Raw genomic sequence first — 57,671 nt, forward strand, 5'->3', positions numbered from 1 at the left:
CAGCGTTTTTACTTACTCGACGACCGGTTTCATTAGTCGCTTGCGGGTGCCTATCCATCCATTGTAGCTCGGTGAAATGGCGTTAGCAGGTGAGGGGCATCGCTAGTCTTTCATATTAAAAATGATCACTGCCGCAAAGGCGAGAAAAGCCGTCATCATCAAGAATACGTCGTTGTACGCCATAATCGCGGCGTCGCGCTGCATGGTGGCCAATAAGCTCGCTTGTGCTTGCAGCATCGCTGTCGCGGCATCGCTCCCTGATTGAATAAAGAAAGCCTGTTGTTCATGTAAGGCGTGCCATCCGTTTTGACTGACAGAGGGCAATGACTCTTTAATATGGGCGAGATGTTCCCGAGTTTTATTATCCAGCAGTGTCGCAATAACGGCGATGCTGAACGCGCCACCAAGATTACGCATGACATTAGTCAAGGTTGAAGCATCTGGCGTATCTATTTTACTGATGTTTTTCATTGCCACCAATGAGAGCGGCACCATGATAAACGGGCTGCCAATAGCACGAAGTACCATTGAAAGAATCAACTGCTGACCACCAAAATCAACCGTCATGTGCGTATTGACGTAACAACTCATGCCAAACATAGCAAAACCAAACGTCACTAAGTATTTAGGTTTAATGATTTGAGTGAGTTTAGGAACCAACGGAAAAATGAGTAGCTGAGGGAAGCCCATCCACATGAGTACCTCACCAATCTCCATGGCATTGTATTGTTGAATCTGAGTCAGATACAAAGGCAGTACATAAATCGAACCAAGTAGCGCCATCCCTAAAATTAAGTAGGCAAGACACGACATGGCAAATTGACCATCCCTAAGTAACCTTAGGTTAACGAGTGGTTTTTTATGCTGCAGTTCGTTGATCACAAAATACACCAAGCTCACTATCGAGATAATACTTAGGCTAATAATAAAGCGAGAACTGAACCATTCTTCCCGGTTACCTTCTTCTAGCACGACCTCTAAACACCCCAAGCCGAGTGCCATTGTTGAAATTCCAAACCAGTCGGCTTTTTTCAGTGATCCTAAATCAAGTTTTTCGTCATCTAAGCCGTACCGAATCATTGAAATAACCAATAACGCGGGGGGAATATTGATATAGAAGATGTAATGCCACGAATAGTTTTCGGTTAACCAGCCTCCAAGGGTTGGGCCAATCGATGGTGCGAATGTGGCTGTGACCCCAAATAGCGCCATGCCAACCGCCCGCTTGTTAAGCGGTAATAACTGGATCACCAAAGAGAAAGCAAGTGGGATTAATGCGCCACCACTGAATCCTTGTAACGCTCGAAACGTGATCATGGAAGTCATGTTCCATGAGAACGAACAAAGTAGCGATGATAAGGTAAAAACAGTGGTCGTCCACATGATATAGCGGCGCTTCCCTAGCGCCCTTGATAACCAACCACTCAGTGGTATCGCGATCATCTCAGCAACCAAGTAAGAAGTTGATATCCATGAACTTTCATCAAGAGTGGCCGATAAGGCACCTTGAATATCCTTCAAGGAAGAGTTGGTGATTTGGATGTCCAAAATCGCCATGAACGCACCAATTAGCCCACCAAATAAGGCAATCCAGTGGCGAGTTGAAACGTCTTGCTCTGATCCATTAGGAATGGCGACGGTCGCATTACTCATCGTTTAGCCTCGTTTATCGATGGTCGCAACAACCGATAAGCCGGGCAACAAACGGCCTTGCAATGTTTTTGGGTCGGTGATGGTGATTTTCACCGGCACGCGTTGGACAATTTTTGTGAAGTTGCCAGTGGCATTCTCCGGTGGGAGTAAGGCAAATTTCGCACCAGTGGCAGGAGAGAAACTATCGACGATCCCCTCTAGTGGCTGGCCTGGAAATGCGTCGAGTTCGACTTCAACCGTTTGCCCTTTATGAATACCACTAAGTTGGGTTTCTTTGAAGTTGGCTTCTATCCACACGTCGCTATTTGGGACTAGGCTCATCAGTGGCGCACCCGCTTGAATGAGGAGGCCTTCGCGAACGCTGCGTTTACCAATCACGCCATCTACAGGCGCGTAGACTTTGGTATAAGCGAGGTTGAGTTGAGCTTGCTCTTGCTGCGCTAACGCCTCTGTTACCGAGGCGTTGGCTTGTTCAATTTCACTGGCGATAACGGTTAATTGATCATGGCTGGCGATCAAATTGGACTTCGCTTCTTCTAATGCGGCGAGTGTGACCTTTTGTTGGGACACTTTACTGTCGACTTCATCTTGCGAAGAGTAGTTTCGTTTTAAAAGACTGCGGGCACGGGCGGCTTGTTGAACGGCGCGTTCGTATTCAGCGTTAGCCGAATCAACACGGCTTTCTGCTTGGCTTATTTGACTGCGTTGTAACGTTTGTTGGGCCACTAAATTATGAACGCTTGATTGAATTACCTTGAGGTGTGCATTCGCTTGATGAAGCGCGGCTTGGAAATCACGGTCATCAATTTGTACCAGTAAATCGCCTTGTTTCACTATTTGGTTATCACTAACGTAGGATTTAACGATGTAACCAGACACCTTCGGGCTAATATTTGTGATGTCACCTTGCAGATAGGCATTATCGGTTGATTCAAAGTACTGGCCGTAGCTAAACCAATACGTGCCCCCCACGAGGCCTAATGACAACATAATCGCAGTCGCAATCAATGGGGCTTTGTTACGTTTTTTACGAGTGGCTGCAGGCGAGGATGTGGTGGTATTGGTCATTAATAGGCTCATGATGTGGCTTGTTATAGATGTAACGAATTGTAAACGATCTGCATTGGTTGATAAGATAGGAAAAAGAGAAAACACTGTTGCAAAAATATTGCTAATGACGCGAAGGTAACGAGTGATTTAAGCAACAAGTTATGGAAGCGAAAACCATGCATGGCTAACTAAAGACCATGGGTTAGTCAAAGATCGCAACACATTGATAAATAATAGGCAGCTTGGAGAAAGCCGATGGATTTAAATGCAGTGAGCGTTTTTACGCAAGTTGTTGATTGTGGCAGTTTTACGCATGCGGCAGAGGCATTAAACATGACCAAATCAACGGTCAGCCGCAAACTCGCTGAGCTAGAAGAGCACCTTGGTGTGAGATTGGTCACACGTTCGACCCGTAGCTTGATTCTGACACCAGAAGGAGAGCAGTTCTATCAATCGAGTTTGCAAATGCTGGAGATTATGAATCAGGCTGAGCTTGAAGTATCGGTTAATCAAGACCTCGTTCGAGGACCGCTCCATGTCGTACTGCCTGTTGAATTGGGGCATCAGGTATTGGCATCATATATTCATGGTTTTTTGCACGAGTACCCCAACGTTACCATGAACCTAGAGCTGACTAATCGAGAGGTGGACATGATTGGAGAGGGGATCGACCTCTACGCCCAGATTGGGGAGCTAGTCGATTCTAGCCTTGTATCGCGACACCTAACGGCTTCCAAGCGAGTTTTAGTTGCCAGTGCGCAATACCTACAGGAGTTTGGGGAGGTGCACACCCATCAAGATCTTATTCCGCCACATAAAATGGTGGAGGTGTTTAACAAAGCGGCGCGCTTGCCTAAGTGGCACTTACAACCGGAAGGGGGAGAGTTGGTTCAAATTGATCTTCCTTGTCAGTTAAGAGTGAACACCTTGACGGCATGTTTGACGGCATGCATTGATGGTTTGGGCGTGGCGGTGCTCCCTGAGTTTATTTGTCTTGAACATTTTCGAACCGGTAAACTTATCCGCTTGCTCCCCGGTTATACCATGCCCGAAGTCTCAGTAAGCCTGGTGTATGCCGACCGGAAACTAATGCCAAAACGTAAAAAGGTGTTCATAGACTACCTGCTCAATGCCTTCCAACAGCATCGTTAGGTTTTTCGCACAGGACTTTAATCTAGAATAAGTTTTAGTTTTCATTTATCGGTACTATCGGCGGCAGATGTGAGTATCGAACATGAGCACATTTGCGCAAAAAGCCAAAAAATAATTGTGAAAAGAGCCAAAAAAGAATCGCTACGCAGTGAATGCAGCGATTCTTTTTTGGCTTTCGCTGGCATAAAAAATCGTACAGAACTGAAATTTGAGAGGATGACCATGAGTAGTCTGTTCACAGAAAGTCGCATTGGCAGTATGACATTAAAAAATCGATTTATTCGAAGTGCGACGTGGGAAAATATGGCAACAGAAGATGGTCATATGACGGACAAACTCTACGCCATCTACGAAGAACTTGCTCAAGGTGACGTTGGCCTTATTGTTACTGGGTATGCCAACATTGTCGCAGAAGAAAAACCTAATGCAGGCATGATGGGGATGTACGATGATTCGTTCATTGCAGAGTACCAAAAACTCACCGAGTTAGTGCATCAGTATGGTTCTAAAATCGCGATGCAATTGGCTTACGGCGGTACAAAGACAACGTACAATGTTGGAGAACGCACCATTTATGCGCCGAGTGCGGTGTGTGAAAAAGGGACGCAGACATTGGGTAAAGCAATGACAAAGGATGAAATAGATTACGTCGTCCGCGCTTTTGCGACAGCCTGTCAAAGGGCACAGCGCTCTGGATTTGATGGTGTTGAGATTCATGCGGCTCATACGTATTTAATTAATCAATTTCTAAGCCCGTATTACAATCAACGTGACGATGAATACGGTGGTAGCCTAGAAAATCGCATGAGATTCCTCCTTGAGATTTATGCAGAAACTAGAAAGTTAGTCGGTGACGATTATCCGATCTTAGTGAAGCTCACTGCAAGCGAGTTCTTTGATGGGGGAGTCACCTTTGATGAAACGCGACTCGTATGTCAAAAGCTCGCCTCTGTGGGTGTCGATGCGCTCATCATCTCAGGTAATATCCATGGCAAAGCAAATACTATGATTGGTGAAGCCCACGACGGGTATACCATTCAAGAAGAAGGGTATTTTCATGAATACGGAGCGGTCATTAGTCAAGAGGTGGCCGTACCCGTTATTACGGTGGGTGGACTGACGGATATTCATGCGATTGAAGCCATTGCTGATAACACGACTATCCAATATTTTGCTCTTTCGCGTCCTTTGCTCTCTGAACCGCATTTGATTAAGCGGTGGCGGCAGGGGGATCACTCACCAGTGGAGTGTGAGCGATGCTCTAAATGTCGAACCAAGCGTGGAAATTTTTGTGTTGTGAATAAAGAAAGAAAAGCGCAGCTCGCCCACCTATAAGTGTCGCTCCGCTCTAGTTACAATGAGTCAGCATTTAAGTCTGGCTCATTGATGCCCTCGATTGTTGAATATCGTGTTTATAAGATAGATACCAGCTTGAAATGATAAGGCGTAGCGTTTTTGACCTGTTTCAGAAAAGCAGACGATTAAGCGTCCGTATGTTGACCAAGAACGTCAGCGCACAAAGTTACGCTAGGCTCACGGTCTCTTCACTATTTCTTCACTGTTCGTTGTCAGTAGGTTGGCTCTATTTTGTTCAATAAGCTGAGCGGCGTACGATGGCGTTACCGCTTGAATTTCCCCTTTTGCTTTGACGGACAGAGAATCCCATGCCTGATCTTTGTATTTTCCTGTTTGTGTGTATTGAATGAGTACTTTCATCGACGGCTCGCTTAGTGTGTGGTGAACGTGCTAGTAACAGTAGTTGCTATTGCGTGGTTGCGCATCCGTTAAATGTGAAACATAAGATTAACCAAATGCAAGCGGCCTGCTAAGTAATAACATAGAGAAAGCCGGTTTTCTCTATGCTATTCAGCCTCCACTTTTCGGTGTGTGACTTGCTTGTTCACCACCCAGATTGACGTTCTTTTCAATCATCTAACAAGCCATTGCGATCGAAATATCGGCGTAAATTCGCATTCTGTCCGTGTGTTAAATCCTCTATTTTTAACGTTACTTTTCCCACTCCTCACTTCTTTTTTTTCAATGTTATTGGGAATAATAGATTCAGAAAAAAATAACATGCTAGAGCGTCACTGAACCCCATCGTTGGGCCGTATTTGACCTTGTCAATCAGCGCAAATAGACAGGAAATAATACCCACTGCATAAAAAAGGTTAGAGTTCTAATTATATCATTTCGCCGTTATTTATTCCTTTAATGTGCTTTGTGTCGCATTTTTGGGCTTTTAATCCATCTATTTTTGATTTGAATGGTTCATTGTGGGCTAATACGTGCGGATTTTGTTTAGAGAACGAAGGAAATGTATCTGCACATGATTACCGCAGCACCTTGGGTAATGTATCCCGAAATTAGTGAGAAACCTCATAAGAAATGGACATTTTCAGAGCCTACGGGTCAGGATGGAAATGACATTTTCCGCCTCATCGCGGCTTGCCCGCCTCTTGATGTGAACTCGTCATATTGCAATTTTCTCCAATCCACTCATTTTAGCCGAACGTGTATTCTTGCGAGGACCGAGGGCGAGATTGCTGGGTTTATTTCAGGGTATCGAAAACCTGACGATCTCAACACCTTGTTTATTTGGCAGGTCGCGGTTTCTCCAAACTACCGAGGCAGAGGTTTGGCGTTTAGCATGATTGACGCGCTACTTAATCGAAATGAACTCGCAGGAGTGTCGGCGATAGAAACAACGATTACTGAAAATAATGACGCCTCTTGGGCATTATTCAAAAAAATTGATAAGCAACACGGCCAGCGTGGTCGAGTTAGTACCTTTTTGGACGAAAAAATACACTTTAAGGGCGAGCATGATACAGAGCTTTTGTATCGGATCCCGCTTAACGTAACGCAGCAAAACGCAACTCAAAAATAGGAATAAAAACGGTCTCATCATGGATATTTTTAACAAGCAAGAATCAAAAGTACGCTCTTATTCAAACAGTTTCCCTGTTGTTTTTACCAAAGCAAAAGGGTGCTGGCTTGAAACGGAACAAGGCGATCGATACTTAGATTTTCTTGCTGGTGCAGGATCACTGAATTATGGCCACAATCACCCTGTCTTTAAGCAAGCATTGCTTGAGTACATTGAACAAGATGGGATCACTCACGGGCTGGATATGCATTCAGATGCCAAAGCTTGTTTCTTAACGGCGCTGCAGCGCGATATTCTGGCACCTAGAGGCTTGGACTATAAAGTACAATTTACAGGCCCTACTGGTACGAATGCAGTAGAAGCGACGCTGAAGCTCGCACGTAAGGTGACGGGGCGAAGTTCAATTGTCGCTTTCACGAATGGTTTTCATGGGTGCACGGCAGGGGCGCTCGCCGCGACAGGGAATCAACATCACCGTCAAGGTGCAGGGACGAGTTTGCACAACGTTACTCGCATGCCATTTGAAGGCTACGCTGATATTGATGGTCTGACGCTATTTGAAACGATGCTTGGCGACAATTCAGCCGGCATGGATAAGCCTGCGGCGGTATTACTAGAAACGGTACAGGGAGAAGGTGGCCTGAACGTCGCATCCAATGAATGGCTACAACGCCTAAGCCAAATCTGTAAGCAACATGAGATATTATTGATTGTTGATGACATCCAAGCGGGTTGTGGTCGTACGGGCACCTTCTTTAGCTTTGAGCCATCAGGAATAAAGCCTGACATGGTGACTTTATCTAAATCCATCGGGGGCTATGGGTTGCCAATGGCGGTGGTACTGTTGAGTCCAGAGTTAGATATCTGGAAGCCAGGTGAGCATAACGGTACGTTCCGTGGCAACAACCATGCGTTTGTCACGGCGACAAAAGCGATTGAACATTATTGGTCTGACCGTCAATTCGAAGCGCACATTTCTCAGCGTTCTGCGCAGGTATCGGACACATTGCAGCGTTGTCTCAAGCGTCATCCTGCATTGTTTGTGCAAGAAAAAGGCCGAGGTTTGATGATCGGTATTGAATGCCACAGTGGTGACTTTGCTGGAGACATTGCCAAGCATTGCTTTGCCAACGGCTTAGTCATCGAGACTGCTGGTCCACAAGATGAAGTCGTTAAATTTTTCTGTCCATTAACCATTACTGAGTCGGAATTGAGTCAAGGGCTTGAGATCTTTGAAAAATCGGTTGAGCTGGTGGTTGCGAAACATTTTAAAAAAGCATCTTAATAAAGGATTAAAAGATGATTGTAAGAACGCTGAATGAGTGTCGTGATAGTGAGCGAAGAGTTGTATCGGAAACATGGGAAAGTGTCCGTATGCTTCTGAAAGATGACAATATGGGTTTTTCTTTTCATATAACGACTATCTACGAAAATACTGAGACGCACATTCACTACCAAAACCACTTAGAGTCGGTTTATTGCATGAGTGGTGAGGGTGAAATTGAAGTCGTGGGCGGGGAGACCTACCCCATCATGCCAGGAACATTGTATATCTTAGATCAAAATGATGAGCATTTTCTACGTGCCTATCAAGGAAAAGAAATGGTTATGGCTTGTGTATTTAACCCGCCGATTACGGGAAAAGAAGTGCACGACGAAAACGGTGTTTACCCACTGTTTGACTAAGTTCTAACCCATTAGATGGTAACAGAGTCAGCATCAACTGGCTCTGTTACACGGGTTGTGTTCCCTTCAATTCGTCACCTTACCCTTGACCTAAAATTTGAATCTAAGGCTTTATATGACTTATACCGTAGAGAAAATCGGCGGTACTTCAATGACAGCGTTTGACGCTGTGCTCGAAAATATCTTCTTAAAACCCGCACCAGAAAATCGCTATAACCGAGTTTTTGTGGTGTCCGCGTACAGCGGCATGACAGACGCATTACTAGAGTGCAAAAAGACCAGTAAACCGGGTGTCTATCAGCTTGTCGCCAAGCGTGATGATGCGTGGCAAGACGCGCTTGATTATGTAGAACAACGAATGTTGCTGACCAATGGTCATATTTTTGCCGATCCAATGAATCGCTTGCGAGCCGACAAATTTATTTGTACTCGAATTACCGAAGCCAAAAATTGTATCTCGAATATTCTTGAAACCTGCCAGTTCGGCCAGTTTTCATTACGTCACTATCTGCCACAAGTGCGCGAATTTCTATCGTCAATTGGTGAGGCCCATAGCGCATTTAATACGGCGCTTAAGTTGAAAAGCTTGGGCATCAATGCCAAGTTCGTCGATTTATGCGGTTGGTGTTCTGATAAGCCGAAAAGCCTTGATGATAATATCCGTGATGCTTTTGCCAGTATCGATGTCAGTACAGAATTGCCTATTGTGACAGGGTATGCCTCGTGTACTGATGGACTGATGTCGACCTATGATCGTGGCTACAGTGAGATGACGTTTAGCCGGATTGCGTCGATAACTCAAGCGGATCTCGCCATTATCCATAAAGAATATCATTTGAGTTCTGCAGACCCGCGAGTGGTTGGGGAAGATAAAGTCTTTCCTATTGGGCATACCAATTATGACGTGGCAGATCAGTTGGCTAACTTGGGAATGGAGGCGATTCATCCCAATGCAGCGGCTGGGTTGCGTGAAAGTAATATCGAGTTGCAGATTAAAAACACATTTGAGCCGAGCCATCCGGGCACATTAATCTCAAGCGAGCATCGCCCCACTGATAATAAAATCGAGATCATTGCGGGGAAACAGCAAGTCTTTGCATTGCATCTTTTTGATCAAGCCATGGTCGGGCAGGTTGATAACGTGAGTTGTGAACTCATGGAAATTATCGCTGATGCGCATGTAAGCTTGATTGGTAAAGAAATGAATGCGAATTCAATTACCTATTACCTCGGTGGCAACAAAGAAAGCCTCAATAAGGTGCTCTATAAGGCTGAAAAACGCTATCCTCATTCTGAGATTAAGGGACGTATGGTCGCGCTTATTTCGGTTATTGGTTCTAAAATTGACACGAATAAAGCACTGGCTCAAGGCGTGTTAGCCCTCATGCATCAAGGCGTGATACCCGTTGCCCTTCACTCATCTATGCGTAATGTTAACGTTCAGTTTGTTGTTGATGACAATCAGTATGGAGAGGCTATCTGTGCGCTGCATGATGAGTTTGTTTCCAAGCAAAGCCCGGCACTTTCTCGCTCGAAGGTTGCTTGATATCAGTTGTTTGATTAAAGCTTGTGGCTGACGGCCTATGCGTCCCCCCAGTAATGCGCGACCAGCACATTACTGGGGGGACTTTATTTATACTTAAACGTGATAGCAAACGATGTGTCTACTCCCCCCTTCTCTTTTTCTTATGCCATCACACTGAGTAATCGATATTTTTTAGCACCTATATTCAACACTTTTTATGGTGATAAATTGATATTTGAAGGTCGTATGACTAGTCTCAGAAGTAATCCAATTCACACTAGGACATGTTAGTTATGATTGTTTTTAGGCAAGTTGTTACTTCGACTATGGGGGCATTATTTGCTTTGCTTCTTACTCATTCAGCCTTCGCTAGCGAACTTTCTGAATATAAGGGATCAGGAAGCTTGACTCAGGGTAGAGCAAAGACAACCGAATCAAATATCTTTACTTGCCAAAAGGGGCGAGCTCGAGTCGCAGGGATAGGGAGTATCACTGACGTTAACGGTACTAATTGGATTATGCCAGCAGACAACCATTTTTCTTCCGGACCCAAGGCAATGGATCTTTATGAAGAATGTGCAGGGATAACCCCGGCAAGTATTGATGAAGTAAATCAAGACGAAGCAGAGATTGTCGTTATTGACCCTGAGGGAGAGGTCGTGACAGGTTATATTTTTGCCGACAATTATTTTGAACTTTATATCAACGGAAGCTTGGTGGCTGTTGACACGGTGCCATTTACCCCTTTCAATTCAAGCATAGTGAAGTTTAAGGTCAGTAAGCCGTATACGATTGCAGTAAAAGTGATTGATTGGGAAGAAAATCTTGGTTTAGGTACCGAAAATAACCGCGGAAAACAATATCACCCTGGAGACGGTGGATTTATTGCCAGTTTCAGCGATGGAACGGTAACAAATGCTAACTGGCGAGCCCAAACGTTCTATACGGCTCCGATTTATGATCTCACCTGCTTGCAAGAAAAAAACGGCGCTCGACTGTCTAATGATTGCACGACAGAAGGGACGAATGACGGTGAGAGTGCCTATGCCATTCATTGGCAAATACCAAAAGATTGGATGGAGGTCGATTTTGATTCTGAACCTTGGCCGCAGGCTTCGTTATACAGCGAAGATGAAATTGGTGTAAATAATAAAAAGGCATACATGAATTTTGTTGAAAAGTTTAGTGGTGCAGGTGCAAGCTTTATTTGGTCAACGAATGTGGTGCTTGATAATGAAGTTTTGTTGCGATACCAAGTGGAATGATAGAGCGCGAGTGTCGCTGAATTGTTAATGACACTGCGCCTAAGGCGCGCTGTATTGTTTTGCTAAAAGTTGTAAGGAGTCCACTCTAAACGATAGTGAGAATGGGCTATTATTTTGTAAAACAACGGCAATATCTCCAGTCGAAGTATTGCGCCATCGTGGCGTTCCGTTTTCATACTTCACCCAATTTTGCCTTAAATCTGACAGCGGAAGATAGATAGCGGTTGTCGTATCATTTGAATAGGCGTATCCAGCAGCTGAAAGTGTTTGATAATAACCATGACTGTCGATAACGCCTATGTATAAACTATCGAGTTGGTCTGGTGTTATTCCAGAGGTGACAATCTCGATCGCCCCTGATTTGGGTTGCCCAAATTGTGCAGCATCAATTTGATTGACTAGCGGATATTGCCAAGTATGCCAGGTGTCTAATTTGATCGCTTCATTAATATTCACTCTTGCGTCTTGCAGGCCTTTCCATGACGTTTCTATTTCCTTTACGACATATCCGTCGAGCTTAAGGATCACCGCTAGGGGCCCAGAACTCGCCCATAATGGTAACATTTGCCCATACCAGTCCAGAGATAGCGCATCTCCCGCTCCACGTGAAACCCAAATATTATCTTCATGAGATATCATGATCTCCCAGCGACTCCAGTGGGTAAATTCAGCTTTTATTTGCATCGCAGTGAAGGCCGTATCCGTTATGTCGGCGACTGAAAACAATGTCACGTCAGGTGGACGTAGTGCTGTGGCATGGGGAGTAGTGAGTTGTATATAGGTCGCGAGTGCTTGTTTGGGGTGATAGTGGGCATCGAGCAACCCAAAGCTCTTCTCTGCGTCTGAAAACCAACCTTGTTGCTCAGGTTCATCGGTTAGCGAAAACCAATTTAGAGCGAATAAGTCTAGGGTTTGAAGCATGGGGAGATAAAATTTGAGTTTTTGTAGTTCATTGGCTTGTTGCACCTCCCAATCTGGTTGTGAGGCGATGGATAAGTATGCCAGCATCCATGGCTTATTGAAGCGTTTTTGAAGGCGCTCACCAAGACGAAGCGCACGTACCCATGGCGACCAATCGGGGGCGGTATGTGCTCGTTCGGTATAACTGGAAAGCATCAGCATACTGGCAACAAAGTCACTGGCCTCAATACTTTGCTGAGCACTGTTAAAGCTTGGCTCGCTGCCTGGTTGATCCCAGTCACCCAGACCAAGACCAATTTTTATTTGCGGAGCTTGTTGACGAATAAGAGCAATGACCTCGAGCATTAACGGATCCCATCCTTCCCAATTCTCAATGCCATGCTTGTTAAATTCAGGCTCCAGAACCAAGTATGCTTGAGGCAATTCACGCAGAAGAGGAATTAACTTCGTTTTCACCTCGTCTAAATATCGCTCTCGGTTAGCTTGCACGTACTCTGGGTTGATTTGATCGCCAAAAAACCAGTAGTTGATCATAGGGATGTAACCGTTGGCATGAGCGCCACGGAGAAGATCGGCCCGGATCCAATGCCAGTCATTATTTTGAGTGATCCACAGCGTGACACTGCGGACCTCAAGATCATGTGCTGACAATGTGTTCCAAATAGGAGAGAAATTTTTGCCACTGCCTACTGGTTGATCAAGCAGTAAGCGAGCCCCTATCCCCCATAGGAAGGGTAGCTTTGACGGTTCGAGTTTCTTTTTTTGTAGTTCAAACATAAACCTCATGGCATCAAGGCGTTGTTGCCAGCTGCGCGCCAGTAAGCTGTTTCGGTTTCCCCAATTTGAATCCAGCTTGGCTTGGAGTTGTGTGGATAGCTCTAACGCTATGCCAATTTGGTTATTTCTTAGTGCTGAAAACATCGCACCAAATAGGGCTTGGATATGCCAGTCTGCTTCCATGTCTATGGTGGCTTTGGCAATCGAGCGATAAAGCGTCAACGCTTGCTTCGGCTGCTGATTGAGTTCTAATAAACTATGCGCGGTAAGGAGTTGCCCACGAATCGCCAGCGGTTGATTTGGTTTACTGGCATAAAGGCGAGCACTAAACTGCTGCATTTGTGATACCGCATTTTTATCACGAAGTTGAAGCAGGTTGACATAGTCGCCAAGGAGCGGGTCGTCTTTATAGACACGCAACAGCGCAAATGCCGCACGCGCCTCTAATCGATGCACACTAAAGGGGTTTTGACTTAGGTATGCACGATAATCAGACATGGCCTGAGCCCAATTGTGTTCAAACTCGGCAATACGAGCGGAAAGAAATAGGGCTTCACCCTGATAGGGTGGGCGGGCCGTGGCTAATTGAGCTTTAGCAGCGCGCAATTGACCTTGTTGTATTAACTGGATGCCTTCTCCAATCGGATCTGAGTTTGTTTGTGCCCGTGCTGGAGCAATAGTGCTAAACAAACTGAGCATCGATATCAAAAGAGAAATAAATACTGGCGGTGCCTTTATCGTCTTACCGCGCTTTATCATTATCACCTTCTGCTGAACAGCTCAGGTCGATAGTTTCAAAATACTCGAGATTGTCTCGAATGGTCTCAAGATGCAACGTCGTTTCTGCCGGTAAATTGCAGGCGTCAATCATGGCCAGATTCTCTTTTATGCTCATGACCATCACTTGGATTCGAGCTGAACTGTCATTGACGTCTTCCGCAATGTCATTGAGCTCATCGCCGTCACGGGTTTTTATTGTCGTTGATAACTTACCCATGGAAATATCGATCAGTGCATTGCGAATCCGCTCTACGGGTCCGTATAAGCGATAACTCAACCACCATCCTGCCCATGTTGCTAAGACTAATTGCAATAAAACGAGTAAGACCAACCAATTACTCATCGCATCGTACATTGAGGGGAGAGACTGTGCGACCGCATTTAACTCTTCGGGTAACAATTGAAAAGATAAACGCTCAGCTAACACATCGAGGGTTTGTGCATAGAAAAAGTAAAATTGGACGGCGTTGATCGCCGCACTGAATAGTGCAATGAATAATACCCGCCATATCAGACGCTTAGATGACAGTGATTGAATGCTTTTGAACATGCTGGGCTGGCGTAACGTGCGCAACATCGTCGCTCTCCATAAACCTGTTGTATATTGAGTATATATCCAATGCAGAATCTGGATCGCAAAATTGAGGAATGCCAATAGAATCGTGTTGTGTTGTTCATCGTTGATGTTTTTATCAAAACAATGAACAACTAGCAGCGATAATGTTCATGTGAATACTCACGTTGAAATCGAGGTATCTGCTGGTACTTTCTGTCACCTTAAATGTGATTTTATCGTGACGCCTGTCACATTTACGTCGTTTGGGAATTGTTGAAACCGGTTTCAGAAATAACGTATTAAGCTATCGGAAACGTCGTCAAAGATGACAGATTGGTTGCGGTGTCTGGCTCAAATTACGATGCCATCACCTTCAAATGACATAGGTTCAGTGAGTATGAGTATGAAGACAGGTTTTCCTAGTGATTTCTTATGGGGCGGCGCGGTAGCGGCTCATCAGTTGGAAGGTGGTTGGGACGCCAATGGTAAGGGCGTAAGCGTGGTTGATGTTCTGACTGCTGGTGAGCATGGTGTTCAACGCCGTATAACCGACGGCGTGTTAGACAACGAAGTTTACCCTAATCAACAAGCCGTCGATTTTTATCATCATTATAAAAATGACATCAAACTGTTCGCAGACATGGGCTTTAAATGTTTCCGCACAAGCATCGCTTGGACCCGTATTTTCCCTAAAGGTGATGAACTAGAACCTTGTGAAGCGGGCCTTGCCTATTACGATGACTTGTTTGATGAGCTTCTTAAGTATGGCATTGAGCCTGTCATTACCCTAAGCCACTTTGAAATGCCTTACCATCTTGCCAAAGAATATGGCGGCTGGATGAATCGAAAGGTGATTGATTTCTTTGTTCGCTATTCGACCGTAGTGATGGACCGATATCAACACAAGGTCAAATATTGGATGACGTTCAATGAGATTAATAATCAAGTGAATGTGTCTGCGGACATTTTTGGTTGGATGTGTTCTGGAGTGAAATTTTCAGAATTTGAGCGCCCTCAAGAAGCGATGTATCAAGCGGTACACCATCAATTTGTGGCCAGCGCGTTAGTGGTAAAAATAGGTCACGATATTAATCCAGAAATGAAGATTGGTGCAATGTGCGCCATGGTGCCATTTTATCCTCGTTCTTCTAAACCTGAGGATGTCATGCTGGCGCAACAAGCCATGCGTGATCGCTATCTATTCTCAGATGTGATGGTGAGAGGCCATTATCCAACGTATGCCAAGCGTGATTGGGCGATGAAAGGCTATGACATTGTTATGCATCCAGGGGATGAACAGCTACTGAAGCAAGGCAAAGCCGATTACCTCGGCTTTAGTTATTACATGTCGAACACATTGGATTCTACTTCTCATCAATCAACGGAGGAGAGTATGGATGGCGGCCATGAGAATTCAGTAGACAACCCTTTCATTGAATCGAGTGATTGGGGCTGGCCGATTGATCCAACGGGACTAAGGTTCTGTCTTGCCTCACTGTACGAGCGCTATGAAGTGCCGTTGTTTATCGTTGAAAATGGCTTTGGTATGGTTGATAAGGTTGAACAAGATGGCAGCATTAATGACGACAGCCGGATCGCGTATTTAAGTCAACATATCGCAGAAATGAAAAAAGCGGTGGATATTGATGGGGTCGATTTAATGGGTTATACCCCGTGGGGCTGTATTGATTTAGTGTCGTTTACAACCGGTGAAATGAAAAAGCGTTATGGCTTTATCTATGTGGATAAACATAACGACGGCAGCGGGACTTTGGCTCGTACCAAGAAAAAGTCATTTAACTGGTATCAGCGGGTTATTGCATCTAACGGCAGTACTTTATAAGTTTTCAAATATTAAATAATACGCGCTTCCTGCCATTCGTATTATGGTGGGGAGCGGCATTGCTAATGTAAGAGTGAGCAGTCCATGAAAGTGACGATGCTGGATGTTGCCAATAAAGCTAGGGTCTCTAAATCGACCGTTTCTCGCGTGCTGAACCGGAAAAATATCGTTAGACCGGATGTGGTTAAACGTGTCTTTGATGCGATTCAAGAAACCGGCTATCGACCGAATATTTTGGCGCAAAATCTGGCAATGAGAAAAACCAATTTTATTGGGTTTGTCATGAGTAATGTCTTATTTGATGGACCGTATTTTTCTACCTTGATGAATCATGCCGCCTCTTTTTGCGAAGAGACTCAGCATCAGTTAGTCATGACAGACGGTAAGCATAGTAAGGCAGAAGAAAGAGCCGCGATTAACTTTCTTCTGGATATGAAGTGTGCGGGTATTATTGTGTACGCCAAATATTTAAATGAGAAAGAACTTGGAGACCTCATCAGCAGTACCGATACGCCAATTATGGTGCTAAATCGGAATGTCTCTGAGTATCCTAACAACGCCATTACGACCGACCATTATCGCAGTGCGTGTATAATGGTTGAGCATATCGTGGAAAAGGGGCACACCGATATCGCTATTATTCGAGGCAACCCTAATTCCCTCACCGACTTACAGCGCTATCAGGCCTACCGAGATACGCTGACAAAATATGGATTGCCTTTACGTCCCGAATTTGAGCAACAGGGTAATTGGATGTTAGCGGGTGGTTATAGTGCTGCGGAGGCTTTGCTACAAGGCATCAAAACCCCCACTGCCATTTTGGCTTGTAATGATGATATGGCCGTGGGTGCAATGAAAGCACTTACTAACGCCGGCCTGACGTTACCAAAAGATATGTCTATCGCTGGTTTTGATAACAGTAATATAGGTGAATATCTATCGCCTAGCTTGAGCTCGGTGAGTGTCCCGTTGGAATGTATGATTCAGAAGGCTATTACGTATATATTAGGTGACTATTGCCGTACCAACCTGACCCATACATCCGGATCTTTAGTCATTAGGGACTCGATCGTGCCACCTCAAAAGTAGCATTGCAGTATAAACGGGTAGTGAGCTATTTAAATTACAGCCACACGATATTAGTCAAGCATATCGATAAGCCAATATGCCTGTCTAATCGAAGTACTATAAAATCTTTAAAATTGACTCACGCGCAAGTCGTGATTTCGGTAGCGTCGCGTTATAGTCTTCATCTTTATGATGATAACCAATAGCTAAAGCCACCTCACACTGATAGCCACCGAGTTCTTCAGCGAAAATCTCTCCAATTAGATCTGGGTCAACGCCTTCCATTGTTGTTGAGTCAATCCCCAAACGGGCGAGGACATGCAGCGTATTGCCGAGCGCAAGATACGTTTGTGCTTTTGTCCAAGCTGAGGTATCACCGGAGTCATCCGTATTTTGTTCTGCAAACGCAAACCCGCCGAATGCCTGCTCACGATTTTCTGGTGCAGTTCGACCGTCTTCGATACCCTTATCGACCACTTTTGCATAGTCATCGCGGGTGTAGTGCGGGTTATAAGCAAATAAGATTGTGTGCGATGATGCTTTGATATGTGGTCGGTTAAACTGATGTTTATTGGCAAACGTGTCGTACATACGCTGTTTGGCTTCGTCACTTTCAATGACTATGAATTTCCAAGGTTGAGAGTTAATGGATGATGCGGAAAGGCGAATCGCGTCATAGATAATTTCAAGTTCTTCTTGCGGAACACGTTTAGTTTCATCGTAACGTTTTGCCGTATAACGTTGCTCTAAATCAGAAATAATTGGATGCGTCATGGTTTTCTCCGTCATAAACAGGGGCTGCTAACAGCGTTTTTAATCAACTAAGCGATGTGTGTCATTTCATTTATAACGAAGCTTGCTACACAGCCTTCTGTTGCTGCCATGTAGTCTGCAATATGACTGCTCGCCAAGTGAGTTTGCAAAAGCTCACGCGAGGTCCAGTTTTCATAGAAAGTGAAATGAGCTGGGTTCTCATTGTTTTGATGAAGGTCGTAGTTAATGCAACCTTCTTCCGCACGAGTGGCGTCTATAAGCTTGAGTAACTCAGCTTTCACAAATTCAATTTTATCTTCGTTTGCTACGATGTTGGCGATGATGGTTAGTTTGGTCATGGGTCATCTCATTTGTTTATGTCGGCATTTCATGGTCGAAAGATTCGATTGGCCGAGCTTAGTGTTGTTTTGACGTTCAATTTCGACTTGTCGTCGGTATCAACAAATCATAGTCGTATAATTAATAATTAAAAACAGGCTATAATTTGAATTATTATCAAATTATATTTGATAATAGTCTTACGATACTAACCTTATATGGGTAGAAATAATGCTTTTAGAAGACTTACAGGTCATATTAAAGGTTGCTGAGTTTCGCAGTATCACTGCCGCGGCGACCAACCTTGATATGCGAACTGCGACCGCCAGTGCTGCCGTAAAGCGAGTCGAAGCATCCTTGGGCGCGGAAATATTCATCAGAACAACCCGCCATTTACGCCTGTCTTCGGCAGGAGAACGCTATCTCCCACAATGTGAGCAGGCGTTGAAATTGCTGGAACAAGCCAAGCTTAATATGCGAGAAGAGTTGGGTATTATTGATGGGGAGATCAGGATCGCGGTATCTTCTGACTTTGGTCGAAATATCGTTGTGCCTTGGCTCGATGAGTTTTTAGTTGAACACCCTAACGTGTCACTTCGTACCAGCGTCAGTGACAGTAATATTGATTTTTATCGAGACTCAGTGGATATGGCGCTGCGTTATGGGCCTCAAACCGACGCGAATTTATATGGATTCAAAATTTGTGATGTTCCTCGGGTATTGTGTGCTAGTCCTGAGTATCTCAGTGATCATGACGCGCCTACCGCGCCCACTGACTTACTGAATCACAATGCTCTGTTCTATCAATTGCATGACATTTTACAAGATGAATGGACGTTTTATGATGAAAAACAATCATATAAAATGAAATTGAAAGGGAACCGAGCCTCCAATGACAGCGACTTTGTCCGGCGCTGGTGTGTTGAGGGAAAGGGTATTGCTTATAAATCATGCATCGATATGTCGAACGACTTACTGGCGGGTCGGGTGGTGAGTTTAATGCCAGATTATACGCCGACGCCCACCGAGTTGTGGCTAGTGTGTCCAAGTCGTCAGTCGATTACGCCAACAGTACGGTTGTTGCGTGACCTATTTAGAAGCAAAGCCAACGCGATTCTGTCTCGCTTAACGGAGGAAGGGGTACTCGTGAACGAATCTCGGCGTAGTATTCAACCACGCAACGCTAAGCGATTAGTGTGATCAATGAAGAGAAGGGGCAATGTTGAATATAATGATATGAATTGAATATGTTATATTTCAGTAAGACGACCTTCAACCTAGGTTTATTCACTTTATAGAATGGAGAACATGAGTGAAACTTCTTAAATTTGGTCTTGGGCTATCACTTTTATTGACCAGTGCTACGTCAAGCGCAGATAGCTTTCAGTTTTTGGTGGGGGTCGACACTGGTAAGTCTTTTGCTGGTGGTATCGAAGGGACAATCTATGACAACTATATCATCGGTGCTCAGGCGAACTTAGATTCTACCGATAGCTATAACTCTGGACCCTATTCGCATTCTACGATCAGCGATGCTACGTATACTCAGAAACGTTCCGCGCAACATTACGCCCTATATACTGGTTACCGGTTCACTAAGTCTGCTGTTGAAGGTTTGGCTATTAAGGTAGGCGTAACACAAATGAGGCTCACAATGAGTGCGGATGTGTATGGGACTGAGAGTGGTGACGCTGCATCTGAAGAGTTATATAAAATCAACGAATCTAAACTCTTACCGTTTATCGGCGTTGGTTATCAAATTGCTGAACGTTTGACGTTAAATGTTCACGCGAGTTTTGGTGGATTAGAAACGATTACGGTGGATGGTCAGCAAGAGCCCACAGGAATAGATGCCACCAATGTGAGCTTTCTCGTTGGATTTAGGTTCTAAGGCCAACATGCTAGATGTTGCAAGGTGCAGGACGCAATCGAAACTTGTCTCTGTCTTCTTGAATGAATAAGCCCAAGCACTGCTTGGGCTTTTTAGTGGACGGGGTATCTACCGGTCCGGTTAGTGTCTTCGGGTTGAGCAATACCGAGCCGCTATGCCCCTTTAGGTGGCGTAAACGCCATCATATCAAGGACTTTACCAGTGTATTTTTCGATACGAACTAATGACGAGTTCGCCGCACATCCGTTAGCAAGTCGAGAAGTGGGAATATCACTGGTTAACACGTTCGCACCACCATTGCGACAGATCCCCGTTTCTGGATCGAAGTCGGGCCAGCCCCCTTCATGGATACATACTGAGCCTTGTTTAATGCCATCGCTCACGAGCGCGCCAACCAATACCTCACCGCGATCGTTATAAGCACGAACCAAATCGCCCGATTGAATACCGCGCGCTTTTGCATCGGCCGTATTGATGGTAATCGGTTCTCGATTTGCAATCGCATACTCGTCGCGAAGCTTGGCATAGTTGAATTGACTGTGTAAACGATGGGCGGCATGCGCCGTCATTAGTTGCAATTCATCTTCTTTGGCTGTGCCACTAAATTCAGTAGGTGGCAGCCAAGTTGGATGAGCTGGGCAATCTTTATAGCCATAGCCTTCAATGGTTTTCGAGTAAATCTCGATACGACCACTTGGTGTACCTAGTGGATTCAAAACCGGGTCTTTTCTAAACTCAGCATGTTGAACGTAAGCCGCGGCCTTCTTATTCATCTTCATTTCAATCAGCTGATTGTCGTCCCAGAACTTCCCAAAGTTTGGCATACGAACCCTTGCAGCACGCCCTCCTTTTTGCGCCGCCTCATAGAACCCTTTAAGCCAATCCATCTCGGTTTTGCCTTCAGTATAGACGTTATGCCCGCCTGTTCTTATTTGCTCTGACATATCAGCAAAAACAGCAAAATCACTTCGTGCTTCACCTTGTGGCTCAACCACTTTTTTCATTGGAACAAGGTGTTGGTTACTGTAGTCACCGGTCATGGTTAAGTCATTACGCTCAAAGGATGTCGTAATGGGCAGCACAATATCGGCATGCTTAGCCGCGGCGGTCCAATAGATCTCTGATATGACTATGAGTTCCGGTTTTTGCCATGCCTTGATCAGGCGGTTAGTGTCTTGGTGATGAGTAAAGTTCGCGCCACCCGCCCACCAAATCATCTTGATATCAGGGAAGGTTAATTCATGTCCGTTGTGTTGATAATTGGCGCCAGGGTTTTCTAGTGCCTCGACGATGCGCGCAACAGGGAATGCATTGACGGCGCCCGAGACTGCCCAGTCGTTACCTGCCGAAGATCCGCCACCAATAGAAGATGAAATTGCTGGCAGCACGCCTGCATCACGTGTTGGGTTCCCACCATTCGAATAATGGTAGGAGAAGCCAAAGCCACCCCCTGGAAGACCTATTTGGCCTAGCATGGCGGCAAGAGTCGCGATCATCCAGTGACGTTGTTCTCCGTATTGTTGGCGTTGGATTCCCCAACCTGCCATCAACATGGTGCGATTTGAGCTGAAGATATCCGCCAGCAGTTCAAGCTGCTTTGCCGGCACCCCAGTGATGTCCGCTGCCCATTCTGGTGTTTTTTCAACACCGTCTTCTTTGCCTAGTAAATAGGCCTCGAATTTGTCGTAACCCGTGGTGTATTTATCAAGGAAGGCTTTATCGTGTTTTCCTTTGCTGACCAGTGAGTGTGCGATGCCGAGCAGCATGGCCACATCAGTCATTGGGCGAGGGGCAATCCATTGGATATTATCACCGAAGAAATCGATAGTCTCAGAGCGCATTGGGTCAATGGCTATAATGGTTTTTCCCGATTTTTTTAGCTGATGGAAAAACTCTAAGCCAGAGCAGTCCGTTGAGCTCCATGCAATCTTGAGTGTATTGATCGGATTCATGCCCCAAAGGACGACGACATCGCTGCTTTCTAATACGACAGGGTGACTGGTTTGCTGTTCATACACTTCAATCGAGCCCATAACATGCGGCATGATGACTTGCGCAGCGCCCGTTGAGTAATCGCCTAAATGTCCAGAATAGCCACCCGCCAAGCTCATATAACGTTGCAACAACGTTTGTGCTTTGTGGAGAACCCCTGAAGAGCGCCAGCCGTATGAGCCGGCAAATATAGATTCAGGACCGTTCTCTTTACGAATCCGCATGTGTTGTTCGTGGATGAGCTTGTACGCATCATCCCATGACACTTGAACGTACTCATCTTTACCACGCGTGCCTTTAGGGGCGGTAGGATCGTCTAAATAGCCTTTACGGACCATCGGGTGTTCGATACGTGCTTTTGTGTACACCTGATCAGGGCCAGTAGACTGCAAACTATTGGGAACGGTTTGCGCTAACGCATTCTTGGTAGCAACCAGCTTCCCGTCTTTTATTTCGCATAGCATTGGGCCCATGCGACCAGCGGTCAATACACCCGATCCTCGTTTTGAGGCGGCGGCAGCGGACAGAGGCGTTAGGGAAGTAAAGGCGGCAGCACCTGCTGCCATTGACGTCCCTTTTAGGAATCCGCGACGTGTGATATCAGTCATAGTAATGTCCTTGTTGTTTTAGTGACCAACCACGTCTTTTGCGTGGTTTTGGAAGAATTTAGTTAAGATCTCGAGATCAAGGGCTGAGATATCGGTACGCTCACCCATGCCTTTTGCCACAGGGCCCCAGGCGTTGACCGTGAAATGATTCGAAGGGATCTTGGCATGACAGGTTGAGCAGTAGACATTATCGAGCTCTTCAGCGTAAGCCCACAAAGGATCTGGGCTGCTAAGAACAGGGGCATCGATTTGGGCGGTGAGTACAGCTCTGCGCCATTCATTACCATATTCATCAGCGGCGTAGTCGCCAATTTTGAGCGTATTTTGTCCTTCGTCAGACAGCATGGCGATGATGCTTCGCTTACCCTCAGCCATGTAGAGCACCTGCTCAGCTCCTTTCATCTGGTAACCTGACAATTGGATGGTTCTGACGTCGTCCTTTGTATCGACAACCGCCATTTTGACCGCAGGATTAATAGAGCCGAGATCGCCTAATGAGATCTTAGCGACAGAGTACACTTCCTTTGCATCAACGGTCGTTTGCTCTGCTTTAGCGACGACTCGGTTGTAGGCTTCGCTGTCGAGCTCGGGCTCTGGTGCAAAGTGTGCGACACCTTTGTGGCAATCAATACACGTTTGATTATTGGCGATACCGTATTCGTGCATTTTTGCTGCATCTTCTGACTGTTCATAACTGTCCATCGCATCGAATGAGTGACATGAACGACAGGTAGCCGAATCGTTAGCTCTTAGTTGAGCCCAGACGGTTTCAGCCATTGCCATCCGATGTTCTTCATACTTGTCTTCTGTATCAATTTTGCCAGTGACAAACTCGTGGTAAATGTCTTTTGAGGCGCGGATCTTAGTGATCACATAATCGATTGGATCAGACGGAATATGACAATCTGAGCATTCCGCGCGAATGCCTTTGGCATTGGTGAAATGAACGGATCCTTGATACTCCTCATAGGGGATTTGCATGGTGTGGCAAGAGATACAAAATTCGGTGCTTGAGGTTTTGTGCATGATGGCAGCACTGCCACCAAAGGTTAACCAACCGATGAGAATCCCCACGAGGGTGATGAGTAGTACATGTCTTTTTTTTATATTCATGATGATTTATTAATAACTGTGTCATTTGGTAACTTCTCTTAAAAATACTCCTTAAGTGGTACTTCAGTGATTGATTTAAATCATGAATACCCACTCAAATTTCAATGATTTTTTGTTATGTGGGTACGCTCACTTTTATAAGGTATTGGGTGATATGCTCAGCCTAACGGGTAACGTGTGGTTAGCTTTTTACCTGATAGGGTGTGTGCTTTCGAGAGCAAAGTATTTTATTAGCAGGAAAGCAACATGACACTTCTCGTGTCGATAATGACCAGCACGGGGTCTGAGTTATAGAGATTAAATGCCGAAAGCGGAGTTCGAATGGTGGGGAAGGTAAATTTCAGCCGCATTACTGCGAGGTTGTTGTTGCCTTGTAAGCTGCTAATAGAATGGCGTCCAGCTTTGATAGACCTAATTTACTATTCTGATGAGGGGTCATGGGATTGTGGAGCAGTTACGGGTTTTCGTCATCCAAGCCTTCAATTAGAAACCTTGCGCCGTCACCATGAGATGACACCTCATCATTAGGATTAAATAGGCCGCAGCTTTTAAGTGACAAGCAACCGCACCCGATGCAGGTGTCTAGATTATTTCGCAGTCTTTGCATCTCGAGTATTTTTTGATCCAGTGTCGATGCCCAGCGCTTGGACAGGCGTTCCCAATCTCTTTTGTTAGATTGTCTCGCATCGGGTAGCGAGGAGAGTGCGGAACGGATCTCTTCAAGAGAAACCCCCACTTGTTGGGCGGCTCGAATAACGGAGATCGTGCGTAGGGTTGCGGAATGGTAGCGTCGTTGATTACCATCGGTGCGAATGGAATGAATTAACCCTTTTGACTCATAAAACCGAAGAGCAGAGGCCGCAACACCACTGCGTTTTGCCGCTTCACCTATCGTAAAAAAACGGGTTTTCTTCATATGTTAATCTCACTAAATAATCAATTGACTTAAAGTTATCTTTAACTTTTATCCTAGCACAACATTTGCGAGCAATAGGATAAAATATCATGTCGACACATACACCAGCTTACCTAATATGCAGTTCTATATTTGAAGATGACCATGCGTCTTTGCTTCCTTATTTTGATGCTGTTTATCCATTGCTTGAAAAGTCAGGAGCAGAGGTACTGATAGCCGGGTCTCTTGAGCAAAACCTAGAGCAAGTGGAAGGGGAGTGGCCTAATTCGAGTGCCAAGTTTACGTTATTCAAGTTCGAATCCATGGAAAAACTAAAGGCATTTTGGTATTCCGAGGAATATCAAAGTATTAAACACCTGAGAACTAACGTCATTCCTCCAAATTTTACCTTTATCGCTGAGGGGTTTGATGAGGCAAGTTATCGCGTAGAATAATCGTCATAAGGTGTAAATTAACGAACAGTTGATTCACCAGTCGAGCGAAAGGTGCCGTGAATCGATCAAGTGAATGAATAGACCACTGCTCCTTAAAAAAGAACGACACACTTTGGCGAGTGTGTCGTTTAGGTTTTTAGAAAATGAACTGGTATAGGAAGCCTGCACTGATAGCCATACTTAAAATAACGAACAAGAAAGCGGCAATCATTTTGTTTTTAAAGATGGATTTCAACAAAATAACTTCAGTTAGACTTGCCCCTGCGCTACCAATGATTAAAGCCATGACTGCACCTAGCCCCATTCCTTTTGCCGCCAATGCAGCACTGAGTGGAATCACTGCCTCGGCACGAATGTACAACGGAATACCAATCACTGCAGCAAACGGAATAGCTAGTGGGTTGTCTTCGCTTGCGATGCTAGCGACAAACTCTGTTGGCATGAAGCCGTAAATCATTGAGCCGAGCGCAATTCCGCCTATTAGATAAGGAACGACTTTCTTAAAGTCAGCCCATGTACTGTTCCAAATCTTCACCCACTTATTAACGGGAGCAGCTTTGCCACCACATGATGAAGCGCAGTTTTTCGCTTCAGGAGCGATGTACGCTTCAGGTTTTACGTATTTCTCAAAGCCAAGCTTCTCAAGTGTGTAACCGGCAATGACAGACACACCCATGGCCATAGCAAAGTAGAAAACGGTGACTTTTAGTCCAAATGTTACGGCAAACAGGCCGATAATAATTGGGTTTAATAATGGGCTTGCAAACAAGAACACCATCATGGTACCAAAGCCTGCTTTTGCTCTTAATAGACCTTTAAGAAAAGGAATCGTTGAGCATGAGCAAAATGGTGTAATTGCCCCTAGTAAGCCAGCAACAACGTAACCTTTACCGTTTTTGCCACTTAAAATACTTTGTATCTTTGCGGGCGGGATATACTCCTGAAGTACACCGACAACGTAGCTAATTAATAGAAAGAGTATTGTTAACTCTACGGCAAGGAAGGCAAACATGCCTAAGGTGTCCATCACCATATCTTGTGTAATATTGAACATGATTATTTTCTCTGTATTTCTGGAATAATCGAAATATATAGAAAGAAAGTAGCGTCGTCAAATTATTTCGACTATTATCGAAATAATTATTTTGGAAAGGATGTACGATGAAGATTGAGATTATTGCTAAGGCATTGAAAGAACTCGGTCACCCAATACGACTGAGGGTGTATAAGCAGATTATGAAGGCAGGAGACGAAGGGGTTGCGGTAGGGGAAATTTGTGAAAGTATCGATATCCCTAACTCAACATTATCCCATCATATATCGAGCTTGGTGGCAGGTGGATTGATCTTTCAGCACAGAGAAGGGCGGACTTTATATTGCAGAGCGAATTATGCAATGCGAGAAAACGTGATTGGCTTTTTGGTGGATGAATGCTGCAAAGCACAATCCGCTGATGATTTAGTATGACGTGAGATCTGGAAAACCATACGGTCTATCTCAAATGAATACCCCCTTTCGATGTGACGAAAAGGAGAGGGGGCATTCATGATAATCGGCTAGTGGTAACGAATAGGATTAAATATGCTACGTGCTACATTTCGATGTTTGCGGGTGTCGTGAACACCACCCATACAGACATGGTATTACAATCAATACGATTGGTAGAGAAAACAAAAGTCCATAGCCCAAAGTTAATGACATTGGCCCCATGTAGACATCGGTACCACCGATGCCGTAAGCAAGTGGAAGCAAGCCTGCGACCGTCGTTAAGGACGTGAGAACAATCGGTCGTAGTCGGCTTGATGCCGCGTCAATGATGGCTTGATTTGTAGGGAGTCCTTCACTTTTTAGTTCATTAATTCGATTAATTAGAACCAGAGCGTTATTGACCACAACGCCTGCCATTCCAAGTATCCCTATGAGCGCGAACAAAGATATTGGCTGATTATGGATGAATAGCGCCATTAATGCGGCGGCGATGGCAAAAGGAATAACAGCCATGATCATCAAGGGTTGGAGCAATGAACTAAACATAACGGCTAGTACAAAATAGATGCCAATCATTGCGGCAGGGAAAGCGACCAAGAAGCCAGACATTGTCTCGTCAGTATTCTCCGCTTCGCCACCGACATCTAAGCGAACATGGGTACCGACTTTTTGAGCTAATGCTTGAGTGAGTTGCTCACTTAATGCCCCAGAACCTAATGCTTCATCAGTAATTTGCGCGCTCACCAAGACTTGACGCTCGCCGTTGTAATGGAGCAGCTCACGGGGCGCCTGTACTTCTTGCACTTTAGCTAAGCGGCTAAGGGGGACTTGCAACCCTGTCGGCGTAGCGATTTTAGTCGTACTTAATTGCTCAAGGCTACGATATTTTTCATTCAGCAGTACTCGAAGATTGATTTCTTCATCACCGATCCAAGTTGATGTGACACTGTCACCATCAAAGGCAATGCGTAACGTACTGGCAAGGTCTTGAACCGTCAGATTGTAGCGAGCCAGCCATTCATATTGAGGAATAATTTGTAACTGAGGGTCCGTTAACAATTCATTATGAGTGACCTTATCAAGCCCTTTATGTTGCTTCATCCAATCCATAACAAGTGCCAGCGCATGCAGGCGTTCTTCTGCATTATTGCTGATCACTCGGATCTCAACAGGTTCTCCTGGTGGTGGGCCACCGGCGTCTACGGTAAACTTAACGAAGTCGATACCTGAAGAGGCATTAAGTTGATCATTTAGGGCTTTTGCGATGTCATCGGCGCTGCGTTCACGCTGCTCAAAATTTGTTAATGTAATTTGCCCGTTGCTAGTGGGACTCGAATACGTCATTTGATAAGCAGCAAGTTCATTGTCAGGCAACGCTGCGATGGCTTTTTCAAGCTCATGGTGCGACTGACGAACCTTGTCTAAAGGTGTTCCAGGTGTGATTTCACTGTATATCTTGATGTATTTTGCCGTTTCACTAGGAAAGATATCTAATTTGAGAGTCGTGAGTAATGCTGAGCTACCAACCAACAAGGTCAGTGCGATGGCAAGTACACGTTTTTTATGCGTTAAGCAGTCGCTCAGTAAGCGTTGATAGCGTTGGATAATGGCATTAAAACGTTCATTTTTGGGAGCGCGATTAGCGTCAGCATCAAGTGATTTGGCAAGATGCGCAGGCAAAGTAAACGTGCATTCTGCCAGCGAGAACAACAACGCAGCAATGACAGTAATGGGAATGACAATGATCGCTTTACCCATTGCTCCTGGGATAAAAAACATGGGTATAAAGACGAGAGCCGTCGTTGTTAAACTCGCAATGATAGGACGAATGACTTTTTGCACACCAGATATCGCGGCGTCAATAGCGGACTTCCCACGCTCTTTTTCTTGATAAATACTCTCTGCAACAATGACAGAGTCGTCGACAATGATGCCAATAACTAACAGTAAAGCCGCAAGGGTAATACTATCGAGATTCATGCCTAGTGCGGGTAACACCGCCATAACGCCCAACACACAAAATGGAATAGACACGGATACCCAAAAAGCAACTTTTCTCCTGAGTATCATGCTGAGAACAATCAGCACCAATATCAACCCAACACCGCCGTTAGTCGTAACGATTGAAAACTTGTCGCTCATATCGTCGGCTAGATTAAGTGAAATAGGGAAGCTAAATTGATGGTTTAGGCGATCGGATTCCTCATTTAGCAGCGCTTTTATTCGATCAGTCGTTGCAATGATATCGGCGTTGGCACTTTTGCTGATCGAGAAAACGATGGCGTTTTTGCCGTCGACCATCCCAAGCTCCGTCGCTTTTTCAAAGGCGTCTGAAACATGAGCGATATCCTCTAAACGGATCATTTCTCCAGTCGGCAGTACGTCAATAATAGTGTCGGCAAGTTCTTGGGTAGAATGGACCTGCGTCAGAGTGACGATACGTTGCTCGCTGTCCCAAGATTCGACCAAACCACCAGAAAGCGATAAGTTGCGCGTATTAATTGCCGCAATGACATCATCAAAAGTGAGCTGATAGCGCAGTACTTTGGTCGGGTCTACTTCAATCCAAAATTCGCGCTCCGTGTAGCCATCTAAGTGAACGCTGCCCACGCCGGGAATAGAGCGTAATTGTTTCTCTAGATTACGAGCGTAGTTTTGGAGTTGGCTATTTTTTTCTTGATCGCTCGTTGCGCTTTGGGTCCCTTTCGTGGCATTCGCGACAACACCAAAGGTCATCACATCAAATGATGACGTGTCCTTTTGTTCGACCGTTGGTGGATTTGAAATATCTTTGGGTAGCCCTTGTACACGGTCAACGGCTTGTTGAATATCACGCACGGTTTTGTCGGTGTCATAACCCTCATCAAGTTCAATATTGATGTAAGACTGCCCATCAAAAGATTGGGACCAATAGGTGGAAAGCCCTTGAACCAGTTTGAGTTCTTTTTCAATTTTGTTGGTGATATTCAATTCAATGTCTTGTGCAGAAGCACCAGGGTAATGGGTAGTGATTTCCACTTCTGCAAACGCGACATCGGGGAGCTCTTGAAGTTTGAGAATGCTTACAGCACCTGTGCCAATGAGTAAGACCATAATCGTGATGATACGTGCGAGAAAACTGCGCTGCGCGAAATAAGCAAGAAAAGCGTTCATTTCTAAACCTTCTTTTTAGTTTGAGTCTGTTAATAGAGCGGGGAGTTCGAGACGATAAAATTTGGTTTGTCTAGAATAAGGACCATCTAAAAATAAGTGGTGGCGTGCATCGACATACCCGGTTTGAAATCATGATTACCGTTGTCGATATCTACTTCTATCGGGTAAGCAAACGTCGAGGGGTCGAGCTCGACCCCTATGCGATTAATTGTTGCGATGACTTTGTTGGTAGGATTAGCCTCAGACCATAGCTGAATAGGTTGGCCTACAGTCAATGCATTCAAGTCAAACTCGCTAGCCAGCAAGCGCACATTGAGTCGGTCGATATTAGTCAATTGATAGAGCTGGTCACCTTGATTAACCCAGGCGCCTTTCTCTACATGACGAGAGACGATGTAGCCATCGATGCTGGAATAAATGGCGGTGTTTTTAAGATCCAATTGTGCTTTTTCGAGCTCAATGTTGGCGAGAGTGACATTGGCCTTCGAAGCGGCGTAGTCGGCTTTAGCAACGTCTAATTCGTTTTGCGATAAGCTATTTTTAGCTCGAAGCTCTTGATAACGTGAATATGTCGATTTATTGATGTTCAAATCCGCTTCAACCAACGTGACATTGGCGTTCTGTTTCATGACTTCAAGTTTGAAATCTTGGGCTTTGATGGTGGCAAGCGGAGAGTTGGGAGCGACAAGGTCACCTACCTGCCAGTGTGCAGTTTCGACAATACCACTGACTTCAGAGACGACATAGATAGAGTGCGTACTGGTTGTTTTACCAATCAATTCAACCGCGTGCGTTGGGGTTGAAAAGGCCTGAATACCAACAGTCGTAATAAGCAAAAAAGTTGTCATTGTGATCTCCACGAGTGATTTTTTATCAGTGTGGCGTGGGTCATGTCGATTTTATGTGAAAAAATTGCCAATCATTTGATATTCAATATGCTGCTCTTTCGACATTAATTCGACATATTCTGCTTATAATAAAGAGAACGATTGAATAAGGGACGGGACGGATACATGCTGACGGGAAGACGGATATTAGTTGTGGAAGATAACGAAGAACTTCAAGGCATACTGGCTGACTTTCTTGAGGTAAAAGGGGCAGAGGTTGATTTTGCCAATAATGGCGAGATGGGGCTGAGGCTCGCGCTAGAGCACGAGTTTGATGTGATTATTCTTGATGTCATGATGCCTAAAAAAGACGGCATGCAAGTGGTTCGAGAGTTAAGAGAAAGCGGAAATACGACGCCTGTGCTTATGCTAACGGCGTTAAACGGACAGGATGACTTGTTGGCTGGCTTCGACAACGGCATCGATGATTTTATAAGTAAACCGTTTCAATTTCCTGAATTAGAAGTGCGTTTAACTGCGTTAATTAAACGCTTTCGAGGGGAGGTTGCACAGTCTTTGCTGCGTTTTGGTAGCCTGATCATTGACCAAAAAACACATCAAGTGAGCCGTGATACGCAGCCGATTACCTTGACCCACGCGACCTATCAAATCTTGCTCACGCTCACCAAAGCAAAGGGAGAGGTGGTGTCGAGAGAGGCGCTGATTCACCAGTTATGGGGCGAGGACGTCCCTGAAAAAGATGTACTGCGTAGCCACATCTATTTGCTGAGAAACGTATTAGACAAACCCTTCTCTGTTCCCATGCTGGTGACAGTACCTAAGTTTGGTTTTAAGTTGGTCGCGGTATGATGGCATTAAAGCGCTGTTTTAAAACCCGTAAAACAAACTCGGTTCGAGATGTTCGGGCACGCTTAATCATTATCTTCTCGGTGATTGCATTATCCTCCGCTTTTTTGGTTTTTTTGGCATTTTCACTGTATTTAGCCTTCAACGAAGATAGCCAAATAGAGCGTCATTTAGTGTCATTTGAACGAACCGCTGTTCAACACTACTCGCTGGAGGCTAAAGAGATGGCTCACATTAGTCCTCACATCGTGGCCTACTATAGTGATCAGGCATTAAGCGATACTCTCAAAGCTCAACGCCCTTATCCAATAGGGATAGTGACAAGGTATAAAAGCTTTAGTGAAGATGGCTTTATGGTTTATCACACTCAGTTTGTCGATAATTCTGGGGTGGTGCGTCCTTTGTATTTAAGTATCAATGCTAGAGCGATGGAATTTGGTGATGATAACGGGAGCGTGTTGATACTGATTTCGATGGGGCTAATGTTTTTTCTGATTGCCTTTTTACGCTTTGCTTTACTCAGGGTATTTGAAGGGTTGATGTCGCCTATTTCTGACTTAGGCCTGCAACTTAAAGCAACAAAAACGAAGAGCTTTGCCGTTTCCTCTCATGCCATTGATGAAGTTAAGCAACTAACCAAACACCTTAACCGTTATACGCAGATGAAAGATCGAGTGGTAAAGCAGGAGCTGATGTTTGCTAAATATGCAAGTCATGAGTTGAAAACGCCCATCGCCATTATCCTTGGCGCAGCGAATCTACAGGCAATGAAAGATGACCAGGATTTTCAGATCAAACAGCGACGTCGCATTATCAATGCAGCGGAAGATATGCAGGCGACGGTGGAGGTACTGCTCAACATTGTTAAGCAAGAAAATACGGAGCATAAAAATACACTGAGTGAGTTTTCATCCGCAGATATCGACCTTCATCAATCGCTCAGTAAGCGGCATTCGGGTGTTCAATTTACACTGAAAATAATGGACAACACACGTTTAAACTTCCCACCTACAGTGTTGAATATGTTATTAAAAAACCTCGTAGATAACGCCGTGCGCTTTACTGAAAGCGGTGAGATTTGTGTTGAAGTGTCGGAGCAATTAATCACTGTGCAAGATTCAGGTTGCGGTGTGGGAGTGAACAATGAAACGGAGCATGGACTGGGGTTACTGATTGTTCGGCGACTATGTACGAGCTATGGGTGGTCTTTTAGCCTCAGCAACAATAAAGCTCAAGCGGGATGCACAGCGCGGTTAGAAAGACGGTTTCAACACGAAGACCAATGAATACATATTTTTCAACACCTTAAGATTGCTGTGCTTCTAGACCATTTTATTTCTAGATGAAATATAAACTAATTTGGCGAGGAAGGTTTACTTGGCGACCTATCCGTTCCCATGGCGGCCGTGTTTATGCGATTTTTGTCACGGCTGCTACATTATATGGGTTAAATACTACACAGTATGAGCACGGTTTGTGTATTAACTTGCAGTTGACGGTTAACAGCTAATGGTCAATGGTTAGGGGAATTTAAAATGGTAATAAACATCCGAGGTGTTATGACTGCTGCCTTGGTTTTATCTTCATTGAATGGGTATGCATCAGCATCCAATGTTGCCGACTTTTCAACCTCTCTGGACTATGCGCAAGTCACCAGCGTGGTTGCAACCCAAAGTCGCGATGGTAACTGGTGTTTTGACACAACGGTAAGACACAATGATGAAGGGTGGGGGCATTATGCCGATGGTTGGGAAGTCCTCGATTTGGCGGGCAATCAGCTTGGCTACCGTCACCTCGCTCATCCCCACGATAACGAACAACCGTTCACGCGTGGCCTGTGTGGTATATCGATCCCTAAAGAGGTGACGACCGTTGTGGTCCGAGCAAGGTGCAATGTACATGGCTATGGTGGTAAAGCGGTCATGATAGACGTAACGCCGCGTTCCGAGGCGCGCTTTTCTGTCAACGATTAAGGGCGAACCCATTAGGCTAAGAGTCAGGAATCTAGAGTGAGCGAGTCGCCTCACATTGTCATTTAACGAGAAAGGATAATCAAATGTTCAGTCATGTCATGATCGGCACCGATGATATCAAACAAGCGAAGACATTTTACGACGCAGTGATGCACGTATTGGGTTTTGATGAGGGTGTTATTGATGAAAAAGGTCGTTGTATGTACATCAGCCCCACCGGAGTATTGGGATTAACGAACCCAATCAATGGTAGTGGTGCCAGCCATGGTAATGGGATGACTATCGGTTTTTTAGCCAATAGCCCAGAAGTCGTGGATGAATGGCATAAGGTTGGACTTGCTAACGGTGGCACTGAAATAGAGGAGCCACCAGGGGAGAGAGGTACCGGCTCTCGCCGTTTATACATGGCGTATCTGCTCGACCCACAGGGTAATAAAATTTGTGTTACGCATTTTTTGTCGTAGATATAACGTGATTATTTTAATTTATTAATGCTAATGCTAATGCTAATGCTAACGCAAAAAGGCTCAACCAATGTGAGCCTTTTTTGTATTAAAAATAGGGTTAGCCAGCGATAACAACACGGTCGACATCGATACTCGCGTCTTCCCAGCTGTCTTTGTCTATGCTGCCCGTGATGGTAATGCTGTCGTTTGGTGTGACATGTAATCCAGCCCATTTATTGTCGTCAATTTCAATGACAATGGTATTTTTTCCGTCGGTGAATTGATATTCCTCATCCCCTAAAGAATGGGTGATTTTCCCCGTGAGTTCGACTCGTGCATCGTCACGGCTATCCAGTGCCTCTTCCACGGTAGTTTGCACACCTAAACTAGGGCCGTTGAAGCCGTCTTTGGCTGGGAGCGTATTTGCCGCAGCAAGACTAGAAGATAAAATAAGTGTTGTTGCGATAATTACGTTTTTCATAAGTGCCTCTAAGTAGACTGGGTACGTTCTTGATGGTGCTACTATGCACGAGGGGATATTAATGCGGCTTTAAAATAATATTCATAATTCGTTCATGTTGGAAAAAATCGAATGATATTTTTTGTTTTTATTTTAAGATTATGATTTAAATGATTAAATTTTAGTGCTGGCGTTTGATGTTTTTTGCACCTTAGGGCTTGAACCCATGTTTACAGGTCTCGTAAACCGTTCCGTCGCCTCCTAAGTCCATCACTTTTCTATCGGACAGATTCTTTACGTGTGGTGCCACTATCTAAATTTAAATCTAATACTCCTTAACCCTGCTTGGGTAAGGAGTATTAGTGAGTGTAAAAGCGGGGGAGCGTTAGACCTTGAATCGGCTGATTAAGGTTTCCACTTGCTGATTTAATACCAGAATATTGGCGGACTCTTCTACTTGGCTGTGGCTCAGTGTATTTAGGGCGTTGACGAGATCGTTAATCTTATGAATGTTTTCATTCACACTTTGAATCACGGTGTTTTGTTCACTTGATGATGTTGAAATTTCAGCATTGTAGCTGCTAATCGTCTCAATCTGTTGATCAAGAGTGCCAAGCATTGCTACTGCATGGTCGACTTGTTGGCGGGTCTCGGCGCAATTTTCCTTCGTATGTTCAATGGAAGTAACAAGATGGTCTGATTTATCTTGCAGTGTTGCTAGTGCTTTCCCAATGTCAGAGGTGCTTATTTGGGTGCGATTGGCTAACGCGCGAACCTCATCAGCAACGACGGCGAAACCTCGGCCGTGTTCACCTGCGCGCGCCGCTTCAATGGATGCATTCAGCGCTAACAGGTTAGTTTGTTCAGCAATACTGCCGATCATATTAACGATAGATTGAATGCTTTGAGTTTCGTTTGCCATGTCGGCAATATCACTGGAGGTGTTGGTGATCTGTTGTTCAAGGTCGATAATATGTTGTTGAGTCGTGGTGTTAATTTGCTTGGTTTCATCACTGTAATCGGACGCTTTGTGTGCGGCATTGGCCGCGGCACCAGAGTGTTGCTCTACGACAACAGATGCGTTGGACAGCTCGTCAATAGCGGTCACGATTTGAGTCGTTTCTAGGGTATGGGTCTCGAGTGTGCTGTGTGTGTGTTGGCAACTTGCTTCGATACTTTGTGTCTTGGTTGCGAGTGCTGTTGTTGCCGATTGCACGTCTTGAAGCATGGTTTGGAGCCCATCAATGAACTGGTTAATACTCAGTGCAATATGACCTAAGTCATCATTGGTCTTGACCTCAAGTCGTTGGGTTAGGTCACCATTACCTTTTGCTAGGTCGTGGACAATGGCTTTAAGTGAAACGATGGGTTGATACAGTTTGTTTAAAATCAAAACGACAGCAAGCAGTGCGATAAGTACCGCCGCTACAATAATTAGCGAGGATTTCTGGCTTGCACTAGCCAAGTCAGTCAATGCAATGGATTTGTTGAGTGCGACTACCATCTGCCAAGTAGTTTGGCTACCTAGCTGAATGGGTTTAGAGATCAGTAGGGAATCGAGACCAGCAATATTGGTATCAGAAAAAACAGCGGGTTGGCGAATAACAGCCGCGATCTCAGCTGATAACGCAGAATCTTGTACGCGAGTTTGTGGCGTAATCTCTGGCATAGTTGAGGCGATAACCAAGCCTTTGTCATCGATAATAAAAGCAGTCGCTTCGCTGATGTAGTTCAGCTCTTCTAGCTTGCGTTGCACATCGTTGAAACGAATATCGGCCATAATGACGCTGTTACTGAGTGAATACATTACCCCAATCATCGGTGTTTGGTCACTTTTGGTAAAAAAGACATCACTAAGTGACAGGCCACGCACTTGTTTGGCATCGTTGTACCAAGGTCGCGTGGTTGGGTCGTATTTACTCTTGATACCGACACCGTTTGGAAACGACTCTGAGGGTTTTGAGGTAAATGATGAACCATCATCAAATCCCATGACGACTTTGTCGATACCACCAAGCTCAGATGCTAGCAACATGAGCGTTTCATTGGCAATTGCGCCGTTGTTGTTTTGGTACTGTGTGGCCAACGCTGAGACGGTATCGATAGTGCGTTGCACGGTGGTTTCAAGTTCAATGACTTCGTGTGAGAGTGAACTGTCTATCTCAGTCTGAATCCGTTGATTAACTTGGCCTTGCAGCATGTTATGCGAAAACAAGCTGGTGACGACGAGTGACAGTGTGGTGGTTAACGTTAACGCTAAGATGAGCTTGGTTTTAAAGCCAAGTGTCTTTTTAAGTGCTCGTGTAGTATTCATTGCAGAATAGACTCCATGTACATCCATTATTCTGGTCGAAATAGGCCTCAACTTTGAGGCCCAATAACTGAATTATTTTTAGTTTTGTGGTTAAAGAAGCTCGGTATCACGCGGTGCCCATACTTCCGCAAGGTTCTTTTTTATGTAAAGGTCTTTTATGTTGTTGTAGTACAAATAGAGTAGATTATTATTGGTTTTCTTGCTGTGACATGACTCATAACTCTAAAGTCGAAAGAAATTAACATTACTTTTAAAGCGTAAAATTGTGTGTAATGCCATGCATTTCAATAATTTAAATGGTAATTACATTTTTGTCGTTAATGTGTTGATCGTGTTCTTGATAGAAGTATGATCTGTGTCGCATTTTTCTTATTTGTAATACATTAATATTAATACCACTTCGACGTGCAAGAGCACTCGAATTGCAGCGCGAACATTCGAGTGGAACGTTCATGCGGCAAAGCGCTTTAAAAGCTGGCAGATGTTGAGTTTGTTGGCTGTGGAAATCGTGATTTGAGGTCGTCATCACTTTTCCAAAACAGAATTGTAGATGTATTCGAGCTTGCTTTATCGAAGCAACTTCTTCCTTTTGGACCCCCAACCGGAAAGGAAAGAGTATTTGGATGACATCTACCTTGATAATAATTAGAGCAATGACATTGTGATTTGCTCAACTCACCCCCGAAGTGATAGTGGTAGTGGATAGTAATCGGCTATTGTTATGGATCTCCGTGTCGTTTTACCCTTGCATTATTACAGGTGATGCAAGGGTTTTTTTTTACTCAATTCGACCTAACTTTATCTTGTTTAATCAAAATCAACCCTCCGCTAGTCCTCGAACAAAGCAATGACAATTAAATATGTCTGACAATAAGCTTACTTTTTTATCTCTCTGTTACTACTCTATTGTTGTTCAAAGTGGTTAGTCGTGCTGATTTTGCGTCCTAACTTATTGATTATTTGTTTTATGAGGTTGATTTTGTGCATAAATTAATCAATAAGGCGATTTTTCGTGACTAGAGTTACGAATGGCCGGGAAATATGAACTTGATCATAAGTAATACAATAACAGGCTTGCTATTGCTGATCCGCATCACGCATTCATTATATTGTAGTACAAATTGACCATGAAAAAGGTATGGTGGGGCTAACTTAAATAACACTTAGAAGGTTTCCCAAGATGGATCTCAATACCCTTATTGTTGGCATCTATTTTCTGTTCTTGATTGCGATAGGATGGATGTTTAGAACGTTTACAAGCACGACCAGTGACTACTTCCGTGGAGGCGGTAGCATGCTTTGGTGGATGGTGGGTGCCACTGCCTTTATGACTCAGTTCAGTGCATGGACATTTACGGGTGCGGCTGGTAAAGCCTTTACCGACGGTTTTGCCGTTGCAATCATTTTTATTGCCAACGCATTCGGCTACTTGATGAACTACTTGTACTTCGCTCCTAAATTCCGTCAACTACGTGTTGTGACGGTTATTGAAGCGATTCGTATGCGTTTTGGTAAAGTGAACGAACAAGTATTTACTTGGTCTGGTATGCCAAACAGTGTTATTTCTGCGGGTATTTGGCTAAATGGTCTTGCCATTATTGCTTCAGGTATTTTTGGGTTTGATATGACAACCACGATCATCCTGACAGGCTTGGTGGTATTAGTCATGTCTGTTACCGGTGGATCTTGGGCGGTTATCGCGTCAGATTTCATGCAGATGGTTATCATCATGGCAGTAACCGTAACGTGTGCTGTTGTGGCGGTTTACCATGGTGGTGGTGTGACACAAATAGTGAATGACTTCCCTACGGACTCGTTCATTACCGGTGACAACCTTAACTACTTGAGCATTTTCAGTATTTGGGCTGTGTTTATCTTCCTTAAACAGTTCAGTATTACGAATAATATGTTGAACTCTTACCGTTACCTAGCAGCAAAAGATTCAAATAATGCACGTAAAGCGGCGCTTCTCGCATGTATTTTGATGACAATCGGTCCAATTATTTGGTTCATGCCTTCTTGGTTTATTGCTGGTCAAGGCGTTGATTTAGCTGCTCAGTACCCAGAAGCAGGTTCGAAAGCGGCTGACTTTGCATACCTATACTTTGTACAAGAATACATGCCGGTCGGTATGGTTGGATTGCTGATTGCTGCAATGTTCGCTGCAACCATGTCGTCAATGGACTCGGGTCTAAACCGTAACTCAGGTATTTTTGTTAAGAACTTCTACGAACCAATTCTACGTCCTCAAGCGACAGAGAAAGAGCTCGTCGTTGTGTCTAAGATTACCTCTACGTTCTTTGGTATTTCAATCATCCTAGTTGCGCTATTCATCAACTCTTTGAAAGGGCTGAGCTTATTCGACACAATGATGTACGTTGGCGCCTTGATTGGTTTCCCAATGACAATTCCAGCGTTCCTAGGCTTCTTCATTCGTAAGACTCCGGATTGGGCTGGTTGGGGTACGCTAGTTGTCGGTGGTGTTGTGTCTTACTTCGTTGGGTTTGTTATCACAGCGGATATGATTCAAAATTGGTTTGGTCTGAACGAGCTGACTGGTCGTGAATGGTCTGATTTGAAAGTGGCAATTGGCCTTATCGGACATATGGTGTTTACCGGTGGCTTCTTCATGCTATCGACAATGTTCTACAAGCCTCTAGCAGAGCATCGTGAAAAAGACGTTGATAAATTCTTCAACAACCTCGCTACGCCATTAGTTGCTGAAAGCACAGAGCAGAAGAAACTAGATAATAAACAGCGTCGTATGCTTGGTTCACTGATTGCAGTTGCAGGTGTTGGTGTTATGACGATGTTTGTACTGCCTAATCCGATGTGGGGACGTATGGTCTTCGTATTGTGTGGTGTGATTGTTTTCTCGGTAGGTCTGCTACTGGTTAAAGCGGTTGACGATTCCGTTGAGGATGCTGCAGAAAATAAAACCATAACAGAAGGCTAATTCACTTCATAAACATTTACTATCCAAAGCGGCTGTTCGCAGCCGCTTTTCTAATTATAAAAACAACTCGTCTATTCTATTTTTCAATTTACGTTATTCATTAAAAATCCCTCTAAAAGAGAATCTTATGAAAAAAAATGTACTCGCTCTGACATTAACGGCAGTCTTTGCAACGACCGCATTAGTTGGTTGTGGCACTAACAACTCTCAAGAATCAAATGAAAAGACTTCAGTGCAAGATAATGTCACTCAAATGGTGCCTTTTAACCAGATTACTCGTGACTACTTGTTACAAACCGAACGTCTAAATATTGTTGATGGTGCGCAAATTGATGTGGTCTCCGAGCAAACGGTAGCGGAATTAAAACAGCAAATAGAAAATGCGCAAGATGGCGCAACCATTGTCATTCCAAATGGCAAGTATTCAGGTTTGGGTCAAACCGTTGTAACAGCCAATAACCTAACACTCGTTGCAGAAAACCCTGGTTCGGTATGGCTTACCGGATTGGTACAGCTTGAACTAAAAGGTAATGGAATTACGGTTGATGGTTTGGTGTTTACTGAGGGTGGTCCAAGCGAGCGATTTGGTGCCATTCGAATGATGGGTAACAGTATTACGTTGCAAAATTCGACCTTTTATTACTTCAATCATGACTACGCGTATGAGCCTGATGAGCGTCGTTCGGAATACCCTAAATACCTCTGGGTATCACTATGGGGTAAAGATGGGAAAGTGATTAATAACCGTTTTGAAGGGAAGCAGAAGCGCGGTACTTTGATTGGCGTACAAAAAGACGATACGCCAGACAATCATTTGATCGCTAACAATATCTTCTTAGACCAAAAGCCAAATCAATTTAATGAATTTGATATCAAAGAAGCCATTCGTTATAACGGGAATAGCTGGGAAGCGATCCGTATTGGTGATTCTAAGTCATCACAATGGGATTCGAGCTCAAAATTTATTAATAATCTGATGATTGATATGGACGGTGAGCGAGAGCTTATTTCTATAAAGTCAGGCGATAACACCATCTCGGGTAATACAATTTTCGAGAGCACATCGTTGATTTCTTTGCGTCACGGTAAAGGTAACACGGTCGAGAATAACGTAATCCTAGGTAACGAAAAACGCTTAACGGGTGGTATGCGTATTTATGACGAAGATCATGTGATTCGTAATAACTACATTGCCAACACACGCGGACGTGATGGATTGATTGAAGGCAACGCTGATTTGCGTGGCGGTATTGTCATTAATACTGGCATTATTGACGTGAAAAACGACGAGCAATTGGATCAATCTGTTAAGGGTAAAGAACTCAATAAACAATGGACGCCAAAGAACATTGATATTGCCAATAACACTCTAGTGGATACAGAGTGGGGTATCGTGTATGGCAACCAAACACACCGTGTCAGCCTATTTAACAACTCTGAGGTTGAGAATATTTACGCGGGTGTTGACGTGAATTTTTCAGGCAATGTTGTCGACAACTCTGAACACCCTGAGTTCGTGAGCGTTCGCGCTGCAAAAGAGCTACCGCTGGTCGGGGCAACGTACAGCAATGAGTTTTATGCAGGAAATGTTGTAGAACAAGAGCAGGTAGGGGAATACTCGATGACGTTACCAGAGAAAGCAATGGTTAATGGTCTCAATCAGTATGAAAACGCTGGCGCAGACGTTGAGCAATTGACGGTTGTGACAGCAGAAACTGCGGGTCCAGATTACGTTTTAGAGAACGCGACTAAATAAACACTGTGTGATTCGTACCAAGTGAAATTTGGCAGTGCTAGATAAGCCAGTTCACCGTACTAAGTTCGATTCGACAACAATGCCCACCACATCCGGTGGGCATTTTTTATGGATGAAGCACCATGAAGCTGGTTTAACATTCTGATTTATCGTTGTATTCATTTTGTTGCATGGCAATCCATCACCTTCCATTATTATTGCAATAATATCGACATCTAAGCGGCTCATAATTAAAAATTGTGGTATCTGAAACGGTCGTTCGCACGTTTCAGTATTGGATAAAAGCATAGTTTCATGTGTATGAAAGGTTGGGTGGTTATCTGACAGTTGTTGATCTAGGGACATCGCTTTTTTCTACTCTAAGGAACAGAGGACACATCAATGAATCCATTTTATGACGGTACACTACATTCTGAAAATATGAGTGCGATATATGCAGGAGTCTGCGTTGTTGTTATTGCGTTCGTCTTCATCATTGACCGATTTACTCGAAAATGAGAACAACACCAATAACTTGATATGCCATATGTACACGCCGCATAGTGATCGGGTCTATCGTCTTATTACGGACAATGACTTGTCGATTCGGGCGTGTACACGATGACTCGATTTCGTCCTTCGGCTTTGGCGCGGTAAAGAGCGATATCCGCCTGAGAGAAAACGTCTTTATCCGTAGTGGGCAGTACGACTGAGGTGATTCCCATACTGATGGTCATTGAAATGGAGTGATTGTCGTAATTAAAGCGTTGTGCGGCCGTTGCTTGTTTGATTCGCTGTGCGACCTTTTCTGCTTTCGAAGCATCGGTGTTTGGCAAGAGTAATGCAAACTCTTCACCGCCTACCCGTGCCAAAACGTCTGATTTCCGAATCAATTGCTGCATGAGTTTTACAAAAGAAACTAATATGAAATCACCCGCTTGATGCCCAAAAGTATCGTTTACTCTTTTGAAAAAATCGATGTCAATGAGTGCCAACTGTGACAGATGATCATCGGTTCTTTTGGTATGGATGAGTGAATTGAGGGTGTGGAAAAAAAAGCGACGATTGGCAATACCAGTAAGACTGTCTGTTTCACTCTGCTCTCGCAGTTGTGTTTCTAGATGGTAATGTTCCGAGATATTTCGAACCAACCAAAGTACGACCCTATGCCCATGATAAGCAAAGCTTAATGGACAAATTTTCCCTTCAAAGCGAAGCAAGCCGAGTGGCAACGATTTTTCATCGAGGCCGTCTACGTCGTCAGCAGATAAATCATATTCAACAGTGCGAACTTTGTTTTGGTTAAGAGATGCCATTATTTCACTGGCAAACCAGTCTGCTTTATCTGTAGGAAGAACGTCAAAAAGTGAGCGTCCAATCAAAGCTTTACCGTCATGATAAGACTGGGTATCTGTCCCTCCGAGCACATCGACATAAATGCCATTTTCGCTCAATACAAATGCTGGGTCAGGTAGGCAAGACAATACCTCATACAGCTGATCTGGTTGAGTAATCATACCTATCCCTATAGCATGATATTGATTTGATTATTAATCATAGCTGAAATATCACTGGTAGGATGAGATTAAAGATAGGCCTTGCTGTTGAATGCCGATGGCCGACATCATGGGAGGTCGACCTATTTGGTGCTCTCGTCTTCTAAAAGTACGACACGAAACGATCGGCATATCGAAACAATTTAAGGTTCATCATCATGCATTTCTGTTCTAGCAAGTGGTTCGTCGAGTGTATCATCCGCTTGGTAGTCGTCGTCATTCTGAGACTCGCTTTCCGTCGCGGATAGATTTTTCCCATTTAATGTGTGAAACCTTCGCCTATCGCGGGCAAGATGAATGTATTTTATCCAAGCTTTTTCGAGTTTGGTCTCGGCTTTTTTTTCGTCACAAGTGACAAGCAAAAAATGACGCTCAAGGTCAGTTTCAGGAGCAATATCACCGCATTCTAATTGATTCATAGTGTCGCCATAACGAATCAAAATCTCCTCTTCCGCTAACGTAAAGTCGCCAGATTTTGCAAACCCGCGTCGAAACTTTTTGTTGTCGTAAAATGGTCTCTTGCCAAGACGAAAATCCATATCAGACATAATAACCTCGTGTAATCATGTTAACCGTTTGACACTGCCCTAGTATAGAAAGCGCCGAAGAATTTGCAGGTTTTTTAACCTGCAATTTTTGCCTCAATACAATGAACAATCCATAACACCTTGGCGAACCATTACTTTTCATTTTTCTCTTTAAAAAAATATGACATTGCGATGAATTTTCAGATTACCTAGGAAGACAGATACACTTCCGAAAATGGCGAGTTTTGTGGGTGATGTGCGTTACACTTGTCTTATTCACGACCATGGGATACTCAACATGTTCACTGGTATATCGATTTGAAGGAGCCAAGCAATGGAAGCGAAAATTCGAGAGCAATATCGCGCCGCTCGACTCTCTAGGGATCGCCGGTTTGACGGTCAGTTTTTTGTGGCAGTGAAGACAACCGGGATATTTTGTCGTCCGATTTGTCCAGCTACCCCCCCTAAAGAAGAAAATGTGGACTACTTTTCAAATGCACCGATGGCATTGCAGGCAGGCTACCGCCCGTGTCTTCGTTGTCGACCCGATAGTGCGCCAAGCTCTTGGGCGTGGCAAGGTATCGAGACGACTTTTAAGCGGGCATTAGGGCTTATTGAACAAGGTGCGTTACAACATAATGGGGTTGAACACTTGGCCGCAAGGTTGGGGATCAGTAGCCGTTATCTTAGGCAGGTTTTTGAACAGCATCTTGGAATGCCGCCTAAGAAATATGCGCAATATCAGCAATTGATGTTTGCAAAACAACTACTACATAGCAGCTCAATGAGTGTGACAGATATTGGGTTTGCTTGTGGCTTCAATAGTACGCGTCGTTTTAATGATGCTTTTCAAAAATTATTGAAGCTAAACCCGTCTGATTTAAGGCGGGCGCGCACTTTGAAGAGCCCGCACAATCAGCTATCGCTTGCCTACCGAGGTGCCTATGATTGGCAAGGTTTATTGGCATTTTATCAACGACGCGCGATTAGCGGCGTTGAGTTGGTCACCGACCAAGCTTATGAGCGATACGTGGAATTAAACGGAGCGTTGGGTTGGTTTAAAGTCGTTGCAGATTTTGAAAACAAACAAACAGTACAAGTAGAGTTTGATATTGAAGATGTCACTCAACTGTATTCAATGGTGAGTAATATTAGGCGAGTCTTTGACCTTAATACTGATTTATCGGTTATAGAGGCACACTTGCTCAACGCCGACCCGAACCTTGTTAAATACAGTGGTATTCGTATTCCGGGTATTTGGTCAACATGGGAAGCGGGAGTGAGAGCGGTCATTGGGCAACAAGTATCGGTTAAAGCAGCTATTGGGCAAGTAAATTTGCTAAACCAAACCTTGAGTCGAACCGTTTCAGGACAACTCGTATTTCCGACCCCCCGTTGCGTAGTCGATAGCGATCTCAGCTTTTTGCGAATGCCTCAAAGTCGCAAAGACACATTGTCGCGTCTAGCCGCTTCATTGATTGCAGATGATACGCTGGACCCCGACAAATGGTTGATATTGAAAGGTATCGGGCCATGGACCGTCAATTATGCAAAATTACGTGGTCAGTCACAGCCTGATTTATTGTTGAAAACAGATTTGGTTGTTAAAAAATACACAGATAATCACCCTTTGTGTGAAGACAGTCGAGTATCACCCTGGGGGAGCTATGCGACCCTACATTGCTGGAGCCAAGCATCATGATATTTTATACGATAGTTAATAGCCCTCTAGGTCAAGTTACTATCCAAGCAACGGATCAAGGACTCACTGGCCTTTGGTTTGAGGAACAGACAACACAACCGAATGAGCTCGGAGAAGAACGAGCAACTCACCCTGTATTGCTTTTAACGAAGCAACAATTAGGTGAATATTTTTCCGGAGATAGAAAAACCTTTGATGTGCCGCTCGCCGCTATAGGTACGCCTTTTCAAAACCAAGTCTGGAAAGCGTTGTGTGACGTACCTTTTGGGCAGGCCATCAGCTATCAAGAGTTAGCGGAACGAATCGGAAATCCAAAAGCCGTCAGGGCCGTTGGCTCTGCAAATGGAAAAAATCCCATTTCAGTGATTGTTCCGTGTCATCGTGTTATTGGGAAAAGCGGTCAGTTAACTGGCTATGCGGGTGGAGTGGAACGCAAGAAAGCCTTGTTAAAACTCGAGAATATGTCGCTAACAACCACGGAATGATTCATAGATAAAGTGGCGTTTTGTTAAACAATTGTCAGTTTGTAAACTAAGGTGTTAGGCGATGGAAATTAATTGGCTAATCTTAGTGATAGGTTGCATATTTATTTTGCAGAACGATATGTTTTAGCATATTGCTATAGATGCATTTTGCATTTTGCAAAATGAAATGCAAAATGCAAAGGCTATATGAGTGCAGGTTGTTTTTTGTCGTGATTAATCGCGGTTTAGAGGCTAATTAGCACGATTTAAAAGTTGGCACGCTACATGCATATATAATTGTGACCCTTTTTAAGCCGAGGGTCACCTAGCCAACTGACGTTGTTAGTGAACACCTCTTGTTCACAAATGTATATAGCCAGTCACCTTACTTTGTGGCTGGCTTTTTTTCATTTAGCTTCGTCACTTATTCCAACGTTATAGTTTGTTCTTCAGCACATTTATCATAACAACTTGGTTTACGTGGGCAACCAGCACCGCGTGAACAAATGAGTCGTGCCTCGCTATCAATGCCTCGCTCTATCCAATTAATGTTGAGTATTTTCGAAATCGTAGTCAGGTCTTTTTTAATACTCTTAGGAATAATCGCACTGCCACCGCTGTTGACACATAGATTCTTCAGTTCATTTGCAATGTCTAATGCGTTACCGCCTTGTGCGTCAATAGCAGGGTTAAGGTCAATGCCTGCGCAAAGGACACGATTGTTACCTGCGGGGTCGGTCATGTTGACCGACTCACAACAATAAATTCTTGGCTCATCGCCTACGTTGAGAATGGATAACTGAGCAGACGAACCATGACGAGGCTCAGACAGGCGTCTAAACACAGCCCAGTGTTGACAAGGGTCGTTCACCATTCTCATGTTACCCCACGGAAGCGGAATTCCGTTTCCGCGGTATACCGCTTTTAGTTTTCCGGGTCCATAAGCATCGAAATAATGCCAATGCGGATAAGGTGACACGACGGTCATGCGACGCATAGCAACCGAAGGAGAAACCCCTGCATGTTTGTGAGCATCAATTTCATAACCACAACGATCTAAAAGTTGCCGGAAGGGCACTTTAGGGCACAGTAGCGCACCAGCAAAGAAGCTGGACTCAAAATCTCGCCAAGCTTGTAATATATCCTGTGAATTTAATGCCGATGTCGAGGGGGATCCGCTAGCATCTTCCCAGCTATTATGATGACCCACACTCAGTACGCTCTTTAAGCCATCTTCACTGTGCAGCACTCGATGGCCGATATAAACCGCAAGATCATATTTTAAGCGAGTGGGATAAGCCTTTAAAATCTCATTGAGATAAATCGTCCCCGGTGGCTCGAAGAAAGAGGTGACGAGTTGTTTGGCGTTAATACCAAGCTCATCGACGACATCTTTTGGTGTGCGATTGACCCATTGAACACGTAAACCAAGATCCCTCGCAATATCGATGAGATCTTCAACGGAAAGATTAAGACGTTTTCGCCCAACTTCTTCCGCTGCACGCTCCAAGTCTGGAAAATGGTTTTGCAAACTTTCCTGATGTGCTCGGATTAGAAGATGGGCAAATTGACGTCCTGTGATTCCCGTTTGTGACAGCATCTCTGGAATCGCAATTTGTAAAATGTCGTTGGAGAATAGAAAACTAGGTTCGAGTGCCATGCCGCTGATGCCACCTCGGTTGCCTCTGACTGGTGTGATCTCTTCTTGCTCAGGTTCACTATCAAGAAACCATGCGGGATTTTTCTGAAACACCTCAGCAATGACCTCTAGCATATCAATACTAGGTACACGCTTGCCTCGCTCTATCATTGATAGGTACGAAACCGATGGGGCGCACTCCGGGTTGACTCGAATGCAGCGTGTTGACAAATCTTCCATCGTTAAATGGTTACGTTTTCTAAGGTTTCTAATCTTGGTACCCAAAAAATGGGACTGTCGAATTAAGCTTTTTGATAACGGCATTTTGTAAAATTCACACTGTAAAATTTTTGTTGTGAAATTGTAGCTAAAAAAGCGCTAGTCTACATAGTAAGCAAGATCACAAAACGAATATAAATTTAAACATCCGTTTAGTGCATTTGCTCCATTTTGATTTGGCGGCGACAAAAGGACGATAATTATGAACATGCTGACATTCGATAAGACAGAATTACACAGAAACCACTCAACGTTTATCGCAGAAGCTGTGTTCGCCGTGGAAATGGTTAAAGCCGATGAGCAGTTAGAAAAACAAAAAATGGCAAAACAACTGCTTGATACTTTGTTTCCGCTTGAAAGCGGCTCACATGAGGATGTAGTAAGTTACGAGATTGATTATCGACATGTTCTTGCGTATTTCAAAAACGGTGAACACAGTGGGCTAAAACGTGCCAAGCATTTTATCGCGTTTTTGGGCGATAAATGTTCACCGGAATCAATATTGTTTCGTGATGAAAGTGGCACTCATGTTGAAGTCATGATCGGTAGTCGCAGAGGTACCGGTTCCTTAGAGCTTGTAGAGATAAATGACGTACAACTTGAAACGTGCACGACATTCAGTCGAACAGAGCATGCCCATGCCTCTGGAATTCGACATTGGGTGAGTTTGGTTCAAGGTGATGAACAGGGCCGTCCAAGGGCAAGTAGCGAAGATAAAGAATACACCGCCAAAAATGGCGACGATTATACTCTGAATTTTAGTTTTGCGTACTAAGGGTACTGACGTACAACACGCAATGTGACAGCCAATATTGTACTTTTTGATTGAATACTGCCGATTATCAATAAATGGCCTTCCTGTTTTGGGGAGGCCTTTTTGTTGTGGAGGCCGCTAAATGTGGGTGATGTTAGAGTAGGCTGTCTAATCAACGTCTTGATAGGTTAAAAAACGCCGTGTGACTCGCCCGGTTAATATGCACTTTATTTGAATTTGAAGTCAATTTTTGGCGTTGTTTTGTAAAATTAACACTGTGAAATTTTTGTTGTGAAATTGTTTTTAAAAAGTGTGTAGTCTAGGTGGTAAGCAAAACGACAACGAACGACAGTAGACACCGTTGTTGGAACCTTTGCTTAGTAGGGATGAATTTGCCGTAGAAGGAAGAGACTATGAACATGCTGACATTCGATAAGACAAAACAAAATAACCCTATAACATTTATCGCCGAAGCCGTGTTTGCCGTGGAAATGGTCAAGTCTGATGAGCAATCAAAAAAACAAAAAAAGGCAAAGCAACTGTTAGACACGTTGTTCCCATTAGATAACGGATCGCACGAAGATGTGGTGAGTTACGAGATAGACTATCGACACGTGCAAGCCTATTTCAAAAATGGTCAGCACAGTGGCCTCAAACATGCCAAACATTTTATCGCTTATACCGGTGACAAATGCGCTCCGCAATCCATATTATTTCGTGATGAAAGTGGTACTCATGTCGAAGTTGCGATGGGATTTCGTACGGGGACGGGATACCTTGAGTTGGTGAGTATTGATGACGTACAGCTAGAGACTTGTACTACATTTGGCCATAGTGAGCGCTCATTGACATCGGGTATTCGACATTGGGTAAGTTTGGTTCAAGGCGATGGAAAGGGTAAGCCGAGAGCATGCAGTGAGGTCAAAGAATATACGGCGAAAAATGGTGATGATTATACGTTGAGTTATCAAATCGTATTTTAATGTACCACTCGCAGCAAGTTACTTATCCATTGATTGTTGAGTTTTTTATTGCGTAATACTAAGAGCGGCGAGCAATACGTAATTTGTACAGTAATAAATGACTAAACAATCAAGATGGATAGTATATTTGCCTCCCTGTTAAAGGGAGGCTTTTTTTATTTTCACCAATCAAAGCTTTTCACATACCCGCAAGTCGACTAACCTTACGGAGCATCAGTTACGTGTCCGTTCCGCAGTGTTCTTGCGCCCTATATACCTAAAACACAATTAGTTAGCCATTATGTTAAAGCGTTTTGTTACCAATCTTAAGCGTCCCTTGCCACTTCATGTACACATCACCTTGATGTTTGTTGCGTTGGTCATTGTCATCTGTGGTGTGCAAATTTGGATTACGCAGGCAAGTTTAAACAAGGTCTTACTTAACGCCAATGAAAACCTATTTGAGCGAATTGCCAGTGAGGTAAGAACGGACTTAAATTACCAATTTTCGCCAGTTTTTACGACGGTAGATACTTACTCGTCCACTGCGCTAGTAAGAGCAAGTGACGCGCAAACCCGGTTTTCATTTGCGTCTGAGCTTATTTCACAATTGCATTCCAACCGATTCCTCACTTTATTCGTGGTTGGTTACCCCGATGGTGATTGGTTTACTGTGGTTCGTATTACCAATGAACGTTTGCGTCACCTGATGCAGCTTAGTCCAAATGCAGAATTTGCAGCGTTAAGTTTTGATGCCAAAAGCAACCTCATAGAAAGAAGATCCTATAATGCACAGCAGGTGCACTTATCAAGCGTGACCATACCTTACAACAATATTGATGTTAGGCGTTCTGTTTGGTATCGAAATGCGGCGACAACGAAAACTCAAGTCTCTGAACCGTATTTCATGCCCATTATAGGACAAAGCGGTATCTCTATTTTTCGACGTGCAACAAACGGAGCCGTATTTGGTGCTGACCTGACCCTGAGTCAAGTGTCGAAAGTACTTCAAGATGCGACAGAGGCAAGAGATGCGCTTCGCTTATTGTATGACGATGAAGGGCATGTGTATGGCTTTAGTCAGCCCGAGTTGTTTGATGTCAGGGATGCTATTCGAAGCACGAGCACACTCACTGTTGATGATATTGTCCACCCGCTGATCAATAAAACCTTGCGACATAGAAAATTCGGCGAACCCGCGAGGGAGGTCCAATACAAGGGCGAGAGATGGGTGGTGAAAGTCGATCGATTTGAAGGGACAGATCAACAAAATTTCAACCTAGCGATGGCGGTAAAAGCGGATCAGTTACTGAAAGATGCGAATAGTGTCGCTCGGTATTCTTTAGTGGGTTCGTTTATTGCGTTGCTGTTCGCGTTACCGTGCATCTATTACATGTCTCAGTGGTTGGCAAAACCTATACGCCAGGCCAGTGAGAAAGCAAAATCAATTCAACATTTTAGATTCAATGATGGTTCTCAAAACACATCCCAAGTAGCTGAAATAAAAGAAATGTCTGACTCGTTCTCAGCAATGCAATCCACGATTCGGCGGTTTTTGTCCCTCACAAATTCAATGGCAAAAGAATATGATCTAGACCGATTGCTTGCACTAGTCTGCAGTGAAACTGCTGAAGCTACTCATGCGAACAGCACCTATATTTACCTTCTGGATAATGAGGAAATATTGCTGGAACTTCGTTTCATTAAGCTAAAAAGCCATGATGATGTTGATCTTGCAACCGTTCCGCCTTTGCGACTGGATGATCCGCTACTACAAGGTGATTTGGAGCGATTTTTCAGACAAAAAAAATCGGTTTACGTACCGCATGATGAAGTCAGTGAACTCGTAAAAAGAGATAATGAAACAGACAGTGTTTTGTTCATCCCTCTTATTGACCGACAACAAAAAGTGATAGGGGCGTTAGGGCTCGGTTTTGATAAAGCACATGAAGATTTTGTGTTGATGGAAAACCTTGAATATATTGAAACGCTTGCTGCTTATGCCTCGGTGACTATCGAGACACAGGCGATGCTGGCAAGTCAGAAAGCGCTACTGGATTCGTTTATTCAAGTCATGGCGGAAGCGATTGATACCAAATCACCTTATACCGGCAACCACTGCCAGCGTGTCCCTGTGCTCACTGAGATGTTAACACTGGCTGCGCAACAGCAGGAAGAAGGGCCGTTTGAGGCCTTTTCAATGACCAAAGCACAATGGGAAGAGCTGCATGTCGCCGCTTGGTTGCATGACTGTGGAAAAGTAACCACACCAGAACATATCATCGATAAAGCGACCAAACTGGAAACGATTTATAACCGTATTCATGAGGTGCGGATGCGGTTTGAAATACTTAAGCGAGACGCTGAGTTGAGTATGTACAAACACTATTCAACCACCAATTTAACGTCAGAGCAATGGCAGGAGTTGGAGGCGAAGAAACAGCAAATAGATGACGATTTCGCCATCATCGCTAAAGCGAATACCGGTGATGAGTACCTCACCACCGAGGCTCTCGAGCGAATCAATGCCATCGCAAAACAAACATGGACAGCAACGATTGATTCTCGCTTAGGGTTATCGTGGGAAGAGTTATCCCGGTATGACACGTCAGTATCGATAGTAGGCAACAAAGAACCGATATTAAGTGATGGTGTGCAGCATCTGGTGGCGTGGGAAAAAGATCCAGAAAGAGAGCCTAGGTTTGTTATTAAGCCTGGCGAGCATCAAAATAACTTGGGTGAGCTCTATAACTTATCGGTGCGTAAAGGCACGTTAAACGAAGAGGAGCGTTATATCATCAATAGTCACATGATTGCGACATTAAGAATGCTGGAACGTTTGCCCTTTCCTAAGCACATGACCAATGTTCCGTTATTGGCAGGCAGTCACCACGAAAGGATTGATGGAAAAGGGTATCCACTAGGGTTAGTTGCAAGCGAGCTTCCTGTCGCCGCCAGGGCAATGGCGATTGCCGATGTATTTGAGGCATTGACGAGTCAAGACCGGCCTTATAAGCAACCTAAAAAGTTGTCAGAAACCTTGGCGATTATGAGGGTGATGGTGAATGATGGGCATTTAGATGGTGCCCTTTTTGAGTTGTTCCTGACATCTAACGTCTATTTAGACTACGCGCAAGTGCATATCAAACTTGAACAGATAGACGTCAAGGATATACAACCCTATTTATCGACGAAGAAAGTGTGAAATAGAGAAAGCTAACCTATTCTTCTTATTATCATAATAATAAGCAGGGAAGGCTTAATGGCTGAGGGAAATAAGTGGTGGAGTTGGTCTAGGTTAAGGTATCCACTCCACGTTCACATTACTAGCCTGTTCTTAGCCATTATTCTCACGGTTTGTGGGGTACAAATTTGGTTAACTCAAAATGGATTAAGTCAGGTCTTATTAGATGCGAATGAACATCTGTTTGATCGTATTGCTAAAGAGACACAATCCAATTTAACCATTCATTATCAGCCGGCATTGGCTATCGTGGAAGCCTTGTCTCAAGCAGAACTATCTCGGCATCAAGATGCAAATGAGCGACTCAGTGCTATGCCTCAGATGATCAGCCTTCTCTCATCAAGCCCCTATGTATTATCTTATTCTATGGTCTTTCCTAGTGGCGATTTTCTCATTGCTTACCAACCCTATAACCCAATGATGCGAGCGGCATTAAAGGTTCAGCCTGAAACGAAATTTATTGTGTTTAACTACTCGAACGTTGATAACCGGTTAATGAGTTACGAGTTCGATAATACATATCAAGTGGTTACGACGGAATTAAGAACTAAGTTGCATTTTATTCCACAAGACCAACAATGGTACAAGGATGCAATTAGGGATGAATTGTTACTTTCAGATCCTTATTATTTCCCGTTGGTTGATAAAATAGGAACGACATTTTCTAAACGAGCGGCCAATGGCGCTGTGGTTGCAGCGGACCTTACTCTTGAACAAATATCGAGTGTCTTGGCTGAATCGGTCACAAGAAAATCTTCTTTTCGAGTGCTATTTGATGGAAGTTACCGATTATATGCTTACAGCAATCCAACACTCATTGATGTCGAAGAGGAAGTACGGAAAAGTGGTTATTTACACCTTGATGATATTGCGAATCCCGTCGTGAAAGAGGCCGTTTCCAAAATAGGTTTAGTGGTAAACCGCTCCGTTCAATTTGAGGCCTTAGGTGAGACCTGGATTGGCCGTATAGAACAATCCCCCAGTCATTCTGGACACAACCTGTATTTATTGATGGTAGTGAAATCGGATGAACTGCTTGGGAAATCACAAGCTATCGCAAAAACGTCCATTTATGCCTCATTGATTGTTTTATGTGTGTCATTACCTTTTGTTTATGCCATTGCTCAACGCATATCCAATCCGATCAAAATCGCCACAGAGCGAGCACGACGCATAGAACGATTTGATTTTAATCTTGGTGGAGTGAAAGGCTCTTATATAAAGGAAATACACGAACTTTCGCTGTCGTTGTATGCAATGCAGCAAACCATTGCCAGTTTCTTAACGCTCACTAAAAATATCGCCAAGGTTCAAGATCTTGAAAGGTTACTGGAATTACTGAGTAGCGAAGCATTGCAATCGACAGGCGCGACCGTCAGTTATCTTTATCTTTGCGACGCCAGTACGAATTTGAAGCCACATTGCGTGTTAACGAAAAGCGGTGATCTCCTCGATGTCGAGTCGTTGAAGACTATTGACATAAATGATTCAGAATTAGAAGCATTTAAATATCGTGTTCTCACCAATAAACAGCCGATTGTTTATGAATACCACGCCGCCCAAGCACTAGTAGATGGCATGTTGAAAGATGAGTCATTTCTTTTTATTCCGTTATTTGATAGACGCGAGCACTTATTAGGTGGTTTTGGGTTGTTGGTGGATTCAGCAGCGATTGATGACCTTCTCAAACGCAAAGGGCCGTACATTGATGCTTTAGCAGAGTATGCGTCGGTAGCGATTGAAACGAAGCAGATACTCGAAGACCAAAAAGCGCTCATGCAGTCATTTATTGAGGTGATGGCTGGGGCGGTGGATACCAAGTCACCATATACCGGAAATCATTGCCAACGAGTGCCCGTGTTGACGGAAATGTTGACACAAGCGGCAGTCAATTCTCAGTCTGAGGCTTTTAATGATTTTACACTCAGCGAAGATCAATGGCAGGAGTTGCATTTAGCGGCATGGTTACATGATTGTGGAAAGGTCACGACGCCGGAACATGTTGTAGATAAAGCAACGAAGCTAGAAACAATTTATAACCGAATCCATGAGGTTCGCACTCGTTTTGAAGTATTAAAGCGCGATGCTCATATTGCAACGCTGTCGAATACGTTGGGTAGGCCATTAGAGGGGCACTATAAGCAGAGCCTAGAGAAAGAGTGGCGGCAGTTGGACGACGATTTTTCTTTTATTGCTCAAATCAATCTTGGTGGCGAGTTCCTTGACGACGACGCGATTGCTCGTTTGCACGTTGTTGCTCAAAAGCAGTGGAAAAAAACAATAGATGAACGTTTAGGGCTTTCTTGGGAAGAGCGTAGCCGCTACGGTGACGAAGCGTTTGAACCTGGAGCAAGTGAGTTTGTGCTGGTCGATGCGAGTGCACACAATGTGCCATGGAAGCGGCAGTTGGTTTCTGACAAGCGCTTTAATTTGAAGAAGCCAGATTATCAAAACAGATTGGGTGAGGTCTATAATTTATCCATTAAGAGAGGGACGTTGAATGATGAAGAACGCTATATCATTAACAATCATATTGTAGAAACCATAAAGATGCTAGAGAGCTTACCGTTTCCTAAATCAATGAGTAATGTGCCGAGTATTGCTGGCGGACATCATGAAAAAATAGATGGAACAGGATACCCACTTGGGCTCAATGGTGAAGATATGCCGGTAACTGCACGGATTATGGCACTTGCCGATGTTTTTGAGGCATTAACCAGTGCGGATAGGCCGTACAAGACTCCGAAAACACTTTCAGAATCTCTGCGTATTATGTCTTTCATGGTAAAAGACAATCACTTAGATCAATCGTTATTTACGTTGTTTTTAGAGTCCGGTGTTTACTTAGTCTTTGCTGAAAAATTCTTAAAAGCCAGTCAAATTGATGACGTCAATATTGCGGATTATTTATAAATGTCCGCAAGGTTATTGCACGTGGTAATTGGGGGAATTAGATTGAGCGCATGCTCAATGCATGTGCTGGCAATAGATCGATTTGTAAGTAATGGTATTTTTATAAAACGCTGATGCAGCTTTGGTTAAATTGTGGACCAAAACTGTATTACTGCGGGTAAGCTAATTAATTTAGAAAAACGAAAAACTATATTATCTCAGAACAATGTCATCTCGAGAAATAGCATCACCTAAAGTACAATATTATTAATAAAAACAATACTGTACGATGGTGTATGTTTGTTAGAACGGCATGACACGATTGCGGCCAGAGCGTTTTGCATCGTAAAGTTGCTTGTCTGCTCTGCCGACTAGGTCTTCGTAGGTATCTCCCTCTGCAAACTCAGCGACCCCAAAAGAAGCCGTCACATTGCCCATTTTATTGCCTGTTTTTCGATCGGTAATGGCCATTTTTTCTATCGACAACCGAACCGCTTCTGCCATTTGGCGAGCTACACGCAACGATTTGTTTGGCACGATCAGGGCAAACTCCTCACCACCAAAGCGGTAAGCACTGATGCCTCCCTTGCAGGCTTGTTTAAGGCGCTGAGCAATGCCTTTTAAGATGGTGTCTCCAAATAGATGCCCAAGATCATCGTTGAACTTCTTAAAGTGGTCAATATCAAGAAAAATTAGGCTCATTGGCTGTTTGGCATCGCAAAACATCGTCAGATCGGTGTCAAAGGCCCCACGGTTATAAATGGACGTCAAACTATCAAACATGGCATTGCATTGTACTTTTGCTAGCTGTGTTTTAAGGCGGCTGATTTCGTCGCTGGCATTTTTAAGTTGATTGTGAATAAAGTCAGTTGAGTGCCGAATATCATTCGCATCGTCGACAAGATCCTGTATCAGCGGCATGACTTCATCCAGTGTTGGATTATTGTTAGCATCGATGCTGGAACTAATGTCATCAAAGCTTTTGCTTAAGATCTTCGAAAAGTCAGAGGTGTCTGAAATGGCGTCGGTCATTGAGCTGGAGACTTCAGTGACCAATGCTTCCAAGTTTGTTTTCAAGTGAGTTAGATCTACTGTCGCTTTGCCGGATATGTGTTCTCGATATAACTCGACGGAACGAACGGGAGGCAGCACATTATGCTCGGTAAGAAGAGAGTCTACTTCATGGTTTAGCTCTGGAATCGTTTGTTCAACGTAGGTGTACCACAAAGCATAATTGGCAGGCGTCGCAGGCACATGGTGTTTAACCATCAGTGGTACTGCTTTTTTCAGATTCGCGGCTGATTTTTGGAAATCGTTTTTCTTCATGGTTTCTTACTAGTCCCTAACACATTTTTCTATTTGCGAATTGTTTGAATGTGACAAGTACAGATTGACAATGCGCTGCTCTAGGTTGTGATTATCTAATGAGTTCTTTAATTTGTCACTTTTGATTACTCAGTTTTTGAAAATGGACCTCATTTTTGATTCAAAAACTTGGTGCTTACCCCGTTTTATTCTTTTATTAATTGATACTGGTTATTGGAGGTCGAGGATGAAAGCAACATTAGAATTCGATTGGAGGAAATAACGTAGGGTTTATAAAATTATTGAATCATTTTGACGTAAACGACAATTATCCAAGATAAACTGCACGCTGTTGTCTGTATTTATCTATCATTGACAATAGGGACTGTTTATAAGGAGTATTCATGCAGTTATCGATATATCAGGTTAATGCATTTACTAGCGAACCCTTTAAGGGGAACCCTGCTGGTGTTTGTATTACAGAGTCACCATTACCGGCATCATTGATGTTGTCTATTGCCAAGGAAATGGCTATATCAGAAACTGCGTTTTTGTCACTTTCTGATAATCGACTCCGTTGGTTTACGCCCAAGGTTGAAGTGGCGTTATGTGGCCATGGAACATTAGCCACGGTCAAGGTCATGGACGAAAAAGGCTTACTTGACGCAGACGGTAAGGTTACCTTCCACACCTTATCGGGTGATCTTCATGCGCAGAAAACAGGTGAACGTATCTCGCTCGACTTTCCTTTATATCGTGCAGAGGAAACCTCAAAAAACACACAACATAAATGTGAAGCGTTAGGGCTAAAACAAGATGATGTGGTGTTCTGGGGAGAATTTGAGGGAGGGAAAGATTTTGTCGTATTGAAGCATGAAGAACATTTGCGTCAGGTTACACCAAATTATCACCAGCT

General features: G+C 44.1%; 45 protein-coding genes (1 of these 45 only partly in view). 26 read left to right on the top strand and 19 right to left on the bottom strand.

The window, feature by feature from the left end; translation table 11 throughout:
• Positions 1-102: 102 nt before the first annotated feature.
• Together AB4405_RS19215 and AB4405_RS19220 are read right to left on the bottom strand one after the other, a co-directional pair.
• Complete coding sequence (locus AB4405_RS19215; RefSeq protein ID WP_372062426.1) at positions 103-1,653, bottom strand: MDR family MFS transporter; 1,551 nt, start codon at positions 1,651-1,653, stop codon at positions 103-105.
• Between the two features lie 3 nt (positions 1,654-1,656).
• Positions 1,657-2,721, bottom strand: a complete 1,065-nt coding sequence (locus AB4405_RS19220; RefSeq protein WP_372062427.1) for an HlyD family secretion protein — start codon at positions 2,719-2,721, stop codon at positions 1,657-1,659.
• Between the two features lie 237 nt (positions 2,722-2,958).
• Between AB4405_RS19220 and AB4405_RS19225 the strand changes: the two genes are divergently transcribed.
• Both AB4405_RS19225 and AB4405_RS19230 read left to right on the top strand, forming a co-directional pair.
• A complete protein-coding gene (locus AB4405_RS19225) occupies positions 2,959-3,855 on the top strand; it encodes a LysR substrate-binding domain-containing protein (protein ID WP_372062428.1) in 897 nt (298 codons plus the stop codon).
• A 222-nt stretch (positions 3,856-4,077) separates the two neighbouring features.
• On the top strand, positions 4,078-5,190 hold the full coding sequence (locus tag AB4405_RS19230) for an NADH:flavin oxidoreductase (protein WP_372062429.1): 1,113 nt from the start codon (positions 4,078-4,080) through the stop codon (positions 5,188-5,190).
• A 198-nt stretch (positions 5,191-5,388) separates the two neighbouring features.
• Here AB4405_RS19230 and AB4405_RS19235 read toward each other — a convergent pair whose 3' ends face one another.
• A complete protein-coding gene (locus AB4405_RS19235; RefSeq protein WP_102468943.1) occupies positions 5,389-5,571 on the bottom strand; it encodes a hypothetical protein in 183 nt (60 codons plus the stop codon).
• A 613-nt stretch (positions 5,572-6,184) separates the two neighbouring features.
• Here AB4405_RS19235 and ectA point away from each other — a divergent pair.
• The 5 genes from ectA to AB4405_RS19260 all read left to right on the top strand — a co-directional run bounded on the left by ectA (position 6,185) and on the right by AB4405_RS19260 (position 11,221).
• Positions 6,185-6,745, top strand: a complete 561-nt coding sequence (gene ectA / locus AB4405_RS19240; RefSeq protein ID WP_198593162.1) for a diaminobutyrate acetyltransferase — start codon at positions 6,185-6,187, stop codon at positions 6,743-6,745.
• Between the two features lie 19 nt (positions 6,746-6,764).
• A complete protein-coding gene (ectB, locus tag AB4405_RS19245) occupies positions 6,765-8,030 on the top strand; it encodes a diaminobutyrate--2-oxoglutarate transaminase (protein WP_102468945.1) in 1,266 nt (421 codons plus the stop codon).
• 14 nt (positions 8,031-8,044) lie between these two features.
• Positions 8,045-8,431 carry an ectoine synthase gene (locus AB4405_RS19250; protein ID WP_102468946.1) on the top strand — a complete coding sequence of 129 codons (387 nt, stop codon included), beginning with the start codon at positions 8,045-8,047 and terminating at the stop codon, positions 8,429-8,431.
• 115 nt (positions 8,432-8,546) lie between these two features.
• Positions 8,547-9,977 (top strand): aspartate kinase, encoded by a 1,431-nt coding sequence (locus AB4405_RS19255; protein ID WP_372062430.1) that lies wholly within the window; start codon positions 8,547-8,549, stop codon positions 9,975-9,977.
• Positions 9,978-10,282: 305 nt separating this feature from the next.
• Positions 10,283-11,221 (top strand): hypothetical protein, encoded by a 939-nt coding sequence (locus AB4405_RS19260; RefSeq protein WP_372062516.1) that lies wholly within the window; start codon positions 10,283-10,285, stop codon positions 11,219-11,221.
• A 39-nt stretch (positions 11,222-11,260) separates the two neighbouring features.
• On the opposite strand, the gene AB4405_RS19265 is transcribed toward AB4405_RS19260, so the two are convergent.
• Together AB4405_RS19265 and AB4405_RS19270 are read right to left on the bottom strand one after the other, a co-directional pair.
• Entirely contained in the window at positions 11,261-13,678 is a 2,418-nt protein-coding gene (locus AB4405_RS19265) for a hypothetical protein (protein ID WP_372062431.1), read from the bottom strand.
• The gene (locus tag AB4405_RS19270) at positions 13,662-14,276 is read right to left on the bottom strand and encodes a HAMP domain-containing protein (RefSeq protein WP_372062432.1); all 615 of its coding nucleotides are present in this window, start codon (positions 14,274-14,276) and stop codon (positions 13,662-13,664) included. Before AB4405_RS19270 ends, AB4405_RS19265 begins: the two co-directional genes overlap by 17 nt.
• Positions 14,277-14,658: 382 nt before the next feature.
• Here AB4405_RS19270 and AB4405_RS19275 point away from each other — a divergent pair, with 382 nt between their 5' ends.
• Positions 14,659-16,098, top strand: coding sequence for a 6-phospho-beta-glucosidase (locus tag AB4405_RS19275; protein ID WP_372062517.1), 1,440 nt, complete (start codon positions 14,659-14,661; stop codon positions 16,096-16,098).
• A gap of 84 nt (positions 16,099-16,182) precedes the next feature.
• Entirely contained in the window at positions 16,183-17,187 is a 1,005-nt protein-coding gene (locus AB4405_RS19280; RefSeq protein WP_372062433.1) for a LacI family DNA-binding transcriptional regulator, read from the top strand.
• 96 nt (positions 17,188-17,283) lie between these two features.
• Here AB4405_RS19280 and AB4405_RS19285 read toward each other — a convergent pair whose 3' ends face one another.
• Positions 17,284-17,940 (bottom strand): NAD(P)H-dependent oxidoreductase, encoded by a 657-nt coding sequence (locus AB4405_RS19285; RefSeq protein WP_372062434.1) that lies wholly within the window; start codon positions 17,938-17,940, stop codon positions 17,284-17,286.
• A 47-nt stretch (positions 17,941-17,987) separates the two neighbouring features.
• Entirely contained in the window at positions 17,988-18,278 is a 291-nt protein-coding gene (locus AB4405_RS19290) for a putative quinol monooxygenase (protein ID WP_102468956.1), read from the bottom strand.
• Between the two features lie 211 nt (positions 18,279-18,489).
• Between AB4405_RS19290 and AB4405_RS19295 the strand changes: the two genes are divergently transcribed.
• The gene (locus AB4405_RS19295) at positions 18,490-19,458 is read left to right on the top strand and encodes a LysR substrate-binding domain-containing protein (RefSeq protein ID WP_372062435.1); all 969 of its coding nucleotides are present in this window, start codon (positions 18,490-18,492) and stop codon (positions 19,456-19,458) included.
• A 112-nt stretch (positions 19,459-19,570) separates the two neighbouring features.
• A complete protein-coding gene (locus AB4405_RS19300) occupies positions 19,571-20,149 on the top strand; it encodes an outer membrane beta-barrel protein (protein WP_372062436.1) in 579 nt (192 codons plus the stop codon).
• 152 nt (positions 20,150-20,301) lie between these two features.
• On the opposite strand, the gene AB4405_RS19305 is transcribed toward AB4405_RS19300, so the two are convergent.
• The 3 genes from AB4405_RS19305 to soxR form a co-directional block, all read right to left on the bottom strand.
• Positions 20,302-22,749: a molybdopterin guanine dinucleotide-containing S/N-oxide reductase gene (locus AB4405_RS19305; RefSeq protein WP_372062437.1), complete on the bottom strand. Its 2,448-nt coding sequence runs from the start codon at positions 22,747-22,749 to the stop codon at positions 20,302-20,304.
• 18 nt (positions 22,750-22,767) lie between these two features.
• Positions 22,768-23,862, bottom strand: coding sequence for a NapC/NirT family cytochrome c (locus AB4405_RS19310; protein WP_372062438.1), 1,095 nt, complete (start codon positions 23,860-23,862; stop codon positions 22,768-22,770).
• A 454-nt stretch (positions 23,863-24,316) separates the two neighbouring features.
• Positions 24,317-24,778: a redox-sensitive transcriptional activator SoxR gene (gene soxR / locus AB4405_RS19315; protein WP_372062439.1), complete on the bottom strand. Its 462-nt coding sequence runs from the start codon at positions 24,776-24,778 to the stop codon at positions 24,317-24,319.
• Positions 24,779-24,867: 89 nt separating this feature from the next.
• Between soxR and AB4405_RS19320 the strand changes: the two genes are divergently transcribed.
• A complete protein-coding gene (locus AB4405_RS19320) occupies positions 24,868-25,212 on the top strand; it encodes a DUF1330 domain-containing protein (protein WP_372062440.1) in 345 nt (114 codons plus the stop codon).
• Between the two features lie 136 nt (positions 25,213-25,348).
• Here the strand turns inward: AB4405_RS19320 and AB4405_RS19325 are convergent, their stop codons facing one another.
• Positions 25,349-26,266: a permease gene (locus AB4405_RS19325; protein ID WP_372062441.1), complete on the bottom strand. Its 918-nt coding sequence runs from the start codon at positions 26,264-26,266 to the stop codon at positions 25,349-25,351.
• A gap of 107 nt (positions 26,267-26,373) precedes the next feature.
• On the opposite strand from AB4405_RS19325, the gene AB4405_RS19330 reads away from it, so the two are divergent.
• Entirely contained in the window at positions 26,374-26,679 is a 306-nt protein-coding gene (locus AB4405_RS19330; protein ID WP_372062442.1) for an ArsR/SmtB family transcription factor, read from the top strand.
• A 117-nt stretch (positions 26,680-26,796) separates the two neighbouring features.
• On the opposite strand, the gene AB4405_RS19335 is transcribed toward AB4405_RS19330, so the two are convergent.
• Both AB4405_RS19335 and AB4405_RS19340 read right to left on the bottom strand, forming a co-directional pair.
• Positions 26,797-29,853: an efflux RND transporter permease subunit gene (locus AB4405_RS19335; RefSeq protein WP_372062443.1), complete on the bottom strand. Its 3,057-nt coding sequence runs from the start codon at positions 29,851-29,853 to the stop codon at positions 26,797-26,799.
• A gap of 86 nt (positions 29,854-29,939) precedes the next feature.
• Positions 29,940-30,701, bottom strand: coding sequence for an efflux RND transporter periplasmic adaptor subunit (locus tag AB4405_RS19340; RefSeq protein WP_372062444.1), 762 nt, complete (start codon positions 30,699-30,701; stop codon positions 29,940-29,942).
• 165 nt (positions 30,702-30,866) lie between these two features.
• On the opposite strand from AB4405_RS19340, the gene AB4405_RS19345 reads away from it, so the two are divergent.
• The 4 genes from AB4405_RS19345 to AB4405_RS19360 all read left to right on the top strand — a co-directional run bounded on the left by AB4405_RS19345 (position 30,867) and on the right by AB4405_RS19360 (position 33,984).
• Positions 30,867-31,550, top strand: a complete 684-nt coding sequence (locus tag AB4405_RS19345; protein ID WP_372062518.1) for a response regulator transcription factor — start codon at positions 30,867-30,869, stop codon at positions 31,548-31,550.
• Positions 31,547-32,833 (top strand): sensor histidine kinase, encoded by a 1,287-nt coding sequence (locus AB4405_RS19350; RefSeq protein ID WP_372062445.1) that lies wholly within the window; start codon positions 31,547-31,549, stop codon positions 32,831-32,833. Before AB4405_RS19345 ends, AB4405_RS19350 begins: the two co-directional genes overlap by 4 nt.
• A 249-nt stretch (positions 32,834-33,082) precedes the next feature.
• Entirely contained in the window at positions 33,083-33,520 is a 438-nt protein-coding gene (locus AB4405_RS19355; RefSeq protein WP_372062446.1) for a hypothetical protein, read from the top strand.
• A gap of 83 nt (positions 33,521-33,603) precedes the next feature.
• On the top strand, positions 33,604-33,984 hold the full coding sequence (locus tag AB4405_RS19360) for a VOC family protein (RefSeq protein ID WP_372062447.1): 381 nt from the start codon (positions 33,604-33,606) through the stop codon (positions 33,982-33,984).
• Between the two features lie 100 nt (positions 33,985-34,084).
• Here the strand turns inward: AB4405_RS19360 and AB4405_RS19365 are convergent, their stop codons facing one another.
• Complete coding sequence (locus tag AB4405_RS19365; RefSeq protein ID WP_372062448.1) at positions 34,085-34,447, bottom strand: YgiW/YdeI family stress tolerance OB fold protein; 363 nt, start codon at positions 34,445-34,447, stop codon at positions 34,085-34,087.
• 364 nt (positions 34,448-34,811) lie between these two features.
• Entirely contained in the window at positions 34,812-36,740 is a 1,929-nt protein-coding gene (locus tag AB4405_RS19370) for a methyl-accepting chemotaxis protein (RefSeq protein ID WP_372062449.1), read from the bottom strand.
• Between the two features lie 1,180 nt (positions 36,741-37,920).
• On the opposite strand from AB4405_RS19370, the gene AB4405_RS19375 reads away from it, so the two are divergent.
• Entirely contained in the window at positions 37,921-39,696 is a 1,776-nt protein-coding gene (locus tag AB4405_RS19375; RefSeq protein ID WP_372062450.1) for a sodium:solute symporter family transporter, read from the top strand.
• 127 nt (positions 39,697-39,823) lie between these two features.
• Complete coding sequence (locus AB4405_RS19380; protein ID WP_372062451.1) at positions 39,824-41,452, top strand: polysaccharide lyase 6 family protein; 1,629 nt, start codon at positions 39,824-39,826, stop codon at positions 41,450-41,452.
• A 563-nt stretch (positions 41,453-42,015) separates the two neighbouring features.
• Here the strand turns inward: AB4405_RS19380 and AB4405_RS19385 are convergent.
• Positions 42,016-42,948, bottom strand: a complete 933-nt coding sequence (locus AB4405_RS19385) for a diguanylate cyclase (protein ID WP_372062452.1) — start codon at positions 42,946-42,948, stop codon at positions 42,016-42,018.
• A 182-nt stretch (positions 42,949-43,130) separates the two neighbouring features.
• Positions 43,131-43,535, bottom strand: a complete 405-nt coding sequence (locus AB4405_RS19390) for a DUF413 domain-containing protein (protein WP_372062453.1) — start codon at positions 43,533-43,535, stop codon at positions 43,131-43,133.
• A gap of 313 nt (positions 43,536-43,848) precedes the next feature.
• Here AB4405_RS19390 and AB4405_RS19395 point away from each other — a divergent pair, with 313 nt between their 5' ends.
• Both AB4405_RS19395 and AB4405_RS19400 read left to right on the top strand, forming a co-directional pair.
• Positions 43,849-45,216, top strand: coding sequence for an AlkA N-terminal domain-containing protein (locus AB4405_RS19395; protein ID WP_372062454.1), 1,368 nt, complete (start codon positions 43,849-43,851; stop codon positions 45,214-45,216).
• Entirely contained in the window at positions 45,213-45,701 is a 489-nt protein-coding gene (locus tag AB4405_RS19400) for a methylated-DNA--[protein]-cysteine S-methyltransferase (RefSeq protein ID WP_102468970.1), read from the top strand. The genes AB4405_RS19395 and AB4405_RS19400 overlap by 4 nt, the downstream gene beginning before the upstream one ends.
• Positions 45,702-46,104: 403 nt before the next feature.
• Here the strand turns inward: AB4405_RS19400 and AB4405_RS19405 are convergent, their stop codons facing one another.
• Positions 46,105-47,643 (bottom strand): DUF3612 domain-containing protein, encoded by a 1,539-nt coding sequence (locus AB4405_RS19405; RefSeq protein WP_102468971.1) that lies wholly within the window; start codon positions 47,641-47,643, stop codon positions 46,105-46,107.
• 157 nt (positions 47,644-47,800) lie between these two features.
• On the opposite strand from AB4405_RS19405, the gene AB4405_RS19410 reads away from it, so the two are divergent.
• The 4 genes from AB4405_RS19410 (at position 47,801) to AB4405_RS19425 (ending at position 55,471) form a co-directional block, all read left to right on the top strand.
• Entirely contained in the window at positions 47,801-48,373 is a 573-nt protein-coding gene (locus tag AB4405_RS19410; RefSeq protein ID WP_102468972.1) for a malate synthase, read from the top strand.
• Between the two features lie 392 nt (positions 48,374-48,765).
• Complete coding sequence (locus AB4405_RS19415) at positions 48,766-49,335, top strand: hypothetical protein (protein WP_372062455.1); 570 nt, start codon at positions 48,766-48,768, stop codon at positions 49,333-49,335.
• 280 nt (positions 49,336-49,615) lie between these two features.
• On the top strand, positions 49,616-52,519 hold the full coding sequence (locus AB4405_RS19420) for an HD domain-containing phosphohydrolase (protein WP_372062456.1): 2,904 nt from the start codon (positions 49,616-49,618) through the stop codon (positions 52,517-52,519).
• Positions 52,520-52,576: 57 nt separating this feature from the next.
• Complete coding sequence (locus AB4405_RS19425) at positions 52,577-55,471, top strand: HD-GYP domain-containing protein (protein ID WP_372062457.1); 2,895 nt, start codon at positions 52,577-52,579, stop codon at positions 55,469-55,471.
• Between the two features lie 282 nt (positions 55,472-55,753).
• On the opposite strand, the gene AB4405_RS19430 is transcribed toward AB4405_RS19425, so the two are convergent.
• Positions 55,754-56,776 (bottom strand): GGDEF domain-containing protein, encoded by a 1,023-nt coding sequence (locus AB4405_RS19430; RefSeq protein WP_372062458.1) that lies wholly within the window; start codon positions 56,774-56,776, stop codon positions 55,754-55,756.
• 383 nt (positions 56,777-57,159) lie between these two features.
• On the opposite strand from AB4405_RS19430, the gene AB4405_RS19435 reads away from it, so the two are divergent.
• Positions 57,160-57,671, top strand: the 5' portion of a protein-coding gene (locus tag AB4405_RS19435) for a PhzF family phenazine biosynthesis protein (RefSeq protein WP_372062459.1). 289 nt of this gene lie beyond the right edge of the window; the window shows 512 of its 801 coding nt (coding positions 1-512); its start codon is at positions 57,160-57,162; its stop codon lies off the right edge, out of view.

This window comes from Vibrio sp. 10N.261.51.F12 (assembly GCF_041471725.1).
Taxonomy (GTDB): domain Bacteria; phylum Pseudomonadota; class Gammaproteobacteria; order Enterobacterales; family Vibrionaceae; genus Vibrio.

Coding starts and splice junctions, on each gene's coding strand:
- AB4405_RS19430 (WP_372062458.1), bottom strand. CDS start 56,776: ATGAAGAAAAACGATTTCCAAAAATCAGCCGCGAATCTGAAAAAAGCA.
- AB4405_RS19235 (WP_102468943.1), bottom strand. CDS start 5,571: ATGAAAGTACTCATTCAATACACACAAACAGGAAAATACAAAGATCAG.
- AB4405_RS19290 (WP_102468956.1), bottom strand. CDS start 18,278: ATGACCAAACTAACCATCATCGCCAACATCGTAGCAAACGAAGATAAA.
- AB4405_RS19310 (WP_372062438.1), bottom strand. CDS start 23,862: ATGAATATAAAAAAAAGACATGTACTACTCATCACCCTCGTGGGGATT.
- AB4405_RS19325 (WP_372062441.1), bottom strand. CDS start 26,266: ATGTTCAATATTACACAAGATATGGTGATGGACACCTTAGGCATGTTT.
- AB4405_RS19355 (WP_372062446.1), top strand. CDS start 33,083: ATGGTAATAAACATCCGAGGTGTTATGACTGCTGCCTTGGTTTTATCT.
- AB4405_RS19285 (WP_372062434.1), bottom strand. CDS start 17,940: ATGACGCATCCAATTATTTCTGATTTAGAGCAACGTTATACGGCAAAA.
- ectB (WP_102468945.1), top strand. CDS start 6,765: ATGGATATTTTTAACAAGCAAGAATCAAAAGTACGCTCTTATTCAAAC.
- ectA (WP_198593162.1), top strand. CDS start 6,185: ATGATTACCGCAGCACCTTGGGTAATGTATCCCGAAATTAGTGAGAAA.
- AB4405_RS19375 (WP_372062450.1), top strand. CDS start 37,921: ATGGATCTCAATACCCTTATTGTTGGCATCTATTTTCTGTTCTTGATT.
- AB4405_RS19335 (WP_372062443.1), bottom strand. CDS start 29,853: ATGAACGCTTTTCTTGCTTATTTCGCGCAGCGCAGTTTTCTCGCACGT.
- AB4405_RS19360 (WP_372062447.1), top strand. CDS start 33,604: ATGTTCAGTCATGTCATGATCGGCACCGATGATATCAAACAAGCGAAG.
- AB4405_RS19265 (WP_372062431.1), bottom strand. CDS start 13,678: ATGATAAAGCGCGGTAAGACGATAAAGGCACCGCCAGTATTTATTTCT.
- AB4405_RS19260 (WP_372062516.1), top strand. CDS start 10,283: ATGGGGGCATTATTTGCTTTGCTTCTTACTCATTCAGCCTTCGCTAGC.
- AB4405_RS19350 (WP_372062445.1), top strand. CDS start 31,547: ATGATGGCATTAAAGCGCTGTTTTAAAACCCGTAAAACAAACTCGGTT.
- AB4405_RS19305 (WP_372062437.1), bottom strand. CDS start 22,749: ATGACTGATATCACACGTCGCGGATTCCTAAAAGGGACGTCAATGGCA.
- soxR (WP_372062439.1), bottom strand. CDS start 24,778: ATGAAGAAAACCCGTTTTTTTACGATAGGTGAAGCGGCAAAACGCAGT.
- AB4405_RS19270 (WP_372062432.1), bottom strand. CDS start 14,276: ATGTTGCGCACGTTACGCCAGCCCAGCATGTTCAAAAGCATTCAATCA.
- AB4405_RS19250 (WP_102468946.1), top strand. CDS start 8,045: ATGATTGTAAGAACGCTGAATGAGTGTCGTGATAGTGAGCGAAGAGTT.
- AB4405_RS19425 (WP_372062457.1), top strand. CDS start 52,577: ATGGCTGAGGGAAATAAGTGGTGGAGTTGGTCTAGGTTAAGGTATCCA.
- AB4405_RS19225 (WP_372062428.1), top strand. CDS start 2,959: ATGGATTTAAATGCAGTGAGCGTTTTTACGCAAGTTGTTGATTGTGGC.
- AB4405_RS19380 (WP_372062451.1), top strand. CDS start 39,824: ATGAAAAAAAATGTACTCGCTCTGACATTAACGGCAGTCTTTGCAACG.
- AB4405_RS19385 (WP_372062452.1), bottom strand. CDS start 42,948: ATGATTACTCAACCAGATCAGCTGTATGAGGTATTGTCTTGCCTACCT.
- AB4405_RS19295 (WP_372062435.1), top strand. CDS start 18,490: ATGCTTTTAGAAGACTTACAGGTCATATTAAAGGTTGCTGAGTTTCGC.
- AB4405_RS19275 (WP_372062517.1), top strand. CDS start 14,659: ATGAAGACAGGTTTTCCTAGTGATTTCTTATGGGGCGGCGCGGTAGCG.
- AB4405_RS19365 (WP_372062448.1), bottom strand. CDS start 34,447: ATGAAAAACGTAATTATCGCAACAACACTTATTTTATCTTCTAGTCTT.
- AB4405_RS19255 (WP_372062430.1), top strand. CDS start 8,547: ATGACTTATACCGTAGAGAAAATCGGCGGTACTTCAATGACAGCGTTT.
- AB4405_RS19215 (WP_372062426.1), bottom strand. CDS start 1,653: ATGAGTAATGCGACCGTCGCCATTCCTAATGGATCAGAGCAAGACGTT.
- AB4405_RS19415 (WP_372062455.1), top strand. CDS start 48,766: ATGAACATGCTGACATTCGATAAGACAAAACAAAATAACCCTATAACA.
- AB4405_RS19405 (WP_102468971.1), bottom strand. CDS start 47,643: ATGCCGTTATCAAAAAGCTTAATTCGACAGTCCCATTTTTTGGGTACC.
- AB4405_RS19390 (WP_372062453.1), bottom strand. CDS start 43,535: ATGTCTGATATGGATTTTCGTCTTGGCAAGAGACCATTTTACGACAAC.
- AB4405_RS19220 (WP_372062427.1), bottom strand. CDS start 2,721: ATGACCAATACCACCACATCCTCGCCTGCAGCCACTCGTAAAAAACGT.
- AB4405_RS19320 (WP_372062440.1), top strand. CDS start 24,868: ATGTCGACACATACACCAGCTTACCTAATATGCAGTTCTATATTTGAA.
- AB4405_RS19330 (WP_372062442.1), top strand. CDS start 26,374: ATGAAGATTGAGATTATTGCTAAGGCATTGAAAGAACTCGGTCACCCA.
- AB4405_RS19370 (WP_372062449.1), bottom strand. CDS start 36,740: ATGAATACTACACGAGCACTTAAAAAGACACTTGGCTTTAAAACCAAG.
- AB4405_RS19280 (WP_372062433.1), top strand. CDS start 16,183: ATGAAAGTGACGATGCTGGATGTTGCCAATAAAGCTAGGGTCTCTAAA.
- AB4405_RS19395 (WP_372062454.1), top strand. CDS start 43,849: ATGGAAGCGAAAATTCGAGAGCAATATCGCGCCGCTCGACTCTCTAGG.
- AB4405_RS19410 (WP_102468972.1), top strand. CDS start 47,801: ATGAACATGCTGACATTCGATAAGACAGAATTACACAGAAACCACTCA.
- AB4405_RS19230 (WP_372062429.1), top strand. CDS start 4,078: ATGAGTAGTCTGTTCACAGAAAGTCGCATTGGCAGTATGACATTAAAA.
- AB4405_RS19340 (WP_372062444.1), bottom strand. CDS start 30,701: ATGACAACTTTTTTGCTTATTACGACTGTTGGTATTCAGGCCTTTTCA.
- AB4405_RS19345 (WP_372062518.1), top strand. CDS start 30,867: ATGCTGACGGGAAGACGGATATTAGTTGTGGAAGATAACGAAGAACTT.
- AB4405_RS19420 (WP_372062456.1), top strand. CDS start 49,616: ATGTTAAAGCGTTTTGTTACCAATCTTAAGCGTCCCTTGCCACTTCAT.
- AB4405_RS19400 (WP_102468970.1), top strand. CDS start 45,213: ATGATATTTTATACGATAGTTAATAGCCCTCTAGGTCAAGTTACTATC.